Raw genomic sequence first — 41,199 nt, forward strand, 5'->3', positions numbered from 1 at the left:
TGGCCAGGAACTTCTTGAGTTTTCTCTATCTCGTCAGTGCTCTCTTTTGGCTCAAATGAAAGATCAACACAACCTAGCACCCAGGACAAAAACCGGCGGCGACGCGAGATCTGTGGAGAAGAAGTCATAAGCCTGGAAGTTCAAGTAACTGTGCAGCCAGCTTGAGAATGGCTGTTCGCTGGCCTGGATTCTATGGTCGGCTTGAGACGAGCAGCAAATAGTTAATTTGGCTACAAAATCCCCCAACTTGTTGCTTGGGTTGGCTTTGGATTTTCCGATCTTCCAGAGTGATGGGACTTAACCAAGGGGATCCCTCAATACTCGAAGGTCATGGGCGGGAAGCGGGAAGGGCGGGATCTGAGCTGGGCGGGTTCAGAGGCAGGAGCGGGATCCCGAAAGGCTTTTGCCTCCTGCTGAAGGTGTTGCATGGCCTGCTCGATTTCCTGAAGTCGCGCGTGGATTTGCCCTTGCCGCTCTCGAATAAACTCTAGCTCTTGGTTGAGCCGCTGCTTTTCGACAGTGAGCTGCTGCATTTCGGCATAGAGGGCGGATTCGGTTTGGCGGCGAGGGATCGAGCGCAGCTTGGGGCGAGGTCGAGTTCGGGGCACACGGGGCAAGCTCATAAGGGGGGATCCCGGAAAACGGCTTGCGCCTATCCTAGCGTGCTCTTGGCGGCCCTTCTATTCCTAGGTAGGATCCATTCGTCCGGTGTGGAAAACAGCGATGGTGGAAACTGGAGCAGACCTGTTGCAACGCTACGGCAGCGGTGAGCGGGACTTCAGCAACAGCCAACTGGCCGGAGCTGATCTGGCCGGGGCCGACTTGGCCGGGATCGACTTGGGGGGATCCATTCTCCGCCAGGCAAAGCTGGCCTCTGCCAACCTGGAGCGGGCCTACCTGAGCGGCGCCGACCTCAGCCAAGCGGATCTGCAGGGATCCAACCTGCGGCTGGCCAACCTAGAGAAAGCCAAGCTGCAGGGATCCCGATTGCAAGGAGCCAACTTGCGTGGGGCCAACCTGGCGGAAGCGGACTTGAGCGAAGCCGATCTCAGCCAAGCGGACCTGGCAGGGGCCAATCTCACCGGGGCCAACTTGAGAGGAGCCCTTCTTGCCCAGTGCAAACTCAAGCTGGCCAACCTGCGAGGGGCTTGCTACGACGCCACCACTCAGATGGAAGCGGGTGTTACACCGGTGGAGCTGGGCATGGTTCAAGCCTAGAGGGGGAAATGGGGCTAGTCCTCCGGCTCCAAGTCCAGGATCTCCTGAATTTCGGCATCGGTATAGCCCACCGCCCGCAACTTCTCCGATACCGTCTGAATCTCCCCTGGAGACAAATCCTGCTGCCGTACCCGATCCCAGAGATTGGCCACAATCTGCAGCAGCAAACCGCTGCTCTCCGCCTCAAACAGCTCAAAAGCCGTGGCTAGCTCAATGGCCTGCAACACCTCCTCGGCACTGCCAATCGGCTGATCGAGGGATCGTTCCTCCAGCTCCACCAGCAACTGGCGCAGTTGGTTCAGGCCATCCCCAAGAGCAGACATACAGCAGGCTCCACAACGGCACTCGAACCCTCACCCTAGCAGACCCCTATCATTCCGCAAAAGGAATCCCGCCAATTCTGCGGCAGCTACAGCTATTCTGATTAAGAGAGCGATTCAACTGCAATCGAGGCGATTGTCGAGTCAGCATAGACAATCAACAACACCCAAACAACACCGAGAGGAGATGCATGAGTATGGCCCCAGTGAACGTCCTGCCCAATACCCCCCAGCCTTTAGCCGATGAGGGTGGCACCACCTTGGACTATGGCAGCGCGGTTTACCGGCAGGCCTACTCTCGCATCAACGGCATTGTGATCGAAGGGGAACAAGAAGCCCACGACAACTACCTCAAGCTGGCCGAGATGTTGCCGGAAGGGGCAGAGGAGCTGCACAAGCTGGCCAAGATGGAATTGCGGCACATGAAAGGCTTTCAATCCTGCAGCAAAAACCTGCAGGTAGAGCCGGATAGGGAGTTTGCCCGCACTTTCTTCTCCCCTTTGCGCAACAATTTCCAAAAAGCGGCAGCAGCCGGAGACCTAGTTACCTGCTTGGTCATTCAGTCGCTGATCATCGAATGCTTTGCCATTGCCGCCTACAACATTTACATCCCCGTCGCCGATGAGTTTGCCCGCAAGATCACCGAGGGGGTGGTCAAGGATGAATATCTGCACCTCAATTTTGGAGAGCGCTGGCTAGGGGAGCATTTTGGCGAAGTCAAAGGGCAGATCGAAGCGGCCAACGCCCAGAACCTGCCCTTGGTCTGGCAGATGCTGCAGCAGGTGGACCAGGATGTAGAAGCCATCTATATGGATCGCGAGGCCATCGTCGAGGATTTTATGATTGCCTATGGAGAGGCGCTGGCCAACATCGGCTTCAGCACCCGCGAGGTGATGCGCCTCTCAGCCCAGGGTTTGCGGGCAGCATGACCCACCTCAGCATTCATCCTCTGCCGGCGGACTGCAGTTCTAGGCTGGCTACAGGCGGGTATGGACATGTTTTGATGGGATCCATCAGTTATCCAAGCGGGTAAATCTCTATGTTCGGCCTGATTGGGCACTTGACCAGCCTGGCCCATGCGAAGCGGGTGGCAGACAAGCTGGGTTATTCCGAATATGCGGAGAGCGACCTGGAGTTCTGGTGCATGGCTCCCCCTCAGGTGGTGGACGAGATCACGGTAACCAGCATCACCGGCCAAAAGATTTATGGGCAGTACGTCGAATCCTGTTTCTTGCCGGAGATGTTGGCGGGGGGACGGGTGAAGGCAGCTTGTCGGAAAGTGTTGAATGCCATGGCCCTAGCCCAGCGGCGCGGCTTGAACATTACTGCTTTGGGGGGATTTAGCAGCATCATTTTTGAGACTTTTCGCCTCGACAGTCTCCGGCGAGTCCGCAACATTGACTTGGAGATCCAACGCTTTACCACCGGCAATACCCACACGGCCTACATCATCTGTCAGCAACTGCAGTTGGCGGCCCAGCGCTACGCCATGGACTTGGCAGCCGCTACGGTTGCGGTGGTGGGGGCGACCGGAGATATCGGCAGCGCCATTTGTCAATGGTTGGTGGCCCACACTCACTTGGGCAAATTGTTGCTCATCGCCCGAGAGCGACGGCGTCTGGAGGAATTGCAGGCCAAGCTCAAGCAGGGGGAGATCTGTTCGCTGGAAGAGGCCCTGCCCCGCGCTGACTTTATCGTTTGGGTGGCCAGCATGAGCCAAGGCATGGCCCTCGATCCCCAAGTTTTGCCGGATCCCTGTGTCATCATCGACGGTGGCTACCCAAAGAACATCGCCTCCAGCTTGCAGCGAAAGGGACTCTACGTCATTGACGGGGGGATGGTGGAGCACTCTTTGGATATTGAATGGAACATCATGCAGTTTTTGAATGTGGCCAACCCGGCCCGTCAGCTTTTTGCCTGCTTTGCTGAATCCATGCTGCTGGAGTTTGAGGGGCTGTACACCAATTTCAGTTGGGGCCGTAATTTGATCACCCTTGAGAAATTGGATCTGATCGGGCAGCTTTCCCGCAAGCATGGGTTCCGCCCCCTCATGCCCGAAGCCTAATTGAGATTCAAAATGAAGAAAGCCTCAGCCCCAGCAGAGGTGCTGGCCCTGGTCAGGTCAATCACCAATCGAGTAAACTACCCGACACCAACCGCTAGGCGGTACGGAGCGGGCTTTTAGTAGCCCTGCAGTTAGCAAGCCAACCACGAGCTTCTGGGGTGGTTTACTGCACCCCCAATCGACCGTTACCAGTGCCTTAAAAAAAACCGTTTCTGGTGCCCGCAGTATTATTATAGCATTCCTCCCAACACTGACTTTATAGGTACAGTGCGGGGCTCCTGCAATTTCTAGCTGAAGACCAAACGCCGAGAGACGGTCGCCATGCCCCAGTCCTTTACAGCCCACCTTTGGCAAGCCATTCAGCCCATCTACAAGCAAATCCTCGATCACCCCTTCAACCGAGAGTTGGCAGCGGGCAGCCTATCGCGGCAGCGGTTCCAGTTTTATTTGCAGCAAGATGCTCTTTATCTCACGGATTTTGCCCGCGCCCTGGCCTTGATTGGAGCTCGTTCCGAAGGGGCTGAGCAGGTGGTGAGTTTCTTGAACTTTGCCCTGGGAGCCATTGTGGCCGAACGCAGCCTGCACGAAAGCTATTTTCGCCTCTACGACATTCAACCCGAAACAGCCTATGCCCCTGCCTGCTTCGCCTATACCCGTTTTTTGTTGGCTGCGGCGGCTGTGGATCCCTATGAGGTGGCCATTGCCGCTGTGCTGCCCTGCTTTTGGATCTACCGAGAGGTGGGATCCGCCATCTATCGCACCGCGCAGCCTGACAATCCCTACCAACAGTGGATCGACACCTACGCCGGGGAAGAATTTGCCCAAGTGGTGCAGCAGGCTTTGGACATCACCGACTCCGTCGCTCAGCAGGCTACAGAGCCGCTGCGGGAAAAGATGAGGGCAGCTTTTGTCACTGCCTCCCGGTTGGAATGGCTGTTTTGGGACAGTGCCTATCGCCTCGAATCTTGGCAACCCGCCTAATGCTCACCCGGTCGGGCCGGCTTACCAGACAGCAACTGCTGGGCTTGCGCGAAAACGGCATCCAACATCGGCTCCGTCAGCAGCCGTGTGGCCGTGTTGCGCCGGCTGGGATGGTAAGACGCCAGCAAATAGCGACCCTCTGCCAGGGGAATAACGCAGTTGTGGCCAAAGCGGGGACGGGGCCTAAGAGGTGGCAAGAGCGTCAGAGCGTGTTGGAAGGCAAAATGCCCCAACGTCAGGATCACTCGCACCTGGGTTAGCAGCTCCAGCTCTTGCTTCAGGTAGCCCAGGCAGGCCTTGGCTTCTATGGCGGTGGGGCGGTTCTCCGGGGGCACACAGCGCACCACTGCCGAGATGTAGCAATCCTGCAATTGCAGGCCATCCTCTCGGTGGGTAGAGGTGGGCTGATTGGCAAACCCGGCTCGGTACAGGGCGCGAAACAGCCAGTCCCCGCTGGGATCCCCGGTAAACACGCGCCCGGTGCGGTTGCCCCCATGGGCTGCCGGCGCCAACCCGATCACCCACAGCCGCGCCTGCGGATCCCCGAACCCTGGCACCGGTCGGCCCCAGTAGAGCTGGTCGCGAAAACGGGCCACCTTCTGAAGGGCGACTGACTCTCGCCAGGCCACCAAGCGGGGGCAGCGGCAGCAACTGACGATTTCAGCTTGCAAAGTGGCCCACTCCTGGATCCCCAGCGCCCTACTCCTCCTCGTCGTCGTCATCCTCCTCCAGCTCGTCGAAGGCAGGGGTGGAATCGTCGATCAACTGATCGTCTTCCAAGATCAAACGAGGCGGCAGCTCCGGCAACACCGCAGGCTCTTCTTCCTCTTCGTCAGGCTCCGGCTCGGCGGCAATCTCCTCGTAGGTGGTGAAGCCCGTGCCTGCCGGGATCAAGCGCCCGATGATTACGTTTTCCTTCAAGCCGCGCAGCCAGTCGGATTTGCCCTCAATGGCCGCCTCAGTCAGCACGCGGGTGGTTTCCTGGAAGCTGGCCGCTGAGATGAAGCTGTCGGTATTCAAGCTGGCCTTGGTGATCCCTAGCAGGACGGGCGTGTATTTGGCCGGCGCTCCTCCAGTAATGGCCATGGTGGCATTGATCTGCTGGATTTCCCGCAACTCCACCAGCTCCCCCGGCAACAGGATGGTGTCGCCACCATCATCCACCCGCACCTTGGAGGTCATCTGGCGCACCACGATCTCAATGTGTTTGTCGGAGATCTCCACCCCCTGGGAGCGGTAGACGTTCTGCACTTCGTTGACAAAGAAGCGCTGCACCTCCCGCAGAGCCAACCGTGCGGCTTGGTCATCTCCCAAGGTTTGGCGATGGTACTCGTAGTAGATCTCCAAGAGGTCGTGGGGGTTGGCAGGGCCATCGGTTAGGGGATCCCCCACCCCCACCGGCTGTCCATCTACCACGATCAAGCTCTGCCCCGGCAGCACAGGATAGTCTCTAACCGTGCCATCGGCTTCGATGACCTTGAGATCTGGCTCTTCTCCCCGCCAGCTCAGTTGAACGGTGCCGGGCCGCTTGGCCAGAACACACATTTCCTTGGGCTTGCGGGCCTCCAGCAGCTCCTCAATCCGTGGCAGACCCTGGATGATGTCCCCTGTCTTGGCCCGCTCGAACACCAAGAGGGCCAGAGAATCCCCCCGCTGCACCAGATCGCCATTCCGTACCTGCAGGATGGCACCCGCAGAAACCAAGTAGGGCCGCGCCATCCGCAACAGGACTTGGCCGTCCGTTATCTGCATCACCTGTCCTGACTGTGGAGAAGGGATCCCGGGAGCAAGCTCGTCCCCAGCCCGCACCAGCGCCCCCACTTCCACATTGGCTGGGCCCGTCAGGGGCACCTGCACCAGATCGTCGTCGGTAATCACCAGCACCCGCCGTACCACTTCCGCTCCCTGGCGGATCCCTTGGACGATCCCGGCCTTTTTGGCTTGGATTTCGGTGCGGGCGATAACATCTCCGCTGGCGATGGAGTCTCCTTCCTTCACCAACAGCCGCGTGTGGGTACTCCCCTGCGTCAGATCCGCTTCCACGTCGCGGCGCAGCAACAGGGTTTCCAGAATCACCAGTTGCAGGCGGCGAATATCTGGATCCTTCTCATCTTGGATCAGCTCGATATCGGCCTTCAGTTGTGGGGCGTCGGTATCGATTTCCAGCACCAGTTGGGTGCGCAGGAGCTCTACAGGGCCTACCGACTTCACCCGCTCCCCATCTTTGAAGGGAACCCGCTGCACCGCCCGCAGACGAATGGAGCGACCGGACTCGCTGGTGGACTCTTGAGTGGGCACCAAGGGCCGGTCGGGGATCTCGTACTCCTGCACCGGACGCAGCAGCAAGCCTGGGCCTTCGGGAGTTTCCACGTGTTCCAGGTAGACCAGTCGGTCGGGAACGATGCTGCTGAGCACCGGTTGCCCTGGCTGGATTAGGGTGCCACTTTTCACTTCCAAGTCGGCGGGGTTGTCCACCAGATGCAGGGATCCCGGCTTGATGACAATCTCCCGCAGAATGTCGTTCTTCTGGATGACTTCGACAACACCGGCATTCTGGCAAAAGATGTCTTTCACCACCTCAGTGCCTGCTTCCACATACTGGCCATCGTCCACGTTCAGCAGGGAGATGTCCTTGTTCACCTCGTGGGTCTCTTCTGGGATCCACAGCAGGGTGCCGCCCTGGATGACTTCGTAACCTTGCTTGGCCTTGCCGCGCCGTGCCACCTCAATGCCGGCGAACTTCACCAAGCCTCCCGTCTGACTGCGGAAGTGGTTGTCGATCAGCTCCGCCACCACCTCATCGTTGCCCACTTTGGTGCCCGGAGTAGCCTTGAGAACAAAGGTCTGCCCACTGGAAGTGTCCAGCAAAAATTGTTCCCGCCCCTGGTGGGATTCCACCCGTACCCGTGCTTCCCGCAACACCACCGAAGCGTTGATGATCTCCACCTCGCGCCCACTTCTGGTGTCGCTGCGCTCCGGTAGCCGCACAATGCCGCCATGCTCCGTCACCAGCGAGGTTTCGGCGATCACATCCCCCGCCTGCACCCGATCCCCGTTTTTCACCACCGGCTCGGCCCCCGGAGGCAGGTTGTACACCTGTCCAGACATCACCCAGATCAATCCCTGCCGCTGGGCAGTGTAGGTGGTGTTACCCTGGCGGTCAGTCTTCTCCTCGATGGGCAGATCGGCAAAGCGAATTTCTCCAGCCAGGTCGGCCACCACCTCTTTCTGGGCTTTCTCGGTGCTCTTACGGCTGGCCTTGGCCAGGGACACCTCTGCAATCAACTGATCCCGCTGCACCTGGGCTCCGTCCCGCACCAGCAGGGTGGATCCCTGAGTCATGTCGAAGGACTCCCGTTGACCGTCTGGGCCTTCCAAGATGATTTGGTTGTTCACTTCCACCTGCAGGGCATCGTCGCCGTGGCGGGTACGGAAGGGGCGGGTGCGCAGATTTTTCGGGAACCGCACCACACCCGCAAAGGGGGCGCGAATTTGGCGGGCCACCTCCCCTGTAAACACGCCTCCCGTGTGGAAGGTGCGCATCGTCAACTGGGTGCCCGGCTCCCCAATCGATTGGGCGGCGATGATCCCGACCGCTTCCCCCAGATCCACCAGGCGGGAGTGGGCCAAGCTCCAGCCATAACACATCCGGCACACGGAGCGGTTGGCTTCACAGGTGAGGGGAGAACGCACCATCACCTGGCGGATGCCAGCCTCTGCAATGGTTCTAGCCAAGTCGTGATCCACTTCTTGGTTGCGGCGGGCGAGGATCTCCTGGGTTTGTGGATGCACCACGTCGCGCGCCAACACTCGGCCCACCAAGCGCTCCTCCAGAGACACCACCACCTTGTCCCCGTCCATCAGGTATTCCAGAAGGATGCCCTGCTCAGTGCCGCAGTCAGATTCCCGCACGATCACATCCTGAGACACGTCCACCAAGCGGCGGGTGAGGTAGCCAGAGTCGGCGGTGCGCAGGGCCGTATCCACCAAGCCCTTGCGGGCCCCATAGGAAGAGATGATGTACTCGGTAACGGTCAGGCCCTCGCGGAAATTGGTTTTGATGGGCAAATCGATGATCTCCCCCTGGGGGTTGGCCATCAGGCCGCGCATGCCCACCAACTGCCGTACCTGGGAGACATTCCCCCTCGCCCCCGAGTTGGCCATCATGTAGACGGAGTTGAGGGGATCGTTCTGCCGGAAGTTGTTGAGCATCTCCTCTTTGATCTGGTCGTTGATCTGGTTCCAGGTGTCGATCACCTTTTGGTAGCGCTCCACCTCTGTGATTTCTCCACGGGTATAGCGCTCGGTGGCCGCCTCGATCTCGGCTTCCGCTTGCGCCAACAACTGCCGCTTGCTGGGGGGAACGCGCAGATCTTCGACGCTGATGGAGACGGCTGCCTGGGTGGCGTATTTGAAGCCCAGGGTCTTCAGAGCATCCGCCATCTGAGCGGTGCGGGCTGTGCCGTAGCGGGCAAAAGACCAGGCAATCAGGTTACGCAGCTCTTTTTTGCCAATTTGATAGTTGCAAAAGGGCACAGGGGGCAAAGGGGCGTCGGCTTTGTTGCCGTCGGCAGCCTGCCGCGACAGGCCAGCGGAAAATCGTCCTTTTTCGCTCATGATGCCTCGCTAGAGAGAAGGGGAGAGAAGAGCCGTCCTACGGCAGAGGATGAACTACGCAGACAAAATATCCTGCACGGTCTTGTTAAAAATGATCCGGCCCGGCGTGGTGCGAATGTACTGGCTGATCACGTTGCCGTTTTGATCTTCGCGGATACGGCGGTAGTTGGTGATCTTGAGGCGGATGCCGCCCGCTTCTTCGATGATTTGCGGCTCGGACTCTTTTTCGCCCTTGCCCAACTCCATCGGGCCGTGGTAGCGCACCCAGACCTTGCTGTGCAGGCCGATGGCGCCGCGGTCGTAGGCGATGAGAGCATCTTCCAAGCTGGCGAAGAAGCGATCGCCAATATCTGGCGCGTGGGGGTTGTCCGCCGTCAGGTAGTAGCACCCCAACACCATATCTTGGCTGGGGGTGATGATGGGAGCGCCGGTGGCCGGGGAGAGGATGTTGTTGGTGGCCAGCATCAGCAGGCGCGCTTCCGCCTGGGCTTCCAACGACAGGGGCACATGCACAGCCATCTGGTCGCCGTCGAAGTCGGCGTTGAAAGCAGGGCAGACCAAGGGGTGAAGTTGAATCGCCCTTCCCTCCACCAGGATTGGCTCAAAAGCTTGGATCCCCAGGCGGTGCAGCGTGGGAGCGCGGTTGAGCAAAACCGGGTGGCCGTCGATCACGTCCTCCAGCACATCCCAAACCTGCGGGTCGTTGCTTTGGATCAGCTTTTTGGCGGCCTTGATGTTGTTGACGATGCCCCGCTTGATCAATTTGTGGATGACAAAGGGCTGGAACAGCTCGATGGCCATCTCTTTGGGCAGGCCACACTGGTGCATGCGCAGGTTGGGCCCCACCACGATCACCGAACGCCCGGAGTAGTCCACCCGTTTGCCCAACAGGTTTTGCCGGAAGCGCCCCTGTTTGCCCTCGATGATGTCGGAGAGGGACTTGAGGGGACGGTTGTTGGCCCCCGCCACTACGCGCCCCCGCCGACCGTTGTCGATCAGCGCGTCCACCGCCTCCTGGAGCATGCGCTTTTCGTTGCGCACAATGATCTCCGGCGCCATGATCTCCTGCAGCCGGGCCAGACGGTTGTTGCGGTTGATCACACGACGGTAGAGATCGTTGAGGTCGCTGGTGGCAAAGCGGCCCCCATCCAACTGCACCATGGGACGCAAATCCGGCGGGATCACCGGCAGCACCCGCAACACCATCCACTCCGGACGGGATCCGGTGGCAATGAAGTTGTCGATCACCCGCAGCCGCTTGATCAGGCGTGCCCGCTTTTGGCCGCGAGCAGTGGTGATCTCCTCCCGCAGTTGCTCCGCCTCTTTTTCCAGGTCGATATCCTTGAGCAGGCGCTCGATGGCCTCTGCCCCAATCATGGCCCAGTTCTCCGGCAGTTGCAGTTCGGATCCCTCCTCGTACATCTGATCTTCGATCTCGAGGAATTGATCCTCCGTCAACAGTTGCTTGTAAGAGAGATTCTGGGCATTGCCCGGATCCACCACTACGTAGGCGTTGAAGTACACCACTTGCTCCACATCCCGCAGCGGCATGTCCAACAGCGTGGCGATGTGGCTGGGGATCCCTTTCAAATACCAAACGTGGGTGACCGGAGCGGCCAACTTGATGTAGCCCATGCGGTGGCGGCGCACCCGCGACTCGGTCACCTCCACCCCACAGCGCTCGCAGACGATCCCCCGATGCCGTACTCGCTTGTACTTACCGCAGTGGCATTCCCAGTCTTTGGCCGGCCCAAAGATGCGCTCACAGAAAAGACCATCCATCTCCGGCTTGAGGGTGCGGTAATTGATGGTCTCGGGCTTGGTGACTTCCCCCACCACTTGACCATTCGGCAGGGTGCGCTGGCCCCACTCCATGATCCGTTCTGGAGAAGCCAAGCCAATTTTGACGTAGTCAAAGCGTTGCTCTGTTTTGGCCATCGCCATTCTCCTCCTGACTTGCTGCCCTGGCACCTAAACCCAAAGGAAAGGCAAACCCCGCCCTCCTTCGCGGGCTGAATGGGATCCCCGTCGCGTTCGCGTCAGCGGCACGGAGCCCTCTCAACACTCAGAAGTCCTCTTCCTCCTCCTCGTCCTCATCTTCCTCAAGGCTGCGGCTGGCATTCGCGTCAGCGGTGCGGAGCACTCTGGTAAAGGCGGGTGATGGCGAGAGATCCTCAGCCGTAACCGATTCATAGGTGGGTCGAGAGGGAGTGTGACGGTTGGAAGTATCGGCCATCAGATCCACTTCCACATCGTGGGTTTGCCCTTCGCTGTCCACCTCCACCTTGTGTACAGACACATCTAGGCAGAGGGACTGCAACTCCCGTACCAGCACCTTGAAGGACTCCGGCGTGCCGGGTCGAGGGATCGGCTTGCCCTTGACAATGGCGTTGAGAGCCTCGTTGCGCCCCACCATGTCGTCGGACTTGACGGTGAGCAACTCCTGCAGGATGTAGGCTGCCCCAAACGCCTCCAAAGCCCACACCTCCATCTCCCCAAAGCGCTGGCCGCCCTGCTGCGCCTTGCCCCCCAGCGGTTGCTGGGTCACCAAAGAATAGGGGCCGGTGGAGCGGGCATGGATCTTGTCATCCACCAAGTGCACCAGCTTCAGCATGTAGGCGCGGCCCACCGTAACGGGCTGGTCGAAGGGCTCCCCGGTGCGACCATCAAACACCTGGATTTTGCCGCAGTACCTGCCTTCCGGGTTGAAGATCCAGTCCTTGCCGGTCTTCTCTCGGGCTTCCCTCAGCTTGGCCTCCACCGTCAGACGGGAGGCTTCTAAACCGTGCATCTCATCAAAGGGCATCAGCTTGAAGCGCACTCCCAGATGTTCTGCTGCCCAGCCCAGCAGGCACTCGTACACTTGGCCCACGTTCATCCGGGAAGGCACCCCCAAGGGGTTGAGCACCACATCCACCGGTGTGCCGTCCGCTAGGTAGGGCATGTCCTCAATCGGCAAGATGCGGGAGATGATGCCTTTGTTGCCGTGACGGCCCGCGATCTTGTCCCCCACCTGGATTTTGCGCTTGAGGGCAATGTAGACCCGCACCACCATGTTGGCGCCGGGAGGCAGCTCATCCCCCTGTTCGCGGGTAAAGATGCGTACATCCACCACCCGACCGCGCTCGCCGTTGGGCACCCGCAGCGAGTTGTCCCGCACATCCCGAGCCTTTTCCCCGAAAATGGCCCGCAATAGCCGCTCTTCTGGGGGCTGATCCGACTCCCCTTTGGGGGTGACTTTGCCCACCAAAATGTCGCCGGCCTCCACCCAAGCCCCAATGCGCACAATGCCGTTCTCATCCAGGTCCCGCAGGGCATCTTCCCCCACGTTGGGGATTTCGCGGGTAATCTCCTCAGGGCCCAGTTTGGTTTGCCGGGCCTCGATCTCGTGCTTCTCGATGTGTACCGAGGTAAAGACATCGTCGTAGACCAGCCGCTCGCTGATCAAGATGGCATCTTCGTAGTTGTAGCCCTCCCAGGGCATGTAGGCCACCAACACGTTTTGGCCCAAAGCCAACTCGCCCCCTTCGGTCGCCGGGCCATCCGCCAGCACCTGGCCAGCCACCACCCGATCCCCCGTATAGACAAGGGGACGCTGGTTGAGGCAGGTGTCTTGGTTGGAGCGCTGGTATTTCTGCAGGCGATAGACAATTGGATCCCCGCCGTCGTCTGGCCGCACCACGATTTCGTCGGCAGAGACATAGGTCACCACGCCATTGGTGCGCGACACCACCACCATGCCGGAGTCGCGTGCCGCCTGGGCTTCCAGGCCAGTGCCCACATAGGGCCGATCCGGCTTGAGCAGGGGCACCGCCTGCCGCTGCATGTTTGCTCCCATCAAGGCACGGTTGGCGTCATCGTGCTCCAGGAAGGGGATCAAGGAGGTGGCCACCGAGATGACCTGCACCGGCGCCACTTGGACGTAGTGCACTTCTGTGGGGTGGGCGGTGGTGAACTCTTGGCGGTAGCGCACCGGCACCAAGTCGGCAGTGATGCGGCCCTCGGCATCCACCGGCACATCCCCCGGGGCCACGCGGTACTCGTCCTCTTCGTCAGCGGTGAGGTAGACCATGCCCAGATCTTTGCGCACCACGCCGTTCTCGACCCGGTAATAGGGGCTTTCGATAAAGCCGTACTGGTTGACGCGGGCGTGGGTGGCCAGGGATCCAATCAACCCGGCGTTGGGGCCTTCTGGAGTTTCGATGGGGCAGATGCGGCCGTAGTGGCTGGGGTGGATATCCCGCACCGCAAAGCCGGCCCGTTCCCGACTTAGGCCGCCGGGGCCCAGGGCAGATAACCGGCGCTTGTGGGTCAGCTCCGCCAGGGGATTGGTCTGATCCATGAACTGGGAGAGTTGGCTGGAGCCGAAGAACTCCTTAATGGCCGCCACCAAGGGTTTGGGGTTGACCAAAGAGGCCGGGGTGAGGTTTTCCGACTCGGAGACTGTCATCCGTTCTCGGATGATCCGCTCCAGGCGATTCAGGCCCACCCGCACCTGGTTTTGCAGCAGCTCGCCCACGGAGCGCACGCGGCGGTTGCCCAGGTGGTCGATGTCGTCCACATGGCCGATGTCGTACTCCAAATTGATCAAGTAGTCGATGACGGCCAAAATGTCGGTGACGGTAAGCACCCGCACACTTTCGGCTACGTTCAAATTTAACTTTTTGTTCAGCTTGTAGCGCCCTACCCGGCCCAAATCGTAGCGTTTGGGGTCGAAGAAGCGGGATTCCAGCAACTGCTGGCCACCCGATACGGTGGGGGGTTCCCCGGGCCGCAACTTGCGGTACAGCTCCATTAGGGCTTCTTCTTCGGTGTAGGGCCCCTCTTTCTCCATGGTTTTCTGGAAGAATTCGGGGTGGCGCAGGTTGTCGTAAATCTCGGAGTCGCTCAGGCCCAAGGCTTTCAGCAGAACTGCCGCCGAGAGCTTGAGGGTTTTGTCGATGCGCACGCACACCATGCGGTTTTTGTCGGTATCGAACTTGAGCGAGGCTCCGCGGTTGGGGATGAGGCTGGCGCTGTAGGTGCGACGCCCGTTTTTGTCCAGCTCCGATTTGTAATAGACGCCGGGGCTGCGCACAATTTGGTTGACGATCACCCGCTCGGCGCCGTTGATGATGAAGGTGCCCCGATCCGTCATCAAGGGCAGTTCGCCGATGAAGACGTCCATGTCTTTGATCTCGCCGGTCTCTTTGTTGATCAGGCGAGTGGGCACCCGGATCTGCGCTTGATAGGTGGCGTCTCGCCGCTTGGCCTCCTCGGGGTCGTAGCGGGGGCGGTTGATCTTGTACCCTTTGGAGGGATCCCCAGGGCGATATTCGGGCAGGAAATGCAGTTCCAGCTTGCCGGTGTAATCGACGATGGGGGAAAAGCTGAGAAGCTCCTCTTCAAACCCTTCTCGCAAAAACCACAAGAAACTCTCCCGCTGAATCTCCACCAGGTCAGGAAAGGTAGGAGCGACAGGGGATGGCACTGCTAATTGTGTCATGCGTTGCTCGGGAGGGGTCGCGCTGCAGTCAGGCTTCTCATTATAGAAACCCCGCCAACGATCGTCAACGAACGTTACAAAGGTCGAGGGGCTGTCCGGATCCCTTGAGGGCTCACTTGGAAAATCTCGGCAAAACCGCTGGGGATCCCCTTTTGGCTGCCGGGGCAGGGGCGGTTTCCGCCATGCCTTAAGGATTGTTCACATCCATTCACACTCAGGCAGATTATTCTAATCTTTAACCGTTTTTGCGGATCATCCGCTGCTCCAGCTCGGATTTCCGGTCAACCTTGGGGATCGGAGGGGTGGCTCTGACAGGCTCAGCCGGTCGCCAGGGTGGACGCGGCGCCGGTCTTTGTCGCTTTTGAGATGCACGCTGTTGATGCAGGCTAGGGGGCAAGACGCGGAGCCATCAATCATGAGAAAGGATCGGGAATGGGTTTACAAAGCTTCTCAGGCTGGGGGAACCTCGGGATGGCTTGCGGGTGATCTGCGGGCGATCTAATGAAGCACAGTTTGTTGGCGAGGAGGGTTTTGTGAGTCAAAGCCACAACAATCAGAATAAGAATGATTTGAGTAACCGGGACAACAGCCTGTCGGCCCAGTTGCGAGAGGGCACCAAGCAGTCCCACACCATGGCCGAGAACATGGTGTTTATCAAGTGTTTCCTGAAGGGAGTGGTGGATAAGCGGGCCTACAGCCGCTACGTGGGCAATTTCTACTTTGTCTACAGCGCTTTGGAAGAAGGCTTTGCCCAACTGCGAGAGCACCCCCTGGTGGGCCGGCTCTACTACCCAGAGCTGTGGCGCAAGGCCAGCCTGGAGAAGGATTTAAATTATTTTGTTGGCCCCAACTGGCGCTCTTTGGTCAAGCCCTCCCCTGCCTGCCAGGTCTATGTCAACCGCATTCGGGAAGTGGTGGAAAAAGATCCGCTTCTGCTGATCGCTCACGCCTACACCCGCTACATCGGCGACCTGTCGGGCGGCCAAATCCTCAAAAACATCGCCCGCCGGGCCATGGGCTTGCCGCAGGGGGAAGGAACGGCCTTCTACGATTTCGAGCAGATCCCTCATGAGGGCAAATTCAAGCAGCGCTACCGCGCCCAGCTGGATGCGTTGGAGCTGGATCAAACCACCATCGACCGCATTGTGGCAGAGGCCAACTATGCCTTCAAGCTGAACATGGATCTGTTTAGGGAGTTGGAGGGCAATTGGCTGTTGTCGATGGCCCGCTTGGCCTGGAATTCGCTGCTCAGCCAGTTTCAACGCAAGCCCGCCCGTTCTGAGGCAGCCGCTCCCAGCTCCTGAGCCCTAGATTCCAGATCTCCCCTCTCCCAGAGGAGAGGGGGTGAGGATCAGTCACATTCAAGAGTGTCGCGGGTGGCCCGACCAGTTACAGGGTTAACGCCGGTGGCCCGTTCACAGAGGATGGAGAGGGCGTCTTGGCGTATTAAGGCATTGGTGAAATCGGCCCCATCAATTTGGATCCCTTCGACTCGGGCCAGCCACATCATGCTGTCCTGCAGTTGCGCTTCTCGCAGATCCGCACCCTGTAGGTTGGCCATGTCCAAAGTGGCCCCGCGCAAGTCGGCTCCGCGCAAGTTGGCTTTGCTGAGATTGGCCCCGAATAGGTTTGCCCCTGCCGCCTTCACGTGGCTGAGATCGCTTTGGCGCAGGTTGGCCTTGAGAAACTTCCAGCCGCTCAGGTCTTGCCCTGCAAAGCTCACCCCCTGCAGATCTCGTTTGGTGTAGTCCTCTGCCTGGGCCGGGGATCCCAGCGGAGTAACCCCCAGGCAGAGTATCAGCCCGCAAAGCACCATCCCCCGCAGGAAACGGCTCAGCCAAGACCGCCTCGCCAGAACCGAAGCCAACCAAGCAACAGACATCGTGGATCCCTCCCTCAAGGAAACCTCCATGGCTTGGGAATTGCTTCTGGTTTTATCTTACCGGATAGGGATCCCGCCGGCAGGTTGGGCTATCTTAAAGTCTTCTACTAAAGTCTTCTACAGACCAGATCCGCGATTGGCGAGGGGGCGACAGGGATCCATGTCCGAGATCGAGGTCTTCGATGCGGAGCAGTTGGCCGGGCTGATCGAGGGTCTGGCAGAGGCGATCGGCAGGGATCATCCCCACCTCCAAAAGTTGACGTTGATCGGCATTCGCACCCGGGGAGTCCCCTTGGCCTACCGCCTGCGGGATCGGATTGCCACTCTGCTGGGGATCCCGCCCCAAGTGGGGGAGCTGGACATCACTTTTTTCCGCGACGATTTGAGCGCCGGCGGGTTGCGCACCCCCGATCGCAGCGAAATGCCGCGTGACCTGACCGGCCAAGAAGTGGTGCTGGTGGATGATGTTATCTTTCGCGGTCGCACCGTGCGAGCAGCTTTGGAGGCTCTAAACCACTTTGGGCGACCGGAACGGGTGCGATTGGCGGTGTTGATTGACCGGGGTCACCGACAGTTTCCCATCCAGCCCGATTACTGCGGTTGTCAGCTTTCTACAGAACCGGAGCAAACGGTGAGAGTCCATCTGCGGGAAACCGATGCAGAAGAGCGGGTGCTGTTGATAGACAAAACAGCAAAGTTTATACCCTGAGCCGGCGCTGGTGTGCGGTATTTTGGGGATGACCTGCTAAAACTTGCCGCCATGCCTCGGTTGCCGGAAACTCGCCGTTACGCTGTTTTGGGTACGGGTGCTTTGGGAGGATTTTATGGGGCGAAATTGCAACAGGCGGGCTTTGCGGTGCATTTTCTGCTGCACAGCGACTATGAGCATGTTCGCCAAAACGGCCTCTGGGTGCAGTCCTGCTGGGGGGATTTTCATTTGCCCCAGGTGAATGCCTACGCAGCCGTGGAGGACATGCCGGCTTGCGAAGGCGTGATCGTGGCTTTGAAAGCCACCCAAAATGCGCTTCTGCCGCACTTGATCCCGCCTGTGTTGGCCGAGAATGGCGTGGTGATCTTGTTGCAAAACGGGCTGGGGGTGGAACCCGAGATTGCCGATTGCGTTGGCCCAGAGCGGGTCATGGGGGGCCTCTGCTTCATCAGCTCCAATAAGGTTGGCCCCGGCCACATTCACCATCTGGATTACGGTTCGGTGCTGCTGGCAGAGTACGGCCCTGGCTATGCCCCCCAAGGGATCACGCCCCGCCTTCAACAAGTTCAAGCCGATTTTCAACGGGCAGGGATCCCGACTTCGCTCTCACCAGATTTGATGTTGGCCCGCTGGCAGAAACTGGTCTGGAATATTCCCTTCAACGGCCTCTCGGTGGTGTTCAATGCCGATACTCAGCAAATGATTCGAGACCCTGAGGCCCGTGCTTTGGCGGAAACGCTGATGCAGGAGGTGATACAGGGAGCTGCAGCTTGTGATCGCCTGCTTCCCGACTCCCTGATCCAAGAAATGCTCACCAATACCGAGAAAATGGCCCCCTACCGCACCAGCATGAAAATCGACTATGAGCGCAAACGTCCTCTGGAACTGCAGGTGATCTTCGGCAACCCCCTGCAGTACGCTCGACAAGCTGGGATCCATCTGCCACGGGTTGAAATGCTCTACCGACAGTTGCAGGTGTTGGATCGCCTGAATCGAGGGATCCCTGGGGAGCAGCAGGCTTAGGTTTTTCAAGATCCGGCGGAGCGATCCCAGGGCTGGAGCAGGCTTTCTCCTTTGCTTGCGGGTAGACTGAGCCGCAGTCGTGTACTGTTGCTCTGGCTTTATGCCGCTGGGATCCACCCACGATCGCATTACCCTCTGGACGGCCCCCGGCATCACCCTAGCCGCCGGTGTGTTGGGGAACAGCACCACAGTTGCCCTGGCTGTGGGATCCGCCTATCTGTTCAGCGGCCTGATGTTTTCTGGAGATCTGGACACCTGTTCCCGACAGTATCAACGCTGGCTGTTCTTGCGCTGGATTTGGCTGCCCTACCGCAAGTGGATGCGGCATCGCTCCTTTTGGTCTCATGGGCCGATTGTGGGCACCGCCGTGCGGGTACTGTACTTGAGCCTATGGGCAGGAGGAGCTGGCCTGCTGGGGGCTTGGCTGGGATCCCGGTTGGGCTGGTGGATGTGGCAACCCTGGGTGTGGGGCAGCGATCTCTGGAAATTGCTGCAAGTTCACGCCGAGATGCTCTTTTGGATTGGGATGGGGTTGGAACTGGGATCGGTGAACCACAGCCTAAGCGACTGGATGGTCTCCCGCTGGAAACGCTGGCGCAGAAAACGCCGTCAGGTTCGATCTCCTGCCAGGCGACTCAGCTATCGTGGCTAGGGATCCATTGGGCCAAGGTTTGATTTTTCGCCCGCCACGGCATTTGAATGGCAGTGAGGTTACCTACTGTTCCGCAACGCGTAGTCATTTATCTCACCGTCAAGGTGAAACAAACGACCGGTTGCTTCCTGCTAAGGCCTCCGGCCCGCTACGCGAGCAGTTGAAATAGAGGGTAATAAGAACCACGACTGCTATCAGCCCCTCACCCCCCCTTGAACCTGTGCTGTGCCCACAACTCCGCGACCTATCCTCTCAAGAGGGCTGAAACTGCAAATCTTGGCCAATTACCCTTTAGCCCAGGTACTCTGCTTGTGGCCATTTCGATTCAAACTGGGACACTGCACCCACACCTAAAGCCTTGAATACAGGGAATCAGAAGGCTCTCCTCAGTAGCCCAAGCGTCTCACCCTAACTTGAAACGACTACTTGAAGCAGTTTTGTCAAGAACATTTCCTCTTACGTTGGCTAGGTATTGCGATTCAATCTCAATAAAGCTATGCTGTTACTCAGTTGAGTGGTGGAGTCATATCCATCAGTCTTCCTCTCTTGTCTTGGATGTGGCAGGGATCCTGTGCTGGCAGAGCTGGCCATCTGCGTCAGCAGGGATCCCTTTTTCTCCTCTCCAAGGCTAAGCAAGGTTCTGTGCTAATGAGAGTCAGAATCAGTTGATAGAGAGATTTTTTGCTTGCTCATGTCAATCTGTGGAGGTGGCAGTGTAAAGGAGCAACAGCGGCTGAGGGTTATGGCTTTGGAAGGGGGCAATCTGGCTTCGGGAACCGGAAGACAAGACCGAATACAAAGATTGCTGCTCTAGTTTCCTTTGCAAACTTGTCAGAAGCTAAGGAAAAAGACCAACCTTTTGGGACAAACTGTCTGTCCTATGTCTTGTTTTGTCGTTCAAAAATTTATGTTGGGCTCAAGAGAAACTCTAGAAAAAAGTTGAATCAGGTGGAAGAATCAGTTAGAATCTAGCTGGCGTTAACGCTAACCGCGACGAAGAGACTGGAGGGAGGAAAGCCTAACAGCCTCTCTCCTTTTTTCTGTAGGGGTTACCCTCACTCTCAAACCCCATCTCATGAGAAGGGGGGAAGACCAAATACCCTATGACTTGAAATAGCAGCATTTTCATTAACTTTTGTTTTACTCTCTATGCCAAACTTGATACTAAGCTAAAGAGTTGCTCCTCGATCTTGTAACCATTGAGCAGCCAGCCTGTGTTGGCGTTTTTGTGCATAGGCTAAGGGGGTATGCCCATCTTCATTGCGAGGGTTTAGTTCGGCTCCATTTTCCAGCAAAAGCTCCAGGATTTGGATATGCCCTTCCCAAGCAGCCCAGTGCATCGGTGTCGCCCCGAATCGGTTGCGCGCATTGGCATTGGCCCCGTACAAGAGCAGAAAGCGAGCGATGCCCAAATCCCCTCGGGTGGCGGCTTCATGCAGAGGGGTTCGGCCTGTTTCGTCAGTGGCATCCACCGGCGCTCCCTTGGATAGTAGGCGGGCCAGAATGCTTTTTCGACCGGTGGCTGTGGCCCAGTGGAGAACACGACCGGTGTTGGCTCCCTTTTGGATGAGCAGACCGATTACCTCCGCCTGATCGGTTAAAGCAGCCCGATGGAGAGGGGTATAGCCATAGTTATCTGGGAGATTGATATCACTGCCTGCCCTCAAGAGACGCTCCACCAGCTTGACCTGACCGCTGTCGGCAGCCAAATGGAGAGGGGTAGCACCTGTGGGATCTAAGGCATTGGGGGAGGCGCCATGGGCCAAGAGCAAATCCAACAGTTCCAAATCGCCAAGGCGTGTCGCTTTATGAAGCAAAGTCATTCCCTGAGCATCGACAGCATTCACATCTTCCCCCCGCTGCAAATGGGCCAATAATTGTTTTAGATCTCGATTGGCAAGAGCTTGATGAAGCGCTTCACTCATAACAGATAGAAATAAAAAAGCCAAGTTGCAATGAAGTTGGGCAACAGGAAGGGATCCTCGATAGGCCGGAATGGAGGCTCCAAACAACTTGGCCAAAGTCTAACACTGGATCCCTGCTGCTGAGGGAAGCGGGAGAACCAAGCGCTTGGTGGGATCCCTTGGTCAAGCCGGGGCCGCAGCGATAGACTAGAGCTGGTTTTTGGCCAGGTCTTTTCCCGATCCCTTAGCTTATGGGGGTGTGGGGGTAGCTAAGCCCCGCACTGTACCCGTAGGGTCAGTGCCGGGATACAGATACCCCCACATGGTGTATGATGGGAGCAGTTGCACAAAACGGCTTTTGCCGGAATCTGGTGCAACTACGCGGTGGGACATCCCGTGTCTGCTCGCTGAGGGTTCTTGCGAAAGCTCCCCGATGAAGCGAGAAGCCCACGCTGTAACCGTAGGGTCAGCGATGGGAGTATGTCACTTGCGCCACCGTTTATGGATTACTACGCGATCCTGAACCTATCTTCTGCAGCGGACATTGAAGAGATTAAACAGGCGTTTCGACGGTTGGCGCGGCAGTTTCACCCTAATGTGGCAGGGGAGGGATCCCGAGAGCGTTTCCAACAAATCCACCAAGCCTACCAAGTGCTGAGCGACCCTGAGCAGCGGCGGCGCTACGATGCACAACGTCAATCTGCACAACGTCAATCTGCACAACGTCAATCTCCACCCAGCTCTCCTGCTGCCGGCGAAAGGCGGGTGGTCATTCGCAGCATAGGCCCCTCATCGGCAGAGCAGCCCAATCCGGAAGGGCTCAAGGAGGGGATTGCCCGCGTCAAGGCAGCCTGGCGGGAGCGGAAGTTGCCCACGGCGGTGGCCCAGGCGGAGGCGCTGCTGAAACGGTTTCCCAACTCCAGCGAGGCCATCCACATCTTGGCGTTGGCCTACCAGCGCTTCGGCAACCATTTGATCTACGAGGGGCGCTATCAGCAGGCGGAAGCCTACTTGAGAAAAGCTTTGGCCACGGAGCCGCACAACCGAGAATTGGCCTTTGAAATCAAGCGAGATTTAGCCCGTCTGGGCATTCGGGAGGGATCCCGCTAACTTGCCTGCGTTGGGATCCCCAACGTCTGAGCTGCCCACTGCCGGAGTTGTTGGCGGTTGACTTTGCCCTGAGGGTTGCGCGGGATCCCCGTACACCACAGCCAGTGCTTGGGGTGCTTGAAGGGACTCAGTTGGCGGCTTAGGTGTTGCTTCAGGTGCATTTCCAGCTCTTTGGGGATTGCCGGGATCCCCGTTTTGGGGACGACCACCGCCACCACCTGCTGCCCCCATTCGGCATCCGGTAGGCCCAACACGCACACATCTTCCACCCAGCCGCTGGCTCGGATCTCCCCTTCCACTTCTGCAGCCATCACCTTTTCCCCGCCGGTTAGGATTAGGTCATCGGCTCGACCTAACCAATAGAGGGATCCCTGTCGGTCTAGATAGCCCAAATCGCCGGGGGTAAAGCCTTGCTGTTGCCCTTCGCGTAAGCGGTGCGTAGCACTTAGGTGCGGGTAGTAGCCCAGTGCCAGCGACTCTGCCTGAATGTGAATGTAGCCCACAGCATGGCTGGGCAGGGGATCCCCTTTTTCGCTGCGGATCTGGAGCGTGGCGTGGGGCAGAGGCCGACCCAGACTGTCGCTCCCTTGCCAAAAGGCTTCTGGCAGTAACGTACACACCTGGGAGGCGGTCTCGGTCATACCGTAGGTGAGGGCAAGGGGAAGGTGAAGTTGCCGGGCCTGTTGCCGCAAGCTGGGCCAGGTGGGGCCACCGCCGACCAAAATGGCCCGAAATTGGCGCAGGCTCTCCAAAACTCCCGGATGGGCGCTGAGCAACAGCCGTTGCAACTGAGTGGGCACCAGCGATAGAAAGCTCCCCGGCAAAGGGGGATCCCAAGACTCGGCCTGCTGTTGCCGTTTCCAATCCCAGACAACCCACTGCCCACCGCTCAGCCAGGATCGGACTGCCTGCATCAAGCCGCTGACGTGGTACAGGGGCAGAACGCAATAGCTGTGTACAGGCCCAACGGCAAAGTGCTGTTGGTGGGCTTTGGCCGAGGCACTGAGGGTCAGCCAAGAGTGCAGGGCCCATTTCACTTGGCCGCCAGAGCCACCCGTGGGGATGCCGATCAACGGCCAATGGGAGCTGGGCAAAACTTCCCGCAACTCTCGCAGGCGCGGATTCAAGGGGGCGGGATCCCCTTCCAGCCGTCCCTGGCGCCAGCACCAGCCGGATCCCATATCCGCCAAAGCCTGTCCCCATTCCCGTTCTCCCCAGTGGGGATTACCCAGGAACAGCGGGATCCCCAAGCGTTGGCAGGTCAAAACTGCCGCCCACACCTGCACTGGATGCGAGTCCGCCACCAGCAGGGGAACGGCCTTGTCTGCCAAAGGGCGCAGTTGCTCTTCCAGTTTGGACAGGCACTCCTTCAAGTCTCCGCCATCCCCGGACAAGACAATTGACCTCATGGGCTATGGGTATGCCATCTCAACGGCTTCGCGGATCCCCTGCATTTTATTAGGGGATCCCCCCTCGATTTCCTTGGCAAGGAACGGTGAGGATAGGTTTGGGCTTGGCTTATCATGATCTAGGTTTGAACTGGGAGGTCTGTGTTGTGATCGAGCCGATTTTGTTGGGGATCGTCTTGGGCATGGTGGTGGTCACCTTGGCGGGCTTATTCGTGGCAGCCTACAGGCAATATCAACGCAGCAACAAGATCGGCCTGTAGGAGCAGCCTTTGGGGGGGTTGGAGAAAACCCATAGGGGAGAGAGAGATTGAGGTGGCATGGCGATGCACTGGCTGCGCACAGTTGCTGCTTTGCGGGAGCAGGTAGCCAATTGGCGGGGATCCACCATCGGCTTGGTGCCCACGATGGGATCCCTGCATGAGGGCCATCTCAGCCTAATCCGCCGCTGCCGGCAAGAGTGTGACCACACGGTGGTCAGCATTTTCGTCAATCCGCTGCAATTTGGCCCCAACGAAGACTGGGATCGCTATCCCCGCGACGAAGAGGGGGACCGAGCTTTGTGCGAGGCAGCAGGTGTGGATGTGGTCTTTGCCCCTGACCCGCAAGAGATGGGAGCCGACCCCGCAACCGGAAGCGACCGCACCTGGGTCATGCCCCCCAAATCCCTTCTGCAGACCCTCTGCGCCCCCCACCGACCTGGCCACTTTCGCGGTGTAGCCACCATTGTGCTGCAACTGCTGAACCTGGTGCAGCCGCAGCGGGCCTACTTCGGCCAAAAAGACGCCCAGCAACTGGCGATCATTCAGCGTTTGGTTCGGGATCTGCAAATACCCACCACGATTGTTCCCTGCCCCACGGTGCGAGAAGCCGATGGCCTCGCCTGTAGCTCCCGCAACCGCTACCTTTCTGCTGCTGAACGACAGGTGGCTGCCGGGCTGTACCGGGCCTTGCGTCGGGGATATGACCATTGGCAGGCCGGGGATCCCTCAGCAGAAGGGATCCTTGCCGCCGCCCGTGCTGAGCTGGAGCATACCCCAGAGCTGCAACTGCAGTACCTGGAATTGGTGGATCCCCAAACGCTACAGCCGCTGCCGCGGGTGGAAGACAAGGGCCTGCTGGCCATTGCTGCCTATGTGGGGCAGACTCGCCTGATCGACAACCTGCTCCTTTCCCCAGAGCAAGGGGATCCCTCGCCGGAGAGAGCCCAGCATGCGGCACCGCCCTCTTCCGGCACGACCTCTCCCCCGCGTCGCCCGCTGATTGCCATCGACGGCCCGGCTGGAGCCGGAAAATCCACCGTGGCGCGGGCAGTAGCCGCCCAGCTGCAGCTTTTGTACTTGGACACGGGGGCCATGTATCGAGCCATCACCTGGCTGGCACTGCAACGGGGGATCCCTTTGGACGATGCCGAGCAACTCACCCAACTGGCCGCCCAAACCCAGCTCACCCTGCAAAGTGGCACCTCTTCGACAGAGCCGACCCGCATCTGGGCCGATGGCGAAGAAATTACCCAGGCCATTCGCTCTCCGGAAGTGACCCGCTGGGTCTCTCACGTGGCGGCAGTGCCGGGAGTACGCCAGGAGCTGGTGAAGCGGCAACGCAGCATTGGCCGGGATGGCGGTGCTGTCTTGGAGGGGCGGGATATCGGCACCCACGTCTTTCCTGATGCAGAGCTGAAGGTTTTCTTGACCGCTTCTGTTGGGGAGCGGGCGCAGCGTCGGCAACACCAACTCCAAGCCCAAGGGCAAATGGTGCCTCTCGAAGAATTGAAAGCGCAAATCGAGCAGCGGGATCGCCGCGACAGCGAACGGCTCATCTCTCCCTTGCGGCCTGCCCCCGATGCCATCTTGATCGACACAGATCACCTGAGCCAATCCGAGGTGCAAGACAAGATTGTCATGTTGTACCGGCAACTTTTGGAGCGATCCGGCTCCGCCCATTTCGATCAGTAGCCTTAACTCAATCAAGAACAAATCAACGGGATGAATAAGATCTTCGAGGAGCTGACTGGCTTGAGCAGCTTGGGTTTAGTCCCTCGACGCCACCCATATCCCGTAACGGAGCGCTATGGTTAATGTCTTCCTCTTGGCCTTTTTGCTGCTCCTCTCAGGAGCTTGCTCTGGGGCCGAAACCGCCATCACGGCCATGGACAACCTGCGCCTGGAATCTCTGATCGAAGAACAAGGGGATCCACAGGGCTTGTATCGACTGGCCCAACAACAGCGCTCGCGGCTGATCACCACCCTGTTGCTGGTGAACAACTTTGTCAACATCGGCATTGCTGCTCTGGCCACAACCCTCTCCATTGAACTGTTGGGAACCCAGATTGGAGCTTTGGCCGCCACCGTGCCCACCACAATTGTGGTGCTCCTCTTTGGAGAAGTAGCCCCAAAGTCTTTAGCGGTGAGCCATCCGCTAGGGGTGTTCCGCTGGGTGGTGCGGCCTGTTCATGTCCTATCGGTGCTGCTGCGCCCTTTTAGCGACGCTTTTGAGTGGGTTGTCAGCAGGCTCTTCAATCTATTGGAATTCTCCCCCCTGACGGCCACCGCTTCTCTCAAGGATTTGGAGCTGCTGATCGATGTGTTGGGGCAGCGGGGGCTGCTGGATTGGCAAAAACGGCGGCTGTTCCGTGGGGCCTTGGCTTTGGACTTGCTGCAGGCGCGGGACGTGGCCAAGCCCAGAGTTAAAATGGAGACCATCTCCCACGACAAAACACTGCAGGATGTGGTGAAGCTCTGTTTGGAAACGGGCTACTCGCGCATCCCCGTGCAGGGAGAATCCAAGGACGAGATCGTCGGCATTATCCACCTCAAGCAAGCCTTGCGCTATCTCGATCAAAAAGGCAATGCCGAAGTGACCCAGGCGATGGCACCGCCTTTTTTTGTGCCGGACACCAAGCGGGTCAGCTTGTTGCTCAAGGAAATGCTGCGCTCTCGCCAACACCTGGGGATTGTGGTGGATGAGTTCGGCGGCACCACCGGCCTCATCACGCTGGAGGACATTTTGGAGGAGCTGGTGGGGGATATTTACGACGAGAGCGATCTCTCCCCCCTGCTGCTGCGGCGGCAGCGGCGACCAGGTGGAGCTTCTACCTCCCCTGGCTGAGAACAGGAGCAAGGGGATCATCCCCTCTCTAAGTCCTAGCTGGCTCTGGAGGGATCCGTCTCCGCAGCTGTTGGGTTTTCGTGCGCGCCGGGAGTGAGCTCCCCAAAGCCGGCCTCGACGGGATAGCGGGCCACAAAAAAGATCCAGAAGCTGTGGATCCCTAGCCCCAAAGCCCACCAGCCCAACAGGGGCACCAGCCACGGCCAATCCGCGCGGTACAGTTGCTGAAAAAACACCAGCCCAGACCCGCTACAGAGGAAAACAGACAGGTGGGCGGCATAGGTATAGCGATCATCCAGCTTGCGAAATTCGGGATCCCGACGGGAGGGCTTCCGGGGCCAGCGAGGCGGCATGGCAAAACCATCCAGTTAAAACCTTCTCCAGTGTAGAACAGCCGTCGGCGGGGATCCCTGAGACTGGGGAGCGGCATTTCTGCTGCGGAACCCCAGTTTCAACGCCCGTTTGCCCAGCCAGTACACCAGCAAACCCATCAGCAGCACTGCCAGCCAAGGGGCCAGCACCGCCACCACCGCCAGCAGCAGAGAAGTGACGTTTTCGCCGGTGGCCAACAGCGGGTTGCCTAGCCCCCCTGTGTGGTGGTAGAGGTCACCAGTGTGGCACAAAAATGCGAAACTGAGGCCCAACCCCCAAAAAATGGCCGGTATGCCCTTCATATCCTCAGCGTTGATGGGAGTGCTCCCGCCAGCAGCAACTGGGGGGATCCGTCTCGGCTGGCTGAACCTCGAACTCCAGCGGTCCCTCCTCAGTGTACAGGTGCAGGTCGAACCAGAAGGTGGATCCCTGTTCTAGCTTGCTCTCCAGGCAGATGCGGGTTCGATGTTTCTCCAGGATGTTGCGCACGATGGCCAACCCCAGGCCGGTGCCCTCTAGGGTGTGGACCCGGTTCTCGACACGGAAAAAGCGGTCGAAAATCCGCTCCTGATCTTCTGGGGCAATGCCAATGCCTGTATCGGCCACCGCCACCCGCACTGCCTGCGGGGATCCATCCGCCTGAACCACCAGGTGGGCATGTACCGTCACCAGGCCCCCTGAGGGGGTGAACTTGAGGGCATTGCCCAGGAGATTGGTCATCACCTGCAGCAGCAGATCGTAGTTGCCCCAGACCAGCGGCAGATCCGGATCGACGAACTTGCGCAGCTGGATCCCTTTGTCGCGGGCCTGCAGGTGATGGGTGCGCAGCGTTTGCTCGATCACCGCCGAGATATCGACGCCCTCAAAGTGGTACTGCTTGCCCGATTCCAGACGAGACAAATCCAAAACATCGTTGACCAGGCGGGTGAGGCGGTCGGTTTCGCGGTTGGCAATTTCCAGATAATCCTGCCGCTCGGCGGGGGACATCTGCTCGCCGTACTCGTAGAGGGTCTCGATAAAAGACTTGATGCTGAAGAGGGGGGTGCGCAGCTCGTGGCTGATGTTGCTGATGAATTGGGCCTTGGCTTCGTTGAGCTCTGCCTCGCGGGTGATGTCCTGCACCGTCATCACGATCCCCTTGAGATTTTGCCGCCGCGGATCCGACACCGGCGAAAGCAGGATGCGGATAACACGCTTGGTGGGGCCGGTGAGGTTGACGCGAACTTCCTCTGCTTCTTGATCCCCGCGGGCAATTTGCATCAGGGGGCGGGCCAGTTGCTGCTGCAGATCCTCCGGCAACAGCTCCGGCAGGGGTTTGCCCAAAACGGGATCCCCTTCCCAGCCAAACATGCGGGAGGCGGCAGGGTTGAGCAGCAGCACCCGCAACTCGGCATCCAGCAAAATGGCAGCATCGACGATGGAGAAGACCAAGGTCTCCAACTTGGCTTTGGCGGCAGCCAGTTCCTCGATGTTTTGCTCTTCGTAGCTTTGCAGCCGCTCCGCCATCTCGTTAAAGCTGTCGATGAGCTGGGCCAGCTCTCCCCCGAAGGGCAGGTCGATGCGCTGCTTGAAGTTACCTTTGGTGATCTCCTGGACACCTTTGACCAGCTCTTTGATGGGATAGGTGATGGTGAGGGCATTGACCACCGCTCCCAGGATGGCCAAGACCCACACCGCCAAAAACACCCCAATCGAGACCTCCCGCGCCAATTGTGTGGAGCGCACCAGGGCGGGATTGGGATTGATGCCCAAGCCGAGGGTGCCCAAAAAGCGGCCCTGATGGTAGATGCCGACGAAAATATCCGTCACCCGCCCAGCAGGGGTAAGGTGGGTGCGCACCAGCGGTTGGCCCTCAGCAGGAGGACGGTTGTCCGGCAGTTGCATGCGACGGGTAAGGTTGAGGGAGGTTTTCACCTCCTGATTGGAGAACGGGATCCCGTAGTAGATGTTTCCTTCGGGATCGGCGTAGAGCAAATAGCGGATGCTGCTGGTGCTCTCAAAGTACTGGCGGGACAGTTGCGCCACTTCGCCAATGCGATCTTCCGCAATCAGGGGGGCGACATTGGCGGCCAAGAGCAGCCCCAGATCCCGGCCAAAGCGGGCCTCGTTGAAGCGGGCATCCTGCTGCACAGTGCTGACGGCCCAGAAGGTAAAACTGCTCACCACCAAGGAGACCACCAGCGTGGCCACAAAGAGCAGCTGGGTCTCCAGGCGCAGCTTTTGTTTCCAGCGCGCCCACCAGCGCTGCAGGGATCCCATCGAAGACCCGGCTGGCTTCGACTGCGAGGGATCCACAGCCCCAGGCAATGGCTCTGGAGACGGAGCAGTCGCTTCTGGAGATTGGGCTTCAACAATTGGCTCAACTGGCTCGACGGTGCTGACAGGAGGCATGAACCCAACGTGAACAGATAGCGTGAACGGATATAGGGCGGTGATTCGCCACCATTCTGACATGGGCAGGCGATCCCTTTGTCTCAGCCAAGGCCGGGTGAGAACCGGTATGGGATCCCGGCTTCGCAACGCAACCTGCTCCAGCCGACCTGCAGGGGAATGGTTGCCAATACCGATAAAGGTATCCCCAAGCAAAGCTTGTCAGCGCCCCTAAAGTTGATAGACTAGAAAATCGTGCTTCACCAGGTCAGAGTGACCGGAAAAATCGTGACCAACAGCCCCGTCAGTCAATTTATCCAACATCATTTTCGCCACTTCAACGCAGCCGCGCTGCTGGATGCAGCCAAAGGTTATTGTGCTCACCTGGAAAAGGGCGGCAAGATGATGGTGACCTTGGCCGGTGCCATGAGCACAGCGGAGCTGGGCCTTTCCCTAGCGGAAATGATCCGGCAGAACAAGGTGCACGCCATCTCCTGCACCGGCGCCAACCTAGAAGAGGACATCTTCAACCTCATCGCCCACGACTTCTACGAGCGGGTGCCCCACTACCGCGATCTTAGCCCGCAGCAGGAGCAGGAGCTGCTGGAGCGGCACATGAATCGGGTAACCGATACCTGCATTCCCGAAGAGGAGGCGATGCGGCGCTTGGAAAAAGCCCTTTTGGAAGAGTGGATGGCTGCCGACCAGGCCGGGGAACACTACTTCCCACACGAGTTTATCTACCGCATCCTGCGCAGCGGCCGGCTGGAGCCCTACTACCAAATTAATCCCCGGGATTCTTGGGTTTACGCCGCTATGGAGGCCAACTTGCCCATCTATGTGCCGGGATGGGAGGACTCCACCACCGGCAACATGTATGCCGCCCACTGCATCACGGGTGAGATCCGCAATGTGCATACCGTCCGCACAGGGATCGAGTACATGATCCACCTGGCGGACTGGTACACGCACACCTCGGCGGAGTGCTCCATTGGCTTCTTTCAAATTGGCGGCGGCATTGCTGGGGATTTCCCCATTTGTGTGGTGCCCATGCTCCATCAAGATCTGGGTCGCCAGGGCGTACCCCTGTGGGGCTATTTCTGCCAGATCAGCGACTCCACCACCAGCTACGGTTCCTACTCGGGGGCAGTGCCCAATGAGAAGATCACCTGGGGCAAATTGGGGATCGACACCCCCAAATTTGTCATCGAGTCGGATGCCACCATCGTGGCGCCTTTGATCTTCGCCTGGGTGCTGGGGTGGTAGAGAAGGGGAGTCAATCTGTATGCCCGTCGGTTGAGGCGGAGCGGGGCCAGCGGGACAACAGGGTTGCAGCTTCCCAGCGGCGCAGATCCTGGGCGATGCGCAGGGGCGTGAGGCCGTAGCCGTCCGGCTCGTCGATCTCGGAGCCATGTTCCAGCAGCAGCCGAACGACCTCAGGGTTGCCGGACCAAGCGGCAAAATGCAGGGGAAGGCCACCGGCGCCAAAACGAGCGTTCACCTCGGCCCCTCCCTGGAGCAGGGCTTTCGTAACCTCAGGGTTGCCCAGGCGAGCCGCTTGGTGCAGTGGGCTAGCTCCCCCATGGTCTAGTTGATTGGGATCCGCCCCCGCTGCCAGCAAAAGACGGGCGTTGAGGCCGCTTTCTACGAAAAACAGGGCTGTCTTGCCCCGCTCATCGACGGCGTTGGCGTCTTTCCCCAGCCAGAGAGCCAGTTGCAGCCGCAGCGGGTTGGCTTGGGCCAAGGCTTGTGGATCTTCTGGTAGGGAGTATCCATAGAATCCCAGACCCCCCACTAGCAGGGATCCCAGTCCGACAGCGATTTTTAGGACCTGACCTCGCATAGCCCTATTCCTCAAAGAAAAGGATGGCGAGCCCCTGCCTGGGCAGAGCCTGGGCCGAGAGCAGCAACGGGTTGCTGAGGGCAGGTTGCGGGGCAGCAGCGGGGAAGAGACGCAAAAACTCCTGCAGCGGCAGCAGCTCGCATTGGGATTCCTCGGCGGCGGCCGTGCGATACATGGTGGGGATGACCAGCTTGGGCTGCAGCGCCTCAATGGCCGCCTTGGCCCCGGCAGGATCGTAATTTTTCGGCCCACCCCCCACTGGCACCAGCAACAGGTCGGGACGAGCAAGCAGGATGGACTGCTCCCGCGTAATTGGCTGCAGCGCCCCTCCCAAATGGACAATGTCGATCCCAGCCATGCGCCAGCGCCAACCCACATTTACGCCAAAGCGAGGGCCACGGGGCATGCGTACTCCTTGCACCCGGATCCCGTCGATCAGATAGTCTCCCGGCTGAAACAGCACCTTGGGGTTGCCGGGCACCACATCCAAAGCACCCTCATCCAACAAGCGGCTGCTGAGCAACACCAGATCGGCAGCAACTCGTGGAGCAGGATAGCCAGCCGTACAACCCGCCGGCCGAAACGGGTTGACCAGAAACCGTCGGCCCTCCCCCTCGAACAAAACACAACTGTGGTGCAGCCAAGTCAGTTGCAGCCCCTGCGAGCTGGAGCCGGGAGTGAACTCTATAGACCCTGGGGTTATTGGCGTTTCCGAACCTTGTGCCGGCGCTGTCTGAGCGCCCGCTTTGCGCCCTCTGGCCAGGTTCACGGCCATCGATCCCAGCAGCCCAGCGCTGGCTTGCAGAAGCTGGCGACGCTTCATGGAGTGGGGATCCCTGATGTAACAACGGCAACGGTTTCCTGAGGTTTCTGCGAAACATTGGGCTGAGCAGCAGTTGAGGCTTTGGCGCTGCGCAGGAAGTTGCTCAACAAGCGCTTGCCCTCTGCAGTCAAGATGCTCTCCGGGTGGAACTGCACGCCCTGAACGTGGGGATAGCGGCGGTGGCGTACCCCCATGATGATCCCATCGCCTGTTTGAGCCGTCACCTCCAGCTCGTCAGGACACGTAGAAGGCTCGATCACCAAGCTGTGGTAGCGGGTGGCCGTGAAAGGCTGGCTCAACCCCTCAAACACCCCCACCCCTCGATGGTAAATGAGCGAGGTTTTGCCATGCATCAGCTCAGGTGCGCGCACGATCTGACCACCATAGACCTGGCCAATGCACTGGTGCCCCAGACAAACCCCCAAAATCGGCAGCTCTGGCCCCAGCTCCCGAATCAACTCCAGGGAGATCCCGGCATCTTCCGGCCGCCCTGGCCCAGGAGAGATAACTACAGCTTGCGGCTGCATTCGGCGCAGGTCGTCAACGGAGAGCTGGTCATTGCGAAAAACCTGAAGCTGAGCTCCCAACTCCCCCAGGTACTGCACCAAGTTGTAGGTAAAGCTGTCGTAGTTGTCGATGACGACCAGCACGATAGCATCCGGCAACGGCACCCCATTTTAGCACTTGCTTGAGCTGCTGTTCTTGATCCAAAGAAGCAGAGTAACTGGCGCTTTTTGCAGGGGCTGCCTCTAGTCCCCGATCTGCTGAACAATTGGTTACTTTGCGGAACCTTGGTTACTTTGCGGAACCGAAATAGCCATTAAACTAAGCATGTTGGCCGCGGCTATCTGAATGCTGCTTGGATTCCGCACCCGCTTAGAGCTGAATAACCGGCAGAAGACCCTAGCCGCTCAGCACGCTGGGGTAGCCCGTCACGCCTACAACTGGGGCCTGGCCATCTGTCGGCAAGCCCTGGAGAACCGGCAGAAACTCCCCACCGCCATTGACCTGCACAAGCGCCTGGTAGCCGAGGTTAAGAAGGAAAACCCCTGGTACTACCAGGTCTCCAAATGCGCTCCTCAGCAGGCATTACGCAACTTGGAGCAAGCCTTTAAGCGCTGTCGGGGTGGGTTGGGGAAGTTCCCCCGCTTCAAACGCAAGGGAGTGCGAGACAGCTTTTACCTAGAAGGCAGCATCCGCATTTCTGGCGACCGCATCAAGGTGCCTATCTTCGGTTGGCTGCGCTGTGCAGAGTTACTTCCGGCGACCACACCCAAGAACGTGGTCATCAGTCTTCGCGCCGGACACTGGTACATCTCCTTCAAATATGAAGCTCCAGCGCCTCAGGTGGAGAAGACCGGGGAAGTTGTGGGAGTGGACTTAGGGATCCATCACCTGGCCACCTGCTCCGACGGGGAAGTATTCGAGAATCCAAAGCCCTACCGTAAGGCGAGGAAGCGTCTGACCAAACTGCAACGGCGGCTGAGTCGCAAGCAGAAGGGATCCGCTAACCGTAAGAAGGCGGTGGTGCAGTTAGGCAAGGCTCATAAGCGGGTGGCAGACATTCGGCAAGACAATCTGCACAAGCTAACGACTTACCTGGCCAAGAAGTATCGGGTGGTGGTGATTGAGGGCTTGCAGGTGAAGAACCTGCTCAAGAACCGCAAGTTGGCAGGAGCGCTGTCAGACTGTGGGTTCTACGAGTTTCGGCGACAGCTAGAGTATAAGGCCCGGCTCTACGGCTGTCAGGTGGTGGCGGCGGATAGGTTTTATCCGTCCAGCCAACTGTGTTCAGGGTGTGGGCACCGACAGAAGATGCCACTGCAGGAAAGGGTGTTTCGCTGCGAGAGGTGCGGCCTGGAGCTAGACCGCGACTTGAATGCAGCCATCAACCTAGCCCAGTGGTATCTAACTACCTGCAGCTCGCGGGGAAGTAACGCCTGTGGAGATCCCTCTGGCGGGGTGGTGGGGGTGAACTCTGCCGCCAGTCATGGGTCGCTGAAGCAGGAAGAAAGCAGCGATGCTGGGCAAAGTTCTGTTTTGTTCAGCGTTGCATAAGTCTTTCGGAGCGGAGCAGTCGACGCCCCAAGAAAGCTTGTATCCTAGAAGGTACAACCCACAGGAAGCAGTGAATTGGGCGGGTTTCCAGGTTTCTCAATGTTGATTTGGATCCCATGAGTGCGCTTCTCTCCCCGGCAACCGATTTGCTGGACGAGTTGCGGCAGCTTTTCCCCTTCGAGCTGGACGACTTTCAGATCCGAGCCATTCAGGTTCTGGCTGCTGGGGAATCGGTGGTGGTCTGTGCTCCCACGGGATCCGGCAAGACCCTGATCGGAGAGTATGCCATCTATCGGGCCCTATCCCAGGGCAAGCGGGTTTTCTATACAACGCCCCTGAAGGCCCTCTCCAACCAAAAGTTCCGGGATTTTGGCCAGCAATTCGGCCCAGAACAGGTTGGCCTGCTCACCGGCGACATCTCCATCAACCGGGAGGCGCCGATCTTGGTGATGACCACCGAGATCTTCCGCAACATGCTCTATGGCACGCCGCTCTCTCTGGCCGTTCAGAGAGGAGCCTCCGGCGATGGGATGGAACCTTGGGAGGAGGCGGAGGCCCTGAGTCGGGATCCCTTGCGAGAGGTGCAGGCGGTGATCCTGGACGAATGCCATTACATGAACGACCAGCAGCGGGGCACCGTCTGGGAAGAAGCAATCATCTACTGCCCCCCCACGATCCAGCTCATTGCCCTTTCTGCCACCCTGGCCAACAGCGACCAGCTCACCGATTGGATGAACCAGGTGCATGGCCCCACCCATCTGATCGACTCCAACCACCGCCCGGTGCCGCTGCAATTTCACTTTGCCAATCGCAAAGGGCTGTTCCCCCTGCTGGAGCAAACCGAGTCCGGCCAGTGGGTTTGCAATCGCCGCCTGAAAAGCAAACTCCCCAAGTCAGGTCAGTCTCCCTATGGGGGAGTGCCGGATATGGTGCAGGTGGTGGAGAACTTGCGCCAGCGGGACATGCTGCCGGCCATCTATTTCATCTTCAGTCGCAAAGGCTGTGATATGGCCGTGGCCAGCGTAAGGGATCTGGACTTGGTAGCCAGCGAGGAAGAACGGCAGCAGTTGGCCGAGCAGATCGACCGCTTTTGTCGAGAAACGCCCGAAGCTGTCCGCCGAGATCAGTTGGATGCCCTTTACCGGGGTATTGCCGCTCACCATGCCGGCATGTTGCCTGCCTGGAAGGGACTGGTGGAGCATCTGTTTCAGCAGGGGCTAGTGAAGCTGGTCTTCGCCACTGAGACTTTGGCCGCCGGGATCAACATGCCCGCCCGCACAACTGTCATCTCCTCCCTTTCTAAGCGCACCGACAACGGCCACCGCCTCTTGACCGCTTCCGAGTTCATGCAAATGTCGGGCCGAGCCGGACGGCGGGGCAAGGACATCATCGGCCATGTGGTGACGGTGCAATCCCCGTTTGAGGGGGCCCAAGAAGCTGCGCGGCTGGCCACCTCTGGAGCGGATCCCTTGGTGAGCCAGTTTACCCCCACCTATGGCATGGTGCTGAACCTGCTGCAAAAGCACTCTTTGGAAGCAGCACGGGATCTGATCAACCGCAGCTTCGGCCAGTATTTGCTCTCGTTGCAAAAGTTGCCCGAACAACAGGAGATCCTGCACACGCGCGCCGAGCTGGAGGAGATCGACCGTCTCTTGGGAGGCATTGCCGACGAAGATATCGCCCGCTATGAGAAGATGCAGGCGCAACGGCGGGAAGAACGACGCATTTTGCGCTACTTGCTCAAACAACGGGAAGCTGAGCCGGATCCCACCTTGCGGCTGTTGGCCTTTCCCCACATTCATGCCCAAGAGGAAAAAATCCGTGCCCTAGAAGCTCAAATCCGAGAGAATCCCGCTCACCAAGTGGGGAAAAAATTGCTGGGTTTGCGAGAAAAACGCCAGCGCTTGCTCGAGCGCCTCGAGCACCTGGAGCGGCAAAGCGATTCCGTGCAGGAGTTGCGCTGGCAGCAATTTATGGCCTTGGTGGGGGTGTTGCAGGATTTCAACTGTCTGCAAGAATATCAACCTACCGATAGCGGAGAGGTGGTGGCTGCGCTGCGGGGGGATAACGAGCTCTGGCTGGCGCTGGCTCTGCTCTCCGGTGAGTGCCAGGGCTGTGCTCCTCATCATTTGGCCGGAGTTGTGGCTGCCTTGGTCTCAGAGCCTCCCCGTTCAGGCATCTACAGCCGGTTGCGCACCTCAGGACTGGTGGAAGATGTGCTGCACGGGTTACGGGGTTTACGGCGGCAACTGTTCCGCAGCCAACGCCAACACCAGGTGTTTCATGTGCCGATTGGGTTTGAGCCCAGCTTGGCCGGGATCGTCGAACATTGGGCGCAAGGGATCCCTTGGGAAACCCTAGAAGCCAGCACCAACCTAGATGCCGGAGACTTGGTGCGCCTGATCCGCCGCACGCTGGATTTGCTTTCTCAGATCCCTTATGTACCCCATCTGCCGGCAGAGTTACGGGAAAATGCCCGTCAAGCCCAAAAAATGCTGGATCGCTTCCCGGTGAGCGAGTTGATCTAGCGAGCTCAGACCGTTTGCTGTTCAGTGAGGTTGCAGCTCTATGATGCCCGCCGGTGAACCCACCCTCAGGGATGTGTTGAGTGTTATTGAAGAGATCCGGCAAGATGTGGAAGAGATCCGACAGGATGTGGAAGGACTCCGGCAGGATGTCTCCAGAACCAACGAGCGGCTAGAAGCCCTGGCAGCCGATCAAGCAAAGCGCTGGGCCGAGCAGGAAAGACGTTGGGCTGAGCAGGAGAGACGTTGGGCCGAGCAGGGGATAGAAAACCGGGTGATCCTAGAACGAATTGACACCTATCAAAAGGCTAGCGCCCAAGTGGTTAACCTGGCTTTTGCCTTGATTGGAGCTGCCACCGTAGCTCTTGTCGGCATCGTCCTACGGTTGGCCGTTAGTCTATAGTCAGCTGGTTCGGCAAAAACTTCGGCAGGCAGGATGGCCTTGCTTCTCTATTCGGCAACTGGTACGGCTTGTCCTTGAGTTTGGCATTCCGAATGGCCATCTCTGACAGGGCCATGTCCCACCCCGTCTGTTATATCCCCTATTGTGTCCCACTTTAGCCTGGATTACAGTGGGTTTCCCCGGTCTATCGTGGACACTAAAAAGCCCAGAAGCCTTGCTGGGTAAGAGCTTTCTGGACTTCAGTGGACGTTATCGGATTACGGAGAGAGTGGGATTCGGTCGCGCCAGCGGGCCGGATGGCCCTACCCACGGTGAGTTGCTCTCACAAACAAGTTCCAGCGGAGAGAGTGGGATTCGAACCCACGGTGAGTTGCCCCACACAGCATTTCCAGTGCTGCGCCTTCGACCACTCGGCCATCTCTCCAGATTGAGAACAGGGGCGACTTTCCAGAGAGCTAAAAAGTCAGCTTTGTGATCCTAGCAGAGGATGGAAGCCATCAATGAGATCCTTTGGGATCCCCAGGCCGAAACATTTGCAGCAACACTTGCCGGCGAGAGCACCGCCAGTAATCAACATGGGATCCGATCAACCCCGTCTCATTGATCTGCATCTCTGTCCAGCCAGGGATGCACAGGCGGGGACGCCAAGGCAAAGCCAAAGCACCGCTCAGGATCCACTCGGTGCGGATCTGGCTGCCGGTTTGTCGAATATCCTGCAGCTCGAGACGGATATCCTCTATCCAACGCCCTATCCCCTCGATCATGCGGCGATAGCGATCCAAGCCGCGAAACTCGTTGAGGGGATCCCGGAAGTAAACCTGGGGATCGTAAATCGAATAAGTTTGATTTTTGGGAAAGCGAGCGTAATCTGCCCGCAAGATGGCCACCAGATCGGCGCTAGGCGGGGCTGGGGAAGAAAGGCTCATAGCTTGGCCGCAACAGAAAGAGACACCGTTTCCCCAGGGGCGGGGCAACACAACCGGATAGATTGGGACGTGGCGGCATTCAAGGCTGCCAGCTTTTCTCGAAACTCCTGCAGGCTGCCCAAGGGGCGGATCTGGGCGGCAAACCACCCGTGGTAGTCCACCTCTCCCATCGCGGTTGGGATCACCTGCTGGGGGCACAGGGCTGCCACCACCTCTAGAGACCGCTCCGGCCCCATGATCACCTCTCCCAAGAGGGGGAAAATTTGCCCCACCACCGGAATCAGTAGGGTATGGATGGAGCCAAACTCCTGCTGCAGCCGCGGGCGGACATCCGGCTGGGACAGATGAGGCTCGTAGTAAAGCCGTGTCTGAGAGGGCACCTCTTCCAGCAGATAGCCCAGCTCACGGACAGGCCCTAGGGGCGCACCGGGAATGGCTGTGACCCGCAGATCCCCCCAGCGAACAGACTGCCAGGGATCCAGAGCCTGAACCGTTGCAAATCCCAGACTCTTCACGACTCTGGCCGCAGCCGGCGAAGCCAAAACGGGGATCCGCTTATCCAGGCGCTGCAACGTTGGTGGGTGGCAGTGATCCGGCTGGGCTTGGCTGAGGAGGATCCCGTCGATTTTGGGCAAGGTCTCCGGCGTAAAAGGGAGCGGCTGGCGGTGCTCCAGGCGGATGAACCAGGGGATCCCCAGAAACACCAGGGGATCCACCAGCCACGGATCCAATAGGAAGGTTTGCTCCCGGGTGTGGATGAGCCAACTGTTGAGGTCGATGCGGGTCAGTTTCATGAGTTTGAAGTGAGGTTATTGCCCGGTAATGGAGAGATCGGCAACCCAAATGCGGGGACACAGCCCACCGGGTGTGACTTGCGGCTCGGGCTCGACGTAGAAAATCGACTTCAACAGCTCCAGGAAGTCTCCGGCCACCGTGGCCGCTTCGATGCTGATGCGTTCTCCTTGGCGTACCCACCACCCCTGAAACGGCAGCGAGAAGGATCCCTGTAGGGGCTTAACGCCGGCATGAAGCGCTTGCAGCTCATCGATCCAAACTACATTTTCAGCCGTAGCCAAGTCATAGGTGCTCTCCGGCGGTGCCCCGGCAAATACATGGTAGTAGTGGGCGGCAACCGTGACCTTGGCGCCGATGTTGGCATGGCCGGTGGGCTGGGCTCCTAGGCGCTTAGCCGTACCGGCGCTGTGCAAAAAGTGGGTCAAGACCCCATTGGTGATGAGGGGGACACGGCGGGTGGGGGTGCCTTCTCCATCAAAGCTGATCGCTCCCACATTGGTCGGGTGTAGGGCATCGTCACACACCGACAGAAGAGGCGAGGCAATGGTCTTGCCCAGGGATTCTGGGGTGGACAGGCTTTGGTTGTCCAAAATGTTTTGAGCATTGAACACATTGGAGAAGGCGCCCAACAAACTCAAAAAGGCTTCTCCGGAAAAGACCACTGTGTATTTTCCAGAAGGGATCCGCTCATACTCCAGATGGCTAATCAGTTTCTCAGCAGCTTCCTGCACACAACCCTGGATATCCAACTCATCCAGGCTGCGAGCCACTCGCATGGCTCCGGCGCTGCGGGGTTTGCGACCTTCTTGCTCTGCCTTGCTGTAGAGAAAAACCGAAGCGAGGGTATGCTCCTCTTGTCGTAGGGCTTGGTGGCTGTTGAGGTAGAAGCGGTTGATTTGCCGCTGCGCTAGGCCGTTGTAGGGCACCCCCTGAATGGCGGGATGGGATCCCAGCAGTGCCTTTTCAGCAGCCACCAACTGTTCCAACAAGTCGCCAGCCAAAGCCAACGGCCCTTTGTCGTTACAAGGCTGAGCAATAGGCAGAGTGGCTTCTGGGCTGAATTGAGGGGCATGTTCCCGCAGGCCAAAACGGCTGGCTTCAAAGGCCGTTTGCAGGGCCAGTTCCAGCCCCGCCTCATCCACATCGGTGGTGGAGGTCACCCCCACCTGACCCTGGTCGTTCCAGGCCCGCACCGTCACGCTGCAGCGGTGGGAAGCCTTGACCTGGCGAGGTTCCCCATGATCTACCTGCACGCTGGTTTCATCCACTTGAGCCCCGTAGAGATCAAACTGAGGGATCCCCAGCCGCCGGGCACAGCTTTGTGCCTGTTCTGCCAACACCTCGACTTGCACCATTGCCACTCCCCAAGTTCCTGTTGCCATCCAGCGCCTCTAGTAAACTACCCGCACTCATGCTGACGCAGAGCGCTCCGCACCGCTAAAGCGAAAGAGTGCAGGCTTTCGGTAGCCCTGTAGTTGGCAAGCCAACCACGGACCTCTAGGCTGGTTTACAGCAGCCCCAAGTTTGGCAATCATGTTGGCCCCATTCCAGTCCGCATCCCCTTCCCATCCACAGTGCCCACACTTAAACTGCTTCCCACTGCGATAGGATTGCGCAGGGTCGGGATGGATGTGCAAACACTTGTGACAGGTCTGCGAGGTATAAGCAGGCGGAACAAGGATCAGAGAAACCCCTGCAACTCTCGCCTTGTATTCCAGAAACTGCCTCAGTTGGTAGAACGCCCAACTGTTGGCCCTGCGCCGCTCGGCTTTGCTGCGGGGTTGTTGGTTGATACGCTCCCGTATCCCTGTCAAGTCCTCTAAAGCAATAGCGCTATTTGTGGCCTTTGCCCTAGAAACAATAGCTTTAGAGATGCGATGATTGACCCACGTTTTTGCTACGCAACGCTGACGCGACTGAAAGCGTCTCTCCTTACCAGACAGCCGTTGCAACAGTTCTCTGCATCTGCGCCGCGAACTGCGTGTGCCCTTACTGGCTTTGCGTTGGAGTGCCGCCCTCAACCGGGAGTAGTGGTCGCGGACTCTGTTCAACTGCTGTCCATTCCAGTTGTCCCCCTCTGACGTATGGGCAATATCTGTCCTTCCCAAGTCCACGCCTACCACCTGAGCGGTGTTCTGCTGTTCCGGTAACTTTGCTTCCACACAGATTTGAATGGAGTAGGAACCGTCTTTGCGCTTGACCAGAGTGGCCGATTTGGGATTGGAGCCTGCCAACTGTTCTCTCTGGTAATGACCAATCGCCAGCTCAAAGCGTTCTCGACCCTCCACCGTGGTGAGCGACACCGTCCAGTCTTTCTCGCGAAACGAAAAGATACGAGCGTCGTAGGTAGCGAAGCCACCCTTGTTCGCGTTAGCGTCGCGTAGCGACAACGCTTTGACCGGGCGGTTTTTCTGTTGTGCCACCTTGCGAGCAGACGCTACCCGTCTGCATATCTGTTGGTCGCGTAAGCGGGACGTAGTCCTTGCCAAATTACTGGACAAGCCGAAACGGGCACGGATTTCGTAGTAGCACAGGGATTGGAGTTTCAGTGGGTTGACGACTTTCTCGGGTGTGTTTTGGTTGACCCAGTTCAAGGCTTGGCCG

The 41,199-nt window shown here is 58.8% G+C and carries 35 protein-coding genes and 1 tRNA gene; 16 read left to right on the forward strand and 20 right to left on the reverse strand.

What is annotated here, in order from left to right:
* Positions 1-314 precede the first annotated feature (314 nt).
* Positions 315-623: a gas vesicle protein GvpV gene (locus NW828_RS05910; protein WP_238376787.1), complete on the reverse strand. Its 309-nt coding sequence runs from the start codon at positions 621-623 to the stop codon at positions 315-317.
* A gap of 100 nt (positions 624-723) precedes the next feature.
* Here NW828_RS05910 and NW828_RS05915 point away from each other — a divergent pair, with 100 nt between their 5' ends.
* Positions 724-1,218, forward strand: a complete 495-nt coding sequence (locus NW828_RS05915) for a pentapeptide repeat-containing protein (protein WP_041436747.1) — start codon at positions 724-726, stop codon at positions 1,216-1,218.
* Between the two features lie 14 nt (positions 1,219-1,232).
* Here the strand turns inward: NW828_RS05915 and NW828_RS05920 are convergent, their stop codons facing one another.
* Positions 1,233-1,541, reverse strand: a complete 309-nt coding sequence (locus NW828_RS05920; RefSeq protein ID WP_414330858.1) for a hypothetical protein — start codon at positions 1,539-1,541, stop codon at positions 1,233-1,235.
* A 194-nt stretch (positions 1,542-1,735) separates the two neighbouring features.
* On the opposite strand from NW828_RS05920, the gene NW828_RS05925 reads away from it, so the two are divergent.
* The 3 genes from NW828_RS05925 (at position 1,736) to tenA (ending at position 4,584) form a co-directional block, all read left to right on the forward strand.
* Positions 1,736-2,467 (forward strand): aldehyde oxygenase (deformylating), encoded by a 732-nt coding sequence (locus NW828_RS05925; protein ID WP_414382454.1) that lies wholly within the window; start codon positions 1,736-1,738, stop codon positions 2,465-2,467.
* Between the two features lie 110 nt (positions 2,468-2,577).
* Positions 2,578-3,603 carry a long-chain acyl-[acyl-carrier-protein] reductase gene (locus tag NW828_RS05930; protein WP_414382410.1) on the forward strand — a complete coding sequence of 342 codons (1,026 nt, stop codon included), beginning with the start codon at positions 2,578-2,580 and terminating at the stop codon, positions 3,601-3,603.
* A 321-nt stretch (positions 3,604-3,924) separates the two neighbouring features.
* The gene (tenA, locus tag NW828_RS05935) at positions 3,925-4,584 is read left to right on the forward strand and encodes a thiaminase II (RefSeq protein WP_011434003.1); all 660 of its coding nucleotides are present in this window, start codon (positions 3,925-3,927) and stop codon (positions 4,582-4,584) included.
* Here tenA and NW828_RS05940 read toward each other — a convergent pair.
* The 4 genes from NW828_RS05940 to rpoB all read right to left on the reverse strand — a co-directional run bounded on the left by NW828_RS05940 (position 4,581) and on the right by rpoB (position 14,686).
* A complete protein-coding gene (locus NW828_RS05940; RefSeq protein ID WP_414382412.1) occupies positions 4,581-5,306 on the reverse strand; it encodes a uracil-DNA glycosylase in 726 nt (241 codons plus the stop codon). The genes tenA and NW828_RS05940 overlap by 4 nt on opposite strands.
* Positions 5,284-9,120: a DNA-directed RNA polymerase subunit beta' gene (locus NW828_RS05945; protein ID WP_414382457.1), complete on the reverse strand. Its 3,837-nt coding sequence runs from the start codon at positions 9,118-9,120 to the stop codon at positions 5,284-5,286. The genes NW828_RS05940 and NW828_RS05945 overlap by 23 nt, the downstream gene beginning before the upstream one ends.
* 135 nt (positions 9,121-9,255) lie before the next feature.
* The gene (locus tag NW828_RS05950) at positions 9,256-11,139 is read right to left on the reverse strand and encodes a DNA-directed RNA polymerase subunit gamma (RefSeq protein ID WP_414382414.1); all 1,884 of its coding nucleotides are present in this window, start codon (positions 11,137-11,139) and stop codon (positions 9,256-9,258) included.
* A gap of 127 nt (positions 11,140-11,266) precedes the next feature.
* Positions 11,267-14,686, reverse strand: a complete 3,420-nt coding sequence (gene rpoB / locus NW828_RS05955) for a DNA-directed RNA polymerase subunit beta (RefSeq protein ID WP_414382417.1) — start codon at positions 14,684-14,686, stop codon at positions 11,267-11,269.
* A 590-nt stretch (positions 14,687-15,276) separates the two neighbouring features.
* On the opposite strand from rpoB, the gene NW828_RS05960 reads away from it, so the two are divergent.
* Complete coding sequence (locus NW828_RS05960) at positions 15,277-15,990, forward strand: heme oxygenase (biliverdin-producing) (protein WP_414382459.1); 714 nt, start codon at positions 15,277-15,279, stop codon at positions 15,988-15,990.
* A gap of 47 nt (positions 15,991-16,037) precedes the next feature.
* Here the strand turns inward: NW828_RS05960 and NW828_RS05965 are convergent, their stop codons facing one another.
* Entirely contained in the window at positions 16,038-16,568 is a 531-nt protein-coding gene (locus NW828_RS05965) for a pentapeptide repeat-containing protein (RefSeq protein ID WP_414356737.1), read from the reverse strand.
* Positions 16,569-16,728: 160 nt separating this feature from the next.
* On the opposite strand from NW828_RS05965, the gene pyrR reads away from it, so the two are divergent.
* The 3 genes from pyrR (at position 16,729) to NW828_RS05980 (ending at position 18,952) form a co-directional block, all read left to right on the forward strand.
* On the forward strand, positions 16,729-17,277 hold the full coding sequence (gene pyrR / locus NW828_RS05970) for a bifunctional pyr operon transcriptional regulator/uracil phosphoribosyltransferase PyrR (protein ID WP_414382462.1): 549 nt from the start codon (positions 16,729-16,731) through the stop codon (positions 17,275-17,277).
* A gap of 12 nt (positions 17,278-17,289) precedes the next feature.
* Positions 17,290-18,300 carry a putative 2-dehydropantoate 2-reductase gene (locus tag NW828_RS05975; RefSeq protein ID WP_414382420.1) on the forward strand — a complete coding sequence of 337 codons (1,011 nt, stop codon included), beginning with the start codon at positions 17,290-17,292 and terminating at the stop codon, positions 18,298-18,300.
* A gap of 79 nt (positions 18,301-18,379) precedes the next feature.
* Positions 18,380-18,952: a metal-binding protein gene (locus NW828_RS05980; RefSeq protein ID WP_414382423.1), complete on the forward strand. Its 573-nt coding sequence runs from the start codon at positions 18,380-18,382 to the stop codon at positions 18,950-18,952.
* A gap of 1,169 nt (positions 18,953-20,121) precedes the next feature.
* Here the strand turns inward: NW828_RS05980 and NW828_RS05985 are convergent.
* Complete coding sequence (locus tag NW828_RS05985; RefSeq protein WP_414382426.1) at positions 20,122-20,877, reverse strand: ankyrin repeat domain-containing protein; 756 nt, start codon at positions 20,875-20,877, stop codon at positions 20,122-20,124.
* Positions 20,878-21,336: 459 nt separating this feature from the next.
* Between NW828_RS05985 and NW828_RS05990 the strand changes: the two genes are divergently transcribed.
* Positions 21,337-21,966, forward strand: coding sequence for a DnaJ domain-containing protein (locus NW828_RS05990; RefSeq protein WP_414382429.1), 630 nt, complete (start codon positions 21,337-21,339; stop codon positions 21,964-21,966).
* Here NW828_RS05990 and NW828_RS05995 read toward each other — a convergent pair.
* Positions 21,963-23,375 (reverse strand): 2-succinylbenzoate--CoA ligase, encoded by a 1,413-nt coding sequence (locus NW828_RS05995; protein ID WP_414382432.1) that lies wholly within the window; start codon positions 23,373-23,375, stop codon positions 21,963-21,965. The two genes, NW828_RS05990 and NW828_RS05995, sit on opposite strands and share 4 nt — an antisense overlap.
* Before the next feature lie 146 nt (positions 23,376-23,521).
* Between NW828_RS05995 and petG the strand changes: the two genes are divergently transcribed.
* The 3 genes from petG (at position 23,522) to NW828_RS06010 (ending at position 26,480) form a co-directional block, all read left to right on the forward strand.
* Positions 23,522-23,635, forward strand: coding sequence for a cytochrome b6-f complex subunit V (petG, locus tag NW828_RS06000; protein ID WP_011433989.1), 114 nt, complete (start codon positions 23,522-23,524; stop codon positions 23,633-23,635).
* A gap of 63 nt (positions 23,636-23,698) precedes the next feature.
* Entirely contained in the window at positions 23,699-25,327 is a 1,629-nt protein-coding gene (locus tag NW828_RS06005; RefSeq protein ID WP_414382465.1) for a bifunctional pantoate--beta-alanine ligase/(d)CMP kinase, read from the forward strand.
* A gap of 115 nt (positions 25,328-25,442) precedes the next feature.
* Positions 25,443-26,480, forward strand: coding sequence for a hemolysin family protein (locus NW828_RS06010; protein ID WP_414358051.1), 1,038 nt, complete (start codon positions 25,443-25,445; stop codon positions 26,478-26,480).
* Positions 26,481-26,515: 35 nt separating this feature from the next.
* Here NW828_RS06010 and NW828_RS06015 read toward each other — a convergent pair whose 3' ends face one another.
* From NW828_RS06015 to NW828_RS06025, 3 genes are read right to left on the reverse strand one after another with little or no spacing between them, the layout of a single operon-like run.
* Entirely contained in the window at positions 26,516-26,833 is a 318-nt protein-coding gene (locus NW828_RS06015) for a hypothetical protein (protein WP_011433986.1), read from the reverse strand.
* 15 nt (positions 26,834-26,848) lie between these two features.
* Positions 26,849-27,154, reverse strand: a complete 306-nt coding sequence (locus NW828_RS06020; RefSeq protein ID WP_414382435.1) for a DUF4126 family protein — start codon at positions 27,152-27,154, stop codon at positions 26,849-26,851.
* Positions 27,155-27,158: 4 nt separating this feature from the next.
* A complete protein-coding gene (locus NW828_RS06025) occupies positions 27,159-29,111 on the reverse strand; it encodes an ATP-binding protein (protein ID WP_414382467.1) in 1,953 nt (650 codons plus the stop codon).
* A 399-nt stretch (positions 29,112-29,510) separates the two neighbouring features.
* On the opposite strand from NW828_RS06025, the gene NW828_RS06030 reads away from it, so the two are divergent.
* Positions 29,511-30,488: a deoxyhypusine synthase family protein gene (locus NW828_RS06030; RefSeq protein WP_414382438.1), complete on the forward strand. Its 978-nt coding sequence runs from the start codon at positions 29,511-29,513 to the stop codon at positions 30,486-30,488.
* Between the two features lie 10 nt (positions 30,489-30,498).
* Here the strand turns inward: NW828_RS06030 and NW828_RS06035 are convergent, their stop codons facing one another.
* From NW828_RS06035 to NW828_RS06045, 3 genes are read right to left on the reverse strand one after another with little or no spacing between them, the layout of a single operon-like run.
* The gene (locus NW828_RS06035) at positions 30,499-31,065 is read right to left on the reverse strand and encodes an ankyrin repeat domain-containing protein (protein WP_011433982.1); all 567 of its coding nucleotides are present in this window, start codon (positions 31,063-31,065) and stop codon (positions 30,499-30,501) included.
* Positions 31,066-31,069: 4 nt separating this feature from the next.
* The gene (locus NW828_RS06040) at positions 31,070-31,888 is read right to left on the reverse strand and encodes an MBL fold metallo-hydrolase (RefSeq protein ID WP_414382440.1); all 819 of its coding nucleotides are present in this window, start codon (positions 31,886-31,888) and stop codon (positions 31,070-31,072) included.
* Positions 31,885-32,538 (reverse strand): anthranilate synthase component II, encoded by a 654-nt coding sequence (locus NW828_RS06045; RefSeq protein WP_011433980.1) that lies wholly within the window; start codon positions 32,536-32,538, stop codon positions 31,885-31,887. The genes NW828_RS06040 and NW828_RS06045 overlap by 4 nt, the downstream gene beginning before the upstream one ends.
* Before the next feature lie 202 nt (positions 32,539-32,740).
* On the opposite strand from NW828_RS06045, the gene NW828_RS06050 reads away from it, so the two are divergent.
* From NW828_RS06050 to NW828_RS06060, 3 genes are all read left to right on the forward strand, one after another.
* A complete protein-coding gene (locus NW828_RS06050; protein ID WP_414382442.1) occupies positions 32,741-33,946 on the forward strand; it encodes an RNA-guided endonuclease InsQ/TnpB family protein in 1,206 nt (401 codons plus the stop codon).
* Between the two features lie 116 nt (positions 33,947-34,062).
* The gene (locus NW828_RS06055) at positions 34,063-36,474 is read left to right on the forward strand and encodes a DEAD/DEAH box helicase (protein ID WP_414382445.1); all 2,412 of its coding nucleotides are present in this window, start codon (positions 34,063-34,065) and stop codon (positions 36,472-36,474) included.
* 40 nt (positions 36,475-36,514) lie between these two features.
* Positions 36,515-36,874: a hypothetical protein gene (locus NW828_RS06060; protein ID WP_414331067.1), complete on the forward strand. Its 360-nt coding sequence runs from the start codon at positions 36,515-36,517 to the stop codon at positions 36,872-36,874.
* 339 nt (positions 36,875-37,213) lie between these two features.
* Here the strand turns inward: NW828_RS06060 and NW828_RS06065 are convergent.
* From NW828_RS06065 to NW828_RS06085, 5 genes are all read right to left on the reverse strand, one after another.
* Positions 37,214-37,298, reverse strand: a tRNA-Ser gene (locus NW828_RS06065).
* 73 nt (positions 37,299-37,371) lie between these two features.
* Complete coding sequence (locus NW828_RS06070; RefSeq protein WP_414382447.1) at positions 37,372-37,800, reverse strand: DUF2358 domain-containing protein; 429 nt, start codon at positions 37,798-37,800, stop codon at positions 37,372-37,374.
* Positions 37,797-38,594 carry an MBL fold metallo-hydrolase gene (locus tag NW828_RS06075; RefSeq protein WP_414382449.1) on the reverse strand — a complete coding sequence of 266 codons (798 nt, stop codon included), beginning with the start codon at positions 38,592-38,594 and terminating at the stop codon, positions 37,797-37,799. Before NW828_RS06075 ends, NW828_RS06070 begins: the two co-directional genes overlap by 4 nt.
* 15 nt (positions 38,595-38,609) lie before the next feature.
* A complete protein-coding gene (locus NW828_RS06080; protein ID WP_414382470.1) occupies positions 38,610-39,950 on the reverse strand; it encodes a TldD/PmbA family protein in 1,341 nt (446 codons plus the stop codon).
* A gap of 54 nt (positions 39,951-40,004) precedes the next feature.
* Positions 40,005-41,199, reverse strand: a 1,195-nt coding sequence (locus tag NW828_RS06085) for an RNA-guided endonuclease InsQ/TnpB family protein (RefSeq protein WP_414382451.1), incomplete at its 5' end; no start/stop codon positions are given.

Source organism: Synechococcus sp. W55.2, assembly GCF_047461635.1.
GTDB lineage: Bacteria > Cyanobacteriota > Cyanobacteriia > Thermostichales > Thermostichaceae > Thermostichus.

Coding starts and splice junctions, on each gene's coding strand:
- NW828_RS05910 (WP_238376787.1), bottom strand. CDS start 623: ATGAGCTTGCCCCGTGTGCCCCGAACTCGACCTCGCCCCAAGCTGCGC.
- NW828_RS05915 (WP_041436747.1), top strand. CDS start 724: ATGGTGGAAACTGGAGCAGACCTGTTGCAACGCTACGGCAGCGGTGAG.
- NW828_RS05920 (WP_414330858.1), bottom strand. CDS start 1,541: ATGTCTGCTCTTGGGGATGGCCTGAACCAACTGCGCCAGTTGCTGGTG.
- NW828_RS05925 (WP_414382454.1), top strand. CDS start 1,736: ATGGCCCCAGTGAACGTCCTGCCCAATACCCCCCAGCCTTTAGCCGAT.
- NW828_RS05930 (WP_414382410.1), top strand. CDS start 2,578: ATGTTCGGCCTGATTGGGCACTTGACCAGCCTGGCCCATGCGAAGCGG.
- tenA (WP_011434003.1), top strand. CDS start 3,925: ATGCCCCAGTCCTTTACAGCCCACCTTTGGCAAGCCATTCAGCCCATC.
- NW828_RS05940 (WP_414382412.1), bottom strand. CDS start 5,306: ATGACGACGACGAGGAGGAGTAGGGCGCTGGGGATCCAGGAGTGGGCC.
- NW828_RS05950 (WP_414382414.1), bottom strand. CDS start 11,139: ATGGCCAAAACAGAGCAACGCTTTGACTACGTCAAAATTGGCTTGGCT.
- rpoB (WP_414382417.1), bottom strand. CDS start 14,686: ATGACACAATTAGCAGTGCCATCCCCTGTCGCTCCTACCTTTCCTGAC.
- NW828_RS05965 (WP_414356737.1), bottom strand. CDS start 16,568: ATGTCTGTTGCTTGGTTGGCTTCGGTTCTGGCGAGGCGGTCTTGGCTG.
- pyrR (WP_414382462.1), top strand. CDS start 16,729: ATGTCCGAGATCGAGGTCTTCGATGCGGAGCAGTTGGCCGGGCTGATC.
- NW828_RS05985 (WP_414382426.1), bottom strand. CDS start 20,877: ATGAGTGAAGCGCTTCATCAAGCTCTTGCCAATCGAGATCTAAAACAA.
- NW828_RS05990 (WP_414382429.1), top strand. CDS start 21,337: ATGTCACTTGCGCCACCGTTTATGGATTACTACGCGATCCTGAACCTA.
- NW828_RS05995 (WP_414382432.1), bottom strand. CDS start 23,375: ATGAGGTCAATTGTCTTGTCCGGGGATGGCGGAGACTTGAAGGAGTGC.
- NW828_RS06005 (WP_414382465.1), top strand. CDS start 23,699: ATGCACTGGCTGCGCACAGTTGCTGCTTTGCGGGAGCAGGTAGCCAAT.
- NW828_RS06010 (WP_414358051.1), top strand. CDS start 25,443: ATGGTTAATGTCTTCCTCTTGGCCTTTTTGCTGCTCCTCTCAGGAGCT.
- NW828_RS06015 (WP_011433986.1), bottom strand. CDS start 26,833: ATGCCGCCTCGCTGGCCCCGGAAGCCCTCCCGTCGGGATCCCGAATTT.
- NW828_RS06020 (WP_414382435.1), bottom strand. CDS start 27,154: ATGAAGGGCATACCGGCCATTTTTTGGGGGTTGGGCCTCAGTTTCGCA.
- NW828_RS06025 (WP_414382467.1), bottom strand. CDS start 29,111: ATGGGATCCCTGCAGCGCTGGTGGGCGCGCTGGAAACAAAAGCTGCGC.
- NW828_RS06035 (WP_011433982.1), bottom strand. CDS start 31,065: ATGCGAGGTCAGGTCCTAAAAATCGCTGTCGGACTGGGATCCCTGCTA.
- NW828_RS06040 (WP_414382440.1), bottom strand. CDS start 31,888: ATGAAGCGTCGCCAGCTTCTGCAAGCCAGCGCTGGGCTGCTGGGATCG.
- NW828_RS06050 (WP_414382442.1), top strand. CDS start 32,741: ATGCTGCTTGGATTCCGCACCCGCTTAGAGCTGAATAACCGGCAGAAG.
- NW828_RS06055 (WP_414382445.1), top strand. CDS start 34,063: ATGAGTGCGCTTCTCTCCCCGGCAACCGATTTGCTGGACGAGTTGCGG.
- NW828_RS06060 (WP_414331067.1), top strand. CDS start 36,515: ATGATGCCCGCCGGTGAACCCACCCTCAGGGATGTGTTGAGTGTTATT.
- NW828_RS06070 (WP_414382447.1), bottom strand. CDS start 37,800: ATGAGCCTTTCTTCCCCAGCCCCGCCTAGCGCCGATCTGGTGGCCATC.
- NW828_RS06075 (WP_414382449.1), bottom strand. CDS start 38,594: ATGAAACTGACCCGCATCGACCTCAACAGTTGGCTCATCCACACCCGG.
- NW828_RS06080 (WP_414382470.1), bottom strand. CDS start 39,950: ATGGTGCAAGTCGAGGTGTTGGCAGAACAGGCACAAAGCTGTGCCCGG.